Genomic DNA, 56,749 nt, shown 5'->3' on the forward strand with positions numbered 1-56,749 from the left:
GAGCCATCACCGCCACCCACAACAGCGTCATCATCGCGGTGCTGAATGGCGACCTGACCGTGAAGCGGCTGCACCAGACCGGGGGCACCCTGCGGCTGATGCCAGAGAACCCGGCCTATCCCCCCATTGAGATTCCCCCAGGCACTGACTTTGAGGTGTGGGGCGTGGTCACTAAGGTGATCCACTTCCTGGCATGAGCCGCTGGATAGCCTTAGTAGACGCCAACAACTTCTATGTGTCCTGCGAGCGGGTGTTTAACCCCCAGCTGCGGGGCAAGCCAGTGGTGGTGCTCTCTAACAATGACGGCAATATTGTGGCCAGGTCGAATGAGGTGAAGGCCTTGGGTATCCCGATGGGTGCCCCAGTTCACCAGGTGCAAGATCTCATCCAGGCCCACCAGATCCAGGTCTACTCCTCCAACTACACTCTCTATGGCGACCTCTCCCAGCGGGTGATGCAAACCCTGGAGCAGTTCAGCCCAGAGTTGGAGGTGTACTCCATTGATGAAGCCTTCCTGGGGCTCTCGGGGGATGGGGAGGCCGTTGCCCAGCAGCTGCGGCAGACAGTGCAGCAATGGACCGGCATCCCCGTCTCAGTAGGGGTAGCCACCACCAAAACCCTGGCCAAGGTGGCTAACCATCTGGCCAAGCAGGGATCTGGCGTCTGTGTGCTCGATGCCCCATCACCAGCGCTGGCCGCTCTACCTGTAGGGGAGATCTGGGGCATTGGTCACCGGCTCAGCGATCGCCTGCAGCAGCAGGGCATAGAAACAGCCCTTCAGCTGCGGGATGTTGAGCTGAGCTGGATACGGCAGCAGATGGGCATCGTGGGCGTGCGCACGGTACAGGAGCTGCGGGGTATCCCTTGCTTACCACTGGAGCTATGCCCGGCCCCGCGTAAGAGCTGCTGTGTGTCGCGCTCCTTTGGTCGTCCAGTGACGGCGATCGGAGATCTGAAAGAGGCGGTGGCCACCTATGGGGCTCGGGCTGCGGCCAAAGTCAGGCGAGATGGGCTGACGGCTGGTGTGGTGACGGTCTTCATCACCACCAATCGGTTTAAGCCGGATGAGCCCCAGTATGCCAACTCGGCGGTGGTGCAGCTGCCCCAACCGGTGAATGACACGTTGACGCTGATCCATGCAGCACTGAGGGCTGTGGAGCGGTTGTATCGACCGGGTTACCAGTACAAGAAAGCTGGGGTGCTGCTGACGGAGTTAAGCCCGGCCTCTGTGGTGCAGGGGGATCTGTTCAGTGCCCCAGCCCAGCAGGAGCGATGGGGGGCGTTAATGCGAACGGTGGATAGCCTAAATCAACAGTTTGGGGCCGGGACGGTGTTTTGTGCCGCTGAGGGAATAGAGAAAGACTGGCAGATGCGGGCAATGCTGCGGTCCCCAGGGTATACGACTCGGTGGGGGGAGTTGCTGGTGGTGAGGTGAGGGGTGATCGCGATCGCCAGTGCTCAGTCTTGTCCAGAGTATGATGGGCTGAAAGCATCTAGTCTGGCCATGGTGGAGACAACCTCAGTGCGTGAAGAGAGGCCGCAGCTATCAACTTTGCAACTAAGGATGGAGGGTTCGCCAAGCACGGAAGGCGACAAACCCGGCAATGATCAATACGGCAATAACCGCGATAAACCAGTGCCCATGCCAGAGGTTGAAGCCAATGAAGGCAAGGATGGTAATACCGATGATCCAGCGGATGAAATGCTGTCTACGGCTGGTTGGCAAAAAGGTGTCAGGAGAGGCAAGCCACTGAGCCACCTGCTTGGCATCTGGCGAGTCAGGATGCAGTTTGTCGAGGGACTCTCGCCAAACGTCAACAGCCTGCTGTCGTTGCCCTTGTTTAGCGTATAGCATCCCCAAGTTGTTGAGGGTTTGGGCTTCGCCGTGGCGGTCCCCAAGCTCTCGCTTCACCGCCAGGCTTTGCTCATAGAGCTCGATGGCCTCCGCCCAACGCCCCTGATCGCTGTAAACATTGCCCAAGTTGCCCAGGGTTTGGGCTTCGCCGTGGCGGTCCCCAAGCTCTCGCTTCACCGCCAGGCTTTGCTCATAGAGCTCGATGGCCTCCGCCCAACGCCCCTGATCGCTGTAAACCAGGCCCAAGTTGTTGAGGGTTTGGGCTTCGCCCTGCTGATCGCCAGCTTGACGGGCTGCCTCCAGTGCCCACTGATGGGTCTTTACCCAATCGTTCCAGTAGCTACGTGCACTAAAGAAAGGAACCAGGTTTACCACGAAGGAAATCACTTGGCTCCAGGCCTGGGCCTGGTAGGCCCACTCTACCGCACTCAGCACATTAGTTCGCTCTTGCTCAAACCAGGCCAGTCCCTTCAGTAATAATTGTTGTTCCAAGTCCTCGGTTGCCCAAGCCTCGTCTTGTTCCTTCAGCGACTGTGCTAACTTTCGTCGCCGCGAAGAATTGAGCGTGTTCTCCCAGAAATTGGCCTGCTCCCAATACCACTGCATCACCCGTAGCTTGGCTTCCTGTTGTTCTGCAGGGGTGCTAACGTCATCCAGATTCTCCTGGGCAAACAGACGCACCAAGTCATGGAGCTGATAGCGTCCCTCATGTAGCGCTTCCACTAATTGCGCATCCACTAGCATTTCCAGTCCGGTGGTAGTAGCCTCAGATTCTAGCTCAGCCAGGGCTACGGCTACCTCTGGGTCAAAGTCGCGCGGTAACAATCCTAGTAGGCAAAACAAGTTCGTTTCAGGGTCCGCTAATTCTCCATAGCTGAGGGCAAAGCTGGCACGAACGTCTAAATTGCTGAGTTTAAGCTGAGCCAGGCGCTGCTGTTCGTTCGCGAGTTTCTCTGCATAGCTGGCCAACGACCAGTGAGGCTTGGTCTTCAAGGTTCCTCCTGCAATCCGCACAGTGAGGGGCAATCGTCCACATTGGTTCACAATCCGCTGGGCAGCATCATGGTCGCTCTGTATACGGTCATCGCCAATGAGGGCTTGCAGCAATGCCAGTGCTTCTGGTTCTGACAGCACCATCAAATCAATCACATCTGCTCCGGCTAGAGCTCCCAGCCGCCGCCGACTGGTCACTAAGACGCTACAGGTTCCACTCCCCGGCAACAGCGGGGTAACTTGAGCCTCGTCTTGAGCATTGTCTAGCAACACCAGCGCTTGCCGGTTTGTCATTGCTGAACGGTAGGCATTGACCCGTCCCGGCAAATCCGGTGGCATGGTGGAGTCATCCCGCCCTAAGGCTCGCAGCCACTGCCCTAATACGTCAAAGGGCTCCACTGGATTATTATCGGCTCCCCGCAGATTGGCATAGAGCCGTGCGTCGGGGAATTGTGCTTTCAGCCGATGGGCCGCATGAACTGCCAGCGCCGATTTGCCTACCCCTGCCATTCCGGCCACAGCGGAGATGACCACTGCGTTAGTCGCACTACTGGAGTGGAGCCGAGCTAAGATGCGGTTAACTTCTGCTTCACGCCCGGTAAAGTCCGCAATATCATTTGGCAGCTGATACCGGGAGAGCTGAGGCGGTAAAGGCTGGTGAATTTCATACTTTTCGACATTGGCAATTGCAGTTCCATCAGTTTGTAGACCGATGGCCAGGTTGCGATCGCCGCTAACATCGACTCGATTTCGGTAGGGATCAGGGAGGGGGCTACCAGTCATATTAAGGGGTTGCCTCCATCGGCTGCTCGGATTGTTCGCCACCTTCGATTTCAAGCTCAAGGCCACCTGGTCCTAGCCGCATTGCTAGCGCCCAGGCCACCGCCCCTAGCGCCAAAATCGCAATCACCACCAGCATGATCGTGTTGTGGGAAAAGAAGTTACCACCGCGACGGGTCGCATCATTCCCGGCAATCTGGCTACCTCGGTCTGCCGTGACTTTGCCCCGCGATTCGTCCACAGAACCCCCAATATTGCCATAAACCCGCCCCTGACCTGATACATTGCCCACCGCCAAATTCTGATTACCATTCACTGAAATCTGGCTAGAAATAGGACTGCCCGTTGCCTCTGAACTAGCGCCTTCCTGCCAAATCGACTCCACTTGAGCCGCAATATCAGGGCGCGCCGCCAAAATCCCTTGGAGCTGCAATTGCAGAGTCTGCTGCCAATCCGTTGCAGCAGGATTGGCAGCCAGCTTCTCTACCGCCGTCTGCGCCGCCTCTCGCTGTTGCACCTCTGGCGCTAAAAGTTGCCACATCCGTCGTGCGCGACTGGTTACTTCATCCACCGCAGCCGTAGGCGACAAGGGTTGGTTTAGTATCAGCGGGAGCCGAGGTATGAGAAAACTGACGAGTCTTTCGGTGTCCATGTTGTCTGAGTTCCGATTGTTAACAACGCTACCCAGTTAATCTCTTGTTTTATAGTCCACGCTTTTTCGGGGCACCTGTCTCTATCGTCAATATCCTTAATAGCCTTAAATCGGCCAAGCTGCGTTTCAAGTTTAATGACTGATCGATCATGTCAAGACCCAGGAACCATGTCATCACAGTCTTCATCACCACCAATCGGTTTAAGCCGGATGAGCCCCAGTACGCTAACTCGGCGGTGATGCAGCTGCCCCAACCGGCAAATGACACGTTGACACTGATCCAGGCAGCACTGAGAGCTGTGGAGCGGTTGTATCGACCGGGTTACCAGTACAAGAAAGCTGGGGTGCTGCTGACGGAGTTAAGCCCGGCCTCTGTGGTGCAAACAGACTTGTTCAGTGACCCAGCCCAGCAGGAGCGGTGGGGGGCGTTAATGCGAACAGTGGATCGCCTGAATCAGCGGTTTGGGGCGGGGACGGTGTTCTGTGCGGCAGAGGGAATAGAGAAAGATTGGCAGACGAGGGCAATGCTGCGGTCCCCAGGGTATACGACTCGGTGGGGGGAGTTGCTGGTGGTGGTTGGAGCTGTAGTGTTCTGGGGGGGATTGGGAAGAACTATCCAACTCTTGCCGCTTCCACGGCACGGGTTTCGCGGAACAGGTGGCTCTCCATTTCGACCTTGAGCTCGTGGTATGCCGGGTGCTGATCAATGGTTTCGCGGTTACGGGGACGGGGAAAGGGCACGTCTAAAATCTCGTCAATGCGGGCAGCAGGTCCCCGGGTCATCATCACGATGCGATCGCTCAGCAGCAGTGCTTCTTCAATGCTGTGGGTAATCATAATCACGGTTTTGCGTTGCTGTTCCCAGATACGCTCGACCTCATCTTGCAGAAACCCCCGGGTGAGGGCATCAAGAGCTCCAAAGGGCTCGTCCATCAGCAGGATCTGGGGGTCAATAGCCAGGGCGCGGGCGATACCGACCCGCTGACGCATGCCGCCAGAGAGCTCATGGGGGTGCTTGCCCTCAGCCCCAGTGAGACCGACCAGCTGAATGTACTCCTTGATGATGCGATCGCGCTTTTTCTTAGAAATCTTGGGGTCTACGGTTTCCACTGCAAACCGAAGATTTTCCTCCACCGTCATCCAGGGCATGAGGGCATAGTTTTGAAACACCATGCCCCGGTCGGGCCCTGGCTTAGTAATGGGGTGGCCATTCAGTAAAATTTCACCACTGCTGATGGGACTCAGTCCTGCAATCATATTCAGCAGAGTGGACTTGCCGCAGCCCGAGGGGCCAATAATCGACACAAAGGTATTCGGCTCAATTTCCAGGTTAATGTCCTGAATAGCGACAAAGTCAGGACTGGTTTTACCCCTCAACTTTTGGACCATCCCTTTCTTACCAGGAAACACCTTGCTTACCTGGCGAATAGACAGCTGGGCAGTGGGAGAGGGAACATCTGCAGACAGATAGGGACTCACAGGAGCAGTTCTCATGAATTTCGACCAAATGCGACAAACTTCTCGAGGGCGGCAAACAGGTTATCCAGCACCAGCCCCACCAGGCCAATAATGAAAATGGCCACCAGAATATTGGGAATCGACAGGTTGTTCCACTCGTTCCAGATAAAGTAGCCCAGCCCCGTCCCCAGCAGCATTTCTGCGGCCACAATCACCAGCCAGGCAATACCCATGCTGATGCGCAACCCCGAGATAATGTTGGGCAGCGCCGCCGGAATAATCACCTTAAAGATGGTGCGCAGACGGGAGGCACCCAGAGTATCGGCCACATCCAGGTAGTCTTGGTTCACGTTGGCCACCCCAAAGGAAGTGTTGATCAACGTGGGCCAAATGCTGGAAATAAAGATGATGAAAATGCCGGTATTTTCGGAATCGCGCAGCAGATAAAGGCCCAGGGGCAACCAGGCCAGGGGCGACACGGGCTTAAGCAGCTGAATGTATGGGTTAAAGGCCTTGAACGCCACTGGCGAAATACCAATCAAAATGCCCAGGGGCACGGCCACCAGCGATGCTGCAACATAGCCGATGACTACCCGGCGCAGGCTGATTAGCAGATTCCAGCCGATGCCCAGGTCGTTGGGGCCGTTTCTAAAAAACGGGTTCGACAGCCACCACCAGAGCTCACCGAGGGTTTCGGTGGCGGTGGGCACCCCCCGTACAAACCATCCCGACCGCGCCCCTACTTCCCACACCAGCAGGAAGAGGCCCAGTGACAGCAGAAACAAGCCAACAGATTTGGCATTCTCAGATTGCCACCAGGTTTGCTGAGAGAGAGGGAAAACGCCCCTTTTAAACTTGATGTTGTTCACCGTCATCACAAAATAATTCCCTTCAGGCTTGAACAAGGTTTAGCCAGCGTAATTCTGCATAGCTGCTGCCCCAGGCCCCATACTCAGAGCAGCAGCCACAGAAATTTGATAGACTCATGCGCTAGATGTTCGAGCCAGCCGACAAAGCCGGTTCTGGCAAAGCACACAGCACTTTTTTCAGGTGCTTGAGGGCTGGCGTGACAATGGCCACAAAATAGGCTTCCCGGAGCTTACGCTCGGGCGCACTGCCATGGACATAGGCACGGGCACCGGCATGAAGCATGGCGGATTGGGCAGCCCGTAGGGATAGCTCGGAACCAACAATGCGGACTTGAATGACGTCACGGTTCAAGGCCACATCCTCTACGCCGCTACCCTGGCAATCATCCAGACGGTCTGCTAGGGCATAGGTGCGATCTCTAGCCATCTGTAAATCCATGGCCAGATCTTCAGCCTGGTCATCTAAAAATTGGTTGACATGGCCAAGGCGCTGGTTCGAACGCCGTATCAACTCAATGCAACTATCCACTAGCCCTAAGCCCATACCGACTTGGGTCAAAATAAATCCGGGGCGAATGCATTGCACATAGGTTTCACAGGGTGCTGCTAGTACTCTGAAATGGGGTACGAATACCTTACGGAACATACAGCTATAGGTTCCTGTACCTTCTAAAGCAATAAAGTGAGCATTGCAACGCAGGGTCATGCCCTCTAATTCGTCAGAAACAACCGCCATCATATATTCATCACTATCAGCGATTTTTGCAGCCACGCCAAACTCATGACCAGGCCCCAAATTCGACACCCAGGGCAACATACCGCTGACCTCAAAGCCACCCTCCACCGGCACAGCCATCAGGGCAATTTTTTCAATATCAGCAAAGTGCTTCATCGGATTAGACAGCCCAGTACCGGCCAGCTTGCGCCCCCAGGCGATATCTGGAAGCATTGATGCAGCCAGGGTTGTATTGTCCGTATTTTGCAGATACCAGGTGCAGGCTACCTGACACCAATTCATAAACCCCGTTGAAACACAAACCTTAGAAACCTCTTCAATGGCCTGGATAGCCGCCCGTAGCCCTAACCCGGTACCTCCCAATTCAGGCGATACAGCATGGGCATAGGCCCCTGCCTTTCCCAGTTGAGCCAGAATATTGGTCGGATATTCCCCTTTAAGATCAATATCTTGCACCTTTGGCACAAGCGCATCTTGCACAACCGCTCGAACAGCTTCAAGTGCTGTTTCGTGGGTCAACGATATTTTTTTTAGCGGTGCAGATTGAAGTGTTTGCATTATCAAAACAAGGTCGATTTCTTCAGAAATATCAGTTCGCAGCTCAACTAATGGCTGACGACTCAAAATCGTTCAAAAAAGTGAGCCAAAAAGCCACCATTACTCAAACAACCCTAGAAAATACGATCCCAATCGCTGCATTATTATAGGGATAACGCATTTTATCAGGCCTTTCAAGGATATTAAACTAGATCCAAGTCCAGGCCTGGAGTTCTGCCTGTGGGAAAACTCCAGATCCCGAGCTGGACTTGGTATAAAGCCAAGACATCAGTGTCACCTTAGCCAGGAGTAAAGGCGTAAAAAGCTAAACTAATTAATCAAAAAAATTCAGTTGTCTAGCCTACAAAATCATGAATTAATAACCTTTTTCAACCTCATGGGCACAGCAAGAAATGCAGTGGGATATCTAAACCAGATCCAAGTCCAGACCTGGAGTTCTGCCTGTGGGAAAACTCCAGATCCCGAGCTGGACTTGGTATATATAAGGAGGATGAGATGGCCCACTCATTGGAGCCACCTCTAATCTCCTGATTTTCCCCAGTCAAGTTATCTGGGGATGACATAACAACGGGCTTATGATGTGAAAGAACGATGCTGGTCAGGCAATCCATCGTTCTTTCCGAGTATCTCTAGAGGTTGATCCTTAGATCATCTCCACAGAAACGGGCATGGGATTACGCAGGGTCGCCGACACTGGCGACCATTCATTTGCATGGGCGACCATCTCTGCTAACTCCTCCTTAGAGGCGTTACCATCAATGTCTACTTTAACTCTGACATCGGTAAACCCAATCTGGGGCTTAGCCAACTCCCCGGTGCCCCAGGTGCTGGTGATATTAATATCTCCCTCCAGGGTAATTTCAAGCTTTGTAAGACTAATGCCACGGGCCGCAGCATTCGCCTGTAACCCAACGGCTAAACAGGAACCAAAAGCCCCCAGGACAATTTCCGATGGGTTCGGAGCAGTATTATCTCCCAGCAGGCCTGGCGGTTCATCAATCACAAAGGGAGAGAGGTCGCGAGCAAAATTTAAGCTCCGAAATTTGCCTTCGCAGACCGTCTTGACCGTCAAGGTCTTATCGGCAGGGTTATCCCGATTCTTTTCTCCCAGCTCTTTCAATCCATCAACTGGAATGGGTGTCAAGGAAGTCACAATATCTGACATGCTCTTACCAAATAGAAAGCTCTATCCAAATAAAGCGTAAGCAACCAGGTCCTGACAAGCTGTATTAAGAGATACAGAATCAATCAAGTGGGGCTCGGCTTTATGGATATTATGTTGAGCTCCGCATAGCATCCAGGGCGGTGACCCTAGTCAGACATCTCTAGTGACACTGCTCTAATGACACTGCGTTTCGTTGAATAACGCAGTTTGTCCAATAAACTCTCCAGAAATTCGAGCCATTCTTAATGTGACCTGCTATGATGGCTGAGTTAGGTTGACAGGGGCAAATACTTTCCATTTGCCATTTGGGCTTATCCTGCAACCGTCGAACACTGGTCATAGGCAAAGACTGGTCACGCACAAAGCTTTTCTGATGTGTTAGCAATAGGTCGCTTCGGTCCGAGGTAGGCGCCCATCATAGTGCTGCTGGGACCAACGCTGCGAGTTCTGTTCCAAGGTCACTGGCTTTAGGGAGCAAGGACGTTGGGGTTTGTCGTTGAGCGGCGTAGTTCTGTTCAACCAGTCTTTCTTGATTCGAGTTTTGCGCTGTTCTGTATTTGTTCACTCTTAAAATTGAGCTATGGATTATTCCAAAAATGTTCGAGCAGCAGCGGTACAAATCAGCCCGGTGCTGTTTAGTCGAGACGGCACTACTGAAAAAGTGCTCAATGCCATTGCCGCTGCAGCCAAGGAGGGGGTGCAACTGCTGGTTTTTCCAGAGACCTTTATTCCCTATTACCCCTATTTCTCATTTATTGAACCACCCGTGAAGATGGGGAAGGCCCATCTCAAGCTGTATGAAGAAGCTGTAACCGTGCCCGGTCCCGTCGTCGATGCAGTCAGTCGGGCAGCGCGTTCTTACAACATGGTGGTGGTCCTGGGAGTGAACGAGCGAGATGGCGGCTCGATTTACAATACCCAACTGATCTTTGATGCCGATGGCACCCTGTTGCACAAACGGCGAAAAATTTCGCCCACTTACCATGAACGCATGGTTTGGGGCCAGGGGGACGGGGCTGGTCTACAGGCCCTGGATACGGCGGTTGGTCGCCTTGGTAGCCTGGCCTGCTGGGAACATTACAACCCTCTGGCCCGGTATTGTCTGATGGCCCAGCATGAGCAAATTCACTGCAGCCAGTTTCCAGGTTCAATGGTGGGCCAAATTTTTGCTGATCAGATGGAGGTGACCATTCGCCATCATGCGCTGGAATCAGGCTGCTTTGTAGTCAACTCTACGGGCTGGTTGACACCAGAGCAAAAGGCGCAGATCACTACCGATGAGGCGTCCCATAAATTTCTTAGCGGTGGCTGCTTTACCGCCATCATTAATCCGAGGGGGGAGATTTTAGGGACTCCGATTACTGAAGGCGAAGGAATGGCAATTGCCGATCTCGATTTTTCTCTAATTTTTAACCGCAAGCGGATGATGGACTCTGTGGGTCATTATGCCCGTCCTGACCTGTTGCAGCTTCAGGTTAACCAGCAGGCCTGGTCTGTGATGGAGCCCATGACTCAGCCACAACCTTCTCCGGAGGTGACGACGCTAGTGAGCCCTGCGCCAGATAGCTCTTTGCCTGAACCGATATCCTCCGAGCCTTAATCTGAAACGGGTCAGCCTTCTGGTGTTGGTTCGAAGTAAACCTGAGCACAAACAACAGGCGTGACCATCCTCTTCATCAATCCAATTCTGATACTGAGTTCATTGTGTAAGCTAGACAACCCATTGCCATCATGGAACACCAACGTTTGATTACAGAATTGCAAACCCATGGCCTCAAATTGCATGCTGCCTCTCCAGGTGTTGCCGGGCGCAAGGGCGGTGCCGGTCCTTCGGACCACAAAGCCATTACCATCGATGGCACTACGGTAATGGTGCCGATTTACACGGGTACTGCCAGTCAGTCGCCCTATGCGCTAGCATCTCACGCTGCAGATGAGAATAATCTCACCTATCACCAGCAGCCCATCCAATCGATTGAGTTTCCAAAACAGCCCCGGTTTTATCGCCTCTCTACCAGTGATGGCACTCCCTACTGGAAAATTGCTCTACTCCATAGCCATGATGTACTGGCTACCACTGTCCAGCAAACTTGTATGCGATACCGGGACGAAGCTACGGCCTGCCAGTTTTGTGCCATTGAAAAGTCCCTGACTAGCGATCGCACAATTGCCAGAAAAACCCCTGAGCAACTTGCAGAGGTTGCTGAAGCAGCAGTGCGGCTGGATGGGGTCAAGCACATGATCATGACGACAGGGACTCCTAATACGAAGGATCGGGGAGCCGCCTATTTGAGTGACTGTGCCCGGGCCATTAAAGCTCGAGTGCCCATACCGATTCAGGCGCAGTGTGAGCCGCCGGATGACTTTGCCTGGTTCAGTCACATGAAAGCTGCTGGCATCGATAGTCTTGGAATGCATTTAGAAGCCGTGGATGAAGCGGTACGGTCTCGGATTATGCCAGGTAAAGCTGAGATCCCCGTATCCTATTACTTTGAAGCCTTTCAAGCTGCCGTTCAGGTATTTGGCTGGGGCCAGGTCAGTACTTATTTGCTCGCCGGTCTCGGGGATAGCCTTGAGACCCTGGTCACCACTAGTGAACACCTGATTCGTTTGGGCGTTTACCCCTTCGTGGTGCCCTTCGTGCCCATCTCGGAAACCTCCTTGGCCCACCATCCTGCCCCCAGTGCTGATTTTATGTTTGCACTCTATCAACAAGTAGGGAGCCTGCTAAAAGCTGCCGGGATGACCTCAGACCAGATCAACGCAGGATGTGCGAAATGTGGGGCTTGTTCAGCCCTCTCGACCTTCGAGCGTTAATTTCAGGAAAGATAGCCTCTAGTGGGAGCTATCTTTCCTGAGGACAGTTCAGCCGTGAATTTGGGAAAATAAGAACTGTATTATCCCAAGGGTTGGGATATTTTTTGATCACAGCCGTCATTTATCATAGTCATTTATCATAACCGACATTATATTCGAGTTAACCATGGTAAACCTCAAACGTACCCGGGAAGATATCCTGGAATCGGTGATTGATACCGTTCACCGTCATGGATTAACGGCTACTGGGCTCAGCAAGTTATTTCATCTCAGTGGTGCTTCCTCTGGTAGCTTCTATAATTATTTTTCATCCAAACAGGACCTGGGCCATGCGCTCATTGATTTTGAATGGGAAAAGTTGAAAGCGAATGTTCTCGATCCGGCGACAGAACGCTACGAATCGCCGATTGATCAACTGTTCTGGATTCTGGATAGGCTGGAGCAAAAACAGCACAAAGACCCCTTCTGTGGGGGATGTCTCCTAGGCAATTTAATTGTTGATCTCGTAGAACAGGATGCAAGTTTTCGAGATCATTTAGCCCAGGTTTTTAACCAATGGGAAGCTGCGATCGCAGAACGATTCGTCCAAGCCCAGGAACAGCTCATCCCCAATATTGACTCAATGCTGCTGGCGAGACAGATTATGACTGTACTGGAAGGAGCCATGCTGATGGGTAAGTTGCACCAGGACACCAATCGTCTTCGTGAAGGGTTTGATGTTGCCCGTCAATTAATCCGGCAGGCCATGAAAGAACCTGCATCGCTGGCTGAGAGTGCAGCAGCAGACCCCGAGAGCAAACGCTGATAAGCCAGGACATGCTGTTGGGCTGAGGCCTGCCAGGTATAGTGGGGTAAAATCGCACGGCTATGATAAATCAGGTCCTGGGCCTGATTTGGGTTCGCTGCCATCACCATAGCCCTGGTCAGATCAGGGATAGAAGTAGGTGTCACGAAAAGCGCCTGGTGGGGGGCTAAAAATTCTGTAAACGGTGGTTCGTTAGCGGTAATCACCGGCAATCCTACCGCGATTGCCTCCATGACAACCAAGCCCCATCCCTCCTTGACGGAGGGAAAACAAAACACATCTGCACTACGGTATAACCCGGGTAAAACGGCATCGGGGACAACCCCAGGCAAAATTAAATCGGTGCCCACCGTCAGCCCAAGGGTGGTTACTCGCTGGAAAAACTGATCCCGATAAGCCTGGTAATCAAACAAAGTTGCCCCTCCGGCAATAACCAACTGGGCCTGGGGGTGGTGGTGCTGGACCTGGGAAAATGCTTCTAGCAATCGCAGGGAATTTTTGCGGGGCTCAATGCCCCCCACGGTTAGATAAATAGGAGAGCCCGTTAAGCCATAGGTGACTTTGATGTCGGCATCTATGCTCTGGGGCTGGTCGGTAAATCGCCGCTGGTCAACCCCATTGACCACTCGTACTGCAGAGAGATGATAATCATTAGCTAAGGCCTGCTGCCAGCGATCACTAACACACAGGCATAAATCTGCCTGATAGATCGAGGTATCCTGGCATTGCTGCAAATAGGCACTGGCATAGTCTTCTACATGGTGAACCGTGCGCACCACATGGGGAACCAGCCCTCGCTGCCGCAGCTGTACTAGGGCGTTTGCCCCAATGCAATCCTGGGCATGGTAGATGTCGTAGGTATCGTCTGCACTAGCCAACCCCGTCACGAATTCTTGAATTCTCTGGGCAATCAGGCCGTCTATATCGGCAGGAGCTGGACTTGCCGGAATCTGGTACAGGGGGCAGGGTAAGAAGCGCTCTATGTCCTGACCATCTTTATCGAGGGCGTAGATAGCCACCTGATGGCCGAGATGATGCAGCGCCGTTGCCAATTCCCAGGTATGAACGACACTCCCTCGGGGTTTGGTGGAATAGGTCAGTAAGGCAATTTTCATCACAACAATTGCATGTGTATTAAAAGTGTCATGGGAACCAATACATGACTTCCACCATCGGCAATGATTGGTTCAGGCCATCTGGAGCGGAGACACCGCTAAGGGAGGACGCTCCTCATTGCCAGGAGGATAAAAGTCCAGGTCGGCTTCCATCAAATGATGGGGATGATCGCGCACTACAATTTCATTTAGAGTTTCCCAATGCAGCCGCCGAAAGAAACGCACGTTTTGGAGTTGTACCGTAGCGAGAAAGCGATCGCAGCCCCAGCCGTTAGCCGTTGTCACCGCCTTCTGGATCAATCCTTTACCAATGCGCCCCACCCGACGATAGTTGGGGTGAACACCCAGGCGTCCGCCATACCATAGGCGGGGTTGAGCTTCATAGATACGCACCACTCCTACCACCGACTGGCTAGCCGGGGCATCATGGTCAACCGCAATAATGGGGTAAGCAAGCCGGTCAATATCATCTTCGTCATCGACAACAAATAAACCTTGCTCCTCACAAAAAATTTCTCGCCTCAGTTGATAGTAGGCCTCAACCTGCTTAGGTGAACGGGCCAACTCAAAACTATAGCGATCAATAGCCATCAGCAATACCTCCAACACGCAAAAAATCTGAGGTCTAACTCAACTAGGCCTTAATAGTCCTCTCTTAGCCTCACCTTTGCCACCAGGGTAATTGTCGATGCGCTAAGACCAGACGATACGCCTTACCTAACAATCGGGGAAGAGATAAACAGTTCCCCATGACGTTCTATAGGGCATTATCAATGTTTAAATCCCAAACTTCTCTTTTTGTGCTTTAAGATAAGTCTCAGGTTGAGTAGGATCAAACTCCCCATGCTTGAGACTTTCTACTCGCTTTAGCTCCTGAGGAGCATCAATACCCAACTCTTCTGAAAGCTCTCTTGCTAAGTCAGTAAGAAAAACTTCCTGACTAATTTCATCATAATTAGCTTTCTCCGTGGGCATATATCCCCACCGTACTAATTGGGTAGAAATCCAACTGGAAAAGCTTTTCCAAGGATAAGGATCAAAATAAATGCGATCGGGTTCATTGAAAACGTTCCCCTGTCCATCCTCAAAATCACCAGTCATCACAGCTTCTAACACTTCGACTGGCTGATTTAAATACTCTCTGGGTGCAATTGCTGCTGCAATCTCACGACGATTCGCCGGGTTATTCGCATAGGCAGCCCCATCAATAATGGCCTTATTAACCGCCCTGAATGTGTTGGGATGCTGATCAATCCAGTCTTGACCTGCAACAAAAGCACAGCAGGGATGTCCTGGCCATAAATCCTTAGTCAAAATATGGATAAACCCAATGTCTTCAAATACAACCCGTTGGGTAAAGTTATCAGGCAGAATAAATGCATCAATTTGACCTGTAGACATTTGGGCAATGGCATCTGGGGGTGGTAACACCAGTAAACGGACGTCTTGATCAGGATCTAATCCACCGGATGCCAGATAGTAACGCAACAGCAAATTATGGTTGGAATAGTCGAAAGGAATACCAATGGTCATACCAGCAAAGTCGGCGGGACCATTCACCTTTCCTAAATGCTTTTTAGCAACAGCAATACCTTGGCCATTGTTATTTTCGATACTAGCTAATCTCATCGGAAAAGCAGTTGATCCTAAACCCAGAGAGATCGAAATGGGCATAGGAGCTAACATATGAAATGCATCTAGCTCACCAGCAATTGCCGCATCCCGAACAACCGACCAACTCGCATACTTCATTAAATTGACATCGAGCCCATGACGTTCATAAAAGCCTAGCGGCTCTGACATAATGATGGGCGTAGCACAGGTGATGGGTAAAAAAGCAATTTTCAGATCATTTTTTTCCAGATCGCCGGTAGTACCAGAGGTAGCTTCAGCATCAGGCACATTCGCTTCTGGTTGCTGTGCACAATTAGCCAGGCTTACCAAAGCTGCACCTACAGCGATATTTTGCAGGAACTTACGACGAGTAAACTGGCTTTTAATTTGGGCATCAGCAAAAAACTGTCCAGCCTTAGGTCCAAATGCTGCCGAAAAGGCTTCATCCAAGCCGCCTGCCAGTTTAATCAAGTCGAGGACAAGCTGCTCTCGTTTTGGTTTGCCCTGACCAGCCATTTTTATAAATAGGGCGGTACGTAAATCTGCCTCGGTAATGGTATTAGCTACAGCCAAAGCCTCTGGACGATAAAGTCGCATCTTGACTAAATCATCCACCAGCTCTACTGGTTCTTGTGGCATACCTGCCAGTAGTGACTGATGAGTTTGGGCAGGATGAAAGCCGCCGCAAATAGAGCAACCTGACATCAAAGCATGATCAAGGTCTAAAGAGTAAGACCGTTTACCTGTGTCTTGCCTGGGAGAAGAAAGTTTTGTTGACATTATAAGCTACTCCTAATTGCTAGGATATTGGATCACAAATTGATTTTTGCTCATACAGACAAAAGCATTTAACAATCCAGCAAAAAATCAAGCGGATTGCAAATGTTGAAGACCCTGGCTTTCATGTAAGCTTTTGTCTTCATCAAACGTTGATTGACCAACTTCTTACCTACGACCTTGCATAACAACTCTACTGCTACAGATCTTGGGAATGTATTGACACATCCAGAATCAGATTTGCATCCAACAAGCTAGACTCTCCCTAGGAAGGAGTTAAACTTTGTCGCCCATAGCAATTCTGAAGTCAGCATTTTTTGAACGATAAAAAATCCCTATCGGACTATCTCAGAGTCAATAGGATAGACCAAACCTAGCCAAGGAAGGGATCAGCCTTTCATTCAGGCAAAATCAACTAAGAGACATCTAATGACACCTGTTTGTGGTCAGTTAATTGCATTAATTACCAAAGTCTCCATCAACTTGACTCCTATTAGAATGGTTATTCCAAATCATTTTTGTAATCGTCGTTACCTTTAGTTGATTTCTGGGACAGATTTTCTGTTATCGCCTGATTACTCAGGCTAAAGACATGCTGTAGAGACGCAGAATCGGTCTATCGCCTTAACGGAACTAGCAGCATCCAGGGCAGTTGGGCCACCCGCAGGGTGTTCTGATACTCCGAGAGGCCAATGGTCATCCCCTGGTTGCCTTTGACCGAGCGGGCTCGATAGGTACCGAATAAGTAGTCCCACCAGGGCAGGTTAAACCCGTAGTTGCTGTTGGTTTCTTGAGGAATGACCGAGTGGTGGACCCGATGCATGTCGGGGGTGACGACAACCCAGCGCAATAGGCGATCCAGGGGATGGGATAAGCTGACGTTGCCATGGTTGAACATGGCGGTGGCATTCAGCAGCACCTCAAAGATGAGCACCGCCATTGGGGGCGCACCTAACAGGGCGATCGCCGCAACTTTTATCCCCATGGACAGAAAAATCTCGATGGGATGAAATCGCAATCCAGTAGTGACATCAAAGTCGCGATCGGCATAGTGAACCTTGTGCAGCCGCCAGAGGGTGGGCAAGGCATGGAACATCACATGCTGCCAGTAAATCATCAGGTCCAGCGCCAGCACCGAGAGCAGGACCACCAGCCACCCCGGTAAATCCAGCAGGTTGAATAAGCCCCATCCCTGTTCAGCCGCGATCGCCGCAAACCCCACCGCCGCCAGGGGAAAGACCGCCCGCAGCAGCACCGTATTCAGCACCACCAACCCCAGATTACTGCCCCACCGCAACGGCCTGGACACGGACAGGCGACGGCTGGGGGCCAGCCGTTCCCAGAGAGCCATGATTCCTAAGATGCCGAAGAAGAAAACAGCGCGAATCAGCGGTTCTTGAGCCAGTAGGGTGTCTTCAAGCATGGTAGGTCTTTCCTCGATTCGGTACAGATGTTTGGATAGGAAATTGGTTTTGCTGCCAGTCGGTCATGCCGCCTTTGACCCCCCTCACCTGGGTAAAGCCGACACGCATCAACTATTTGGCCGCCTGACTGGAGCGGCGATCAGTACGACTTCTCAGGCCTTTAGACATGGACGGGTAAACCCTCGGCTTTCCATTCGGGGTAGCCTTCCTGTAAGCGCAAGGCGGTAAATCCCTGCTGCTGTAGCAACGCCGCCGCGTCATGGGACAGGGCGCAGTAGGGACCACGACAGTAGGCCACCACCTCATAATCGGCGGGTAATTCCTGCAATCGCTGGGTCAGTTCCGCCAGGGGAATGTTGATCGCCCCCGGCAGGTGACCAGCGGCGTACTCCTCCGCAGGCCGCACATCCAGCAGGGTGACGCCGCCTGTCTGGAGGCGGTCTACCAAATCAGGAATGGTGATTGCCTCTAAACCATTGCCGCCCTGAAAGTACTGCGTCATCAGCTGCTGCACCTCGGCCAGATTCCGCTCAGCTAACCGCCGCAGCGAGCGGGTCAATTGAACCACCTCGTCATCGGCCAGGTGGTAATACACATGGCGCCCCTCTTTGCGGGCCGTGACTAAGCCACTGCGGCGCAGGTGCTGCAGGTGTTGAGACACTGTGGCGATGGGCAAGTCTATCAATTGGGTCAGGCTCTCGACGCTGCGATCGCCCTGGGCAATTAACTCCAACAGTTCCAGGCGGTACTCATGCCCCAGGGCTTTGGCCAGAGTTGCTAGCTGCTCCAGCAATTGCCGTTTGCGGTTTATTTTTGTCATTAGCGGGAAGATCTGCTTTTATTCAATAAATATACAGAATAACAGAATATTTAAATAGAACGGCTACAGTAAAGAGGCGTGGTCAGTGCGGATTCCCTGACTCTTTGAGTCACTGTCCTATGAGGGTTTGGAGAAGACGCAATGTGCTCCACGCCATGACCATCAACCTCAGCAGCCAGCGATACGGCGAGGGCCTGGGCATGGCGTCGGGTCTCAATGATGGACTGCTCTGTCTGGTCGCTGACCACCAACGTCCTGAAGGCTGAGATCGTTACGTTGGCTATGGCATCCGTGTCGGCATCCGTCTCGTTTCTGATCACGATCTGTGGGTTCATGGTCGCTCGTTCATCCTGCCTACTGGCCAACTACTATTTCTACTTACCAAGCTTTTGCGCCTTTGCCTAATATGTCAGGCCATTATCCGGTGGTGGGGGCTTGGATGATTGGCGATGAAGCGGCAGGGCTCAGCATCCGTGAAGATCACCAGCTGATTACCCGCAACAGCAGTCAGTTTGTGCCCCACCGAATTGATTAAGGGTGACCTGAGCAGGCGACCCATGCCACTGCCACAAGAGCATGGTTCGGGGGGAGATGAATCTTGCTCAGACCTAAGTGGCTCTAAATCATGCCCTCGGGCTAGAGTAGGTGCAGTGTGCCCAGTCTGGTCTAACCTGGTGGGCTGAGGGCATCCAACTGGCGATGGTAACCCAACCATGACCAAAGACTTCTTCATCAGCTACAACAGTGCCGATGCCACCTGGGCCGAATGGATGGCCTGGGTGCTGGAGGAGCACGGCTATACGGTCACCATCCAGGCATGGGACTTTCGCCCTGGGGGCAACTTTATTTTGGACATGCAGCGGGCAGCGGCAGAGAGCCAGCGCACCATTGCCGTTCTATCCGACGACTACCTCACCGCCATCTACACCCAGTCCGAATGGGCCGCTGCCTTTAAGCAAGACCCTACCTCCCGCGATCGCAAGCTGTTGCCCATCCGGGTCGCCCCCTGCCAACCGACGGGGATGTTAGCCCCCCTGGTGTATGTGGATCTGGTGGGCCAGTCTGAAGCCGAAGCCGAAACCCTGCTGATAGAAGCCCTCAAGGACCGGGTAAAACCCGAAACTCGCCCCAGCTTTCCCCAGGCTGTACCCCAGTCAGAGCGAGTTACAGTAGCTACCGTCACCTTTCCAGGCACCCCCCAAACCCTTCCACTCAATAACCTTCAAGATCGCGGCATTGACCCCCAGCGATTTGTCGGACGCCAGGCCGACCTCAACCACCTGCACGCCTGTCTCGACAACCACCGTAAAGTAGTTATTGTTGGCATGTTTGGCCTGGGCAAAACCGAACTGGCGATTCAATATGCCAGAACCTACACCGCCGACTACCCTGGTGGGGTTGCCTGGTTCGCAGCAGACCACTTTGCCACCGACCTCAGCCATTGGATTCAGGTTGAACTATTTCCAGATCGTGATTTGCGCCATCTAGATCTGGCTCAACAGGTCACAGTCGCCTGGGAAGAATGGCACAACTTCTGTGCCCAGCGACCGGCCCTGGTGATCGTGGACGATGTTACTGACTATGGCCAGCAGGTAGCCCCTTATCTTCCCCCGAACGAAGATACTGCGGCCCCCTTTCGGTTTGTGTTCACCAGCCGCAGTCACATTTCAACCATTCAGACCTTCGACTTACCCCAGCTATCCCTCCCTGATGCACTACACCTGCTAGAACGCTTGGCTGGAACAGCTCGAATTCAGGCGGATGCCGCCACAGCTGAGGCGGTCTGCAAGCAGCTGGGGGCCTTGCCCCTGGCGCTAACCCTGATGGGCAGTTGGCTGAATATCGATCCAGATCGCACCGTAGCCGATTTGAGCCGTGCCCTCGATCAGCAAGGGCTAGATGCCCCAGCCCTCGACTGCGATCCCGATACCGTCCTGACGGCCAAACGGGGGGTAAAAGCAGCCTTTGCCGTCAGTTGGGCGCAACTGAACCAGCGCAGTGCCGATGCGGCCCAGTTGGCACGGGTGTTGACTCTATTTGCCCCGGTAGATTTACCCTGGACCTTAATTGAGACCGTCATTGAAACCTATACCCAGGAATATGGCCTGTCTGCCCCGTCAACCCCGTCGGTGCAACCTGAACCCAGCCGCTGGAAAAAACTGTGGCAGACCCTGTGGCGTTGGCTACGGCAGCTATGGGGAAAGCGTACCCCGCCCGCCCGTTCGGCACCACCGCCAGTCTACCCAGTTAATGCACCCCTGGAAGCCAGGGGTCATTTACTGCGGTTAAACCTGCTGGAGTGCGTCCGCCAGGAGAGCGCTGAACCAGAACCACCGCAGACCGCTACAGATGGGATTCTCCCGGCTGTCGCTAGCCCCGTGAACAGCCAGGGCTGGGGGGTGTCGGCGGGGTATCGGCTGCACCCCCTGTTGCGGGACCTGTTTGCCGAACAATGGCCTGGATTTGATCGTGACCATTGGGCTCTGGCCTTTGCCCTGGGCATTGCCGCTGAGGCAGAGCAAGTCCCCAAGCAGGTGGAGGCGGAAACGGCGAGCCAATTTGCCCCCCTCAAAGCCCACTTTGCTCGGGCTGAGTCGATTCTGAAAAGACAGCAACAGGCCACTGCCGTAACCATGCCCTCGGTTGCAGAGCGCTACAAAGTCGCCAACAACAAGATCAGTGCAGCCGATTTTCGGTTATCCCATCGGGTGATGTTTGCCCTGCGCTTTGAGCAGGCCCAAAAGATTTACGACGAAGCTAAAGCTGCTGCTGCCGCTGGCCAGCAGAGCTTGGCCTCACACAAGTTTGCGGAGGCTATTGAGTATTACCAAAAGGTAGTGGACGATGCCCGTCTAGCCTTGCCGCCCCACAGCGTGCCCCTGGCTGGCTACCTCAACCGGCTCGCTCGAATATTTCGAGACTTGGGTCAATACAGCCGGGGTATTTCCCTGGCGGAAGAAGCCGTGGACATTGCCGAAATCCGGCAAATTCGACCCGCCAAACTGGCCAGTTATCTAATTGATTTGGCGGAGCTCTACTACAAACAAGGCCACTACACCGACGCCGAACCCCTCTTACAACAAGCCCTGGCGATGAGACAACGGCTCTTGGGCGACGAGCATCCCGATGTCGCCACTAGCCTCAATAATCTGGCTGGGCTCTACGACAAGCAAGGCCGCTACACCGACGCCGAACCCCTCTTCCAAGACGCCCTGGCGATGTATAAACGGCTCTTGGGCGACGAGCATCCCGATGTCGCCACTAGCCTCAATAATCTGGCTGGGCTCTACGACAAGCAAGGCCGCTACACCGACGCCGAACCCCTCTTCCAAGACGCCCTGGCGATGAGACAACGGCTCTTGGGCGACGAGCATCCCGATGTCGCCACTAGCCTCAATAATCTGGCCAGTCTCTACGACAAGCAAGGGCGCCATGGCGAGGCCAAATCCCTCTTCCAGCAAGCCCTGGCCATCCTTGAAGCCAAACTGGGGGCCGACCATCCCTGGACGGTGGGCTGTCGCGAAAATTTGGCCAAAGTAGAGAATGGTGAGTAGGGGGGTGATGGAGTGATGGGGTGGTGGGGTGGTGGGGTGGTGGGGTGGTGGGGTAATGGGGTGGTGAGTCGTTTTAATTAGCGAGAGAGGTAAACGCCAATGAAAGCCTATGAATTTGCGGGGGAAGTGATGGCCGATGGGCAGCTCAAATTGCCAGAGTCGGCCCTGGTGCAGTTGGCAGGGCATCACGCCGTCAGAGTCATTGTGTTAGTGCAAGACACACCCGAAGGAGAGGAAGAAGCCGCGTGGCGTGCAATGGCGGCTGAGCAGTTCTTGGCGGGCTATAGCGAAGCCGATGTCATCTACGACACGCTGTAGCTATGACCACCTATGAGCCAGGTGATGTGGTTTTGCTGGCGTTTCCCTTCACCGACGGCGTTCGTCAAAAGCAGCGCCCAGCCCTGGTTTTGCTAGATACAGGCGACCCAGATATTGTAGTGGCTAGGATTACCAGTCAACCTTATACAACGGCTTTTGATGTTGCCCTTTCCGACCAGGCTGAAGCGGGCTTGCTGCTGCCTTCGGTGGTGCGGCTGCATAAGCTTGCAACCCTGGAGAAAAGTACGGTTAGTCGATGCTTGGGGCATCTTTCGGCTCCAGACTGGGCCAGGGTCAAAAGCATTCTCAACATGCTATGGAGTCTAAGCCCATAGCCATAAGCGCCAAGGTTTTAGGAGACGCAGAAGTACCCAGTTTCTGGAGATAGCCATGGGCTATCCTTAAAGCATAATCTCCTCACGTGCTTGTTCTATGACGGTCAAAGTCACGCTCCAGCTATCAGAAGGCCTGGTCGAAGAAGCCCAACGCCTGGGCATTGCGACCAGCAAAGACGCAACCACCGTGCTGACCGAAGCCCTCGAACAACTCTGGCCCGCCCTAGAAAACTTCTCTGAAGAGGCCTTTTTCCCTGAAATCTCTCAGCTTGAGGACAGTGAGGTTTTACAACTTGCCACTGGCAAACTGCAAGCCACTCAGAATGCCCGTCTGGGTGAGCTACAGGCGACGGGTAAAGCCACTGGTCTAACCGAGTCTGAACGATATGAGCTTTTGGCCCTGTTGCAGATTTACCAGCTGGGTCAATTGCGAAAGTCGGAGGCTTTGGCCGAGGCTGTAGAGCGCGGCTTGCTTGAACCGCTGGCTGGATGAGCACCATTCCTGAAGCAGTTCGAGACCAAGTTCGGCAGAGAGCAGTCAATCGCTGCGAATATTGCCTGAGCCCTCAAGCCCTGATAATGGGGAGGTTACAGGTTGACCATGTGTTGGAGCGAGAATGGCGTTGAGGTGTTGGGTAAAAGCGATTGTGGGCGGGCTACGATTGTCGCCCTGCGGCTCAATAACCCACTGGCAAAAGCCGTTCGTCACGCCATGGACTTGAAAAAGACGGCTGGATTATTACCCACGATCCCTTAACCATCCGGGCAGAGTTTGGGCAAATGTACATTGATTTAGGTGCAGAAAAAATTCTCGCTGCAGAGCGGGGCAGCCAGAAAATTGCGGTCGAAATTAAGAGCTTTATTCAAAACTCGCCAATCTCAGAATTTCATACGGCGCTAGGTCAGTTCATCAACTATCGCACGATCCTGGCCGAGCAAGACCCAGATCGTGTTCTCTATCTAGCCGTTCCCCGTGACACTTATAGCTCCTTCTTTTCTCTCAAACTGATTCAAAGTATCGTTGTAGAAAACCGCCTTAAATTGATTGTCTACCGACCTGAACATGAGGTGATTTCACAATGGATAAGTTAGAACACTATCGGGAAATCTTGCACAAACTTTTGGAAGACTTCGCTAAACTTGGCGACATTGACGACACCGTAGAAACCCAAATTATTGCGGATACCGTCAGAGATCATTATCAACTCGTGCAAGTTGGCTGGCAAAACGACTGGCGTATCTATGGTTGCATTCTACATCTAGATATCAAAGACGGTAAAATCTGGCTTCAGCACAACGGCACAGAAGATGACATTCCGGCCCAATTAGTCAAGATGGGCGTACCTAAAGCGGATATCGTAGTGGGATTTCACTCCCCCTTCAAACGCCAGTTTACCGAATACGCTGTGAGTTAACCTCCTGTGCTACCCACAAGCCCTCGCCATCCTCGAACCCAAGCTGGGGGCCGAGCATCCCTGGACAGTGCGCTGTCGAGAGAACTTAGCTAGGCTAGATTAACCCCTTGATCCGTTCTGTTGAAGCTTTAGGGCCGGTTGCACCAGTAGTCAATAAACAGCCTATGAAACCACTTGACGGCCATATCGCCCTGGTTACGGGGGCAACTAGAGGCTTAGGCAAAGGCATCGCTATCGGCCTGGGCGAAGCGGGAGCCACGGTCTACATCACCGGGCGGACCCTATCGGCCTCACCAAAGGCCACCGGCTCCCTGGAGGAAACGGCGGCGGCTGTGGCAAAGGTGGGCGGAGTAGCGATCCCAGTCCAGGTAGACCATAGCGACGATAATCAGGTGAAGGCGCTGTTCGAACGCATCCAGGCTGAGCAGGATGGCCGCCTCGACCTGTTGGTGAATAACGCCTATGCCGGGGTGGCCGCGCTTCGAGCCGCCTACGGCAAACCCTTCTGGGAGTCAGAGCCTGGGTTCTGGGATGCTTGTAATGATGTGGGTTTGCGGAGTCACTATGTGGCTAGCGTCTATGCCGCTCGGCTGATGGTGCCCCGCCAGCGCGGACTCATCTGTACCCTATCGTCCTGGGGTGGGTTGTCCTACATTTTTGGCGTACCCTACGGGGTTGGGAAGGCCGCTAGTGACCGCCTAGCCGCAGACATGGCCGTCGAACTCAAACCCCACCAGGTCACCTCTCTCTCCATCTGGCCCGGTATCGTTGGCACGGAACTGATGACCCAGTTTGCCGCTGAGATGGGTTTGGGGGGGACGGGAAACGGTGAGGGCCAATATAACTGGGAAACCCCATTACTGACCGGACGGGCGATCGCGGCCCTAGCTGCCGATTCAAAGGTGTTACGGCGCACTGGCCAGGTCCAGATTGTGGCAGAACTCGCCAGGGAGTATGGCTTGGTCGATGCCGATGGCCAGCGGCCAGCTTCCTTGAGATCGCTCCGGTTTGTACTGCCTTACACGGTGCCAGGGCTACGCCCCTATGCAGACTGGGTACCCGATGTAGACATGCCTTGGCCGTTTTTGCTCTTGGGGCCACTGGGTTCCCCCAAGGCTTAGGAAAGTTATGATGGGCTAGAAGCGTCACCCTCTGGCCATGGTGGAGATAACGAGGAACTGCAGATGTTGAATGGACTAAGACAAACGGCAGTGGTGAAACCCGGTGGTGTGATTGAGGTGCAGTCGACAGATTTACCCGTGGGTAGCACCGTTGATGTGATTGTGTTGGTCCGTAGTGATGCCACTTCAAGCCAGATCATTCATCCTCTGAGTGGCCTCAGCAGAGAAGAGCGTATTGCCAAAATTCGAGCAGCTGTCGGTGGCTGGAGAGATGATTCCGAGATTGCTGACATTTTTACTGTGATCGATCAAGAACGCCATACCTACCAGGGCAGAGCGATCTCCACATTTGATCAAGAAGAATAATTACTATGTATCTTCTAGATACCAACATCTGCATTGCTCTCAATCAAGAGCATCCTGCCGTGTTGGCTCAGTTTGAACACCAGGGCGCTGAATGCTATATCCCAACCCTGGTACTGGCAGAGCTATACAAGGGAGTTTACTGCTCCAAGCGAATAGCCCAAAATCTAGCTAAGCTGGAGGCTTTGTTGAGTGTGCTAGCAGTTGTGCCCTTCGACAACGCAGCAGCTGAAGATTTTGGCAAAATTCAGGGAGAGTTGAGGCGCATGGGCAAACCTACTGGCGAAATCGATGCCCTGATTGCAGCTGTAGCCCGCTCTCGTAGGGATGTTGTCGTGACTGACAATACCCGACACTTTGAAAATATTTCCAATCTCCAGTTAGAAAACTGGCTGCTGAGCTAACCGCAAAGCAACAAGAACGTCGTAAAAACATAATGTTTCATTTGCCTCACTTCAATAATCCCCTGCTCTTACAACAAGCCCTTACCCATAGCAGCTACGTCAACGAGCACCCCGACGCAGGCCCCGACAATGAACGCCTGGAATTTTTGGGGGATAGCGTTCTGGAATTTGTGGTGCGCGACTTGCTGTTTACCCGCTTCCCCACCATGGCCGAAGGGGAAATGTCCAAACGGGGCGATCGCCTGGTAGACGAAACCTGCCTGGCGTCCCTGGCGGTGCAGCTCGATCTCCCTCCTAACTTACGGCTGGGCTCGGGGGCGCAGCACGAACGCCATAACCCCAGTGTCCAGGCCGATGCATTAGAAGCCGTGATTGGGGCCTATCGGCTCGATGCCGGGTTTAGCGCCGTCTACGACTATGTGGCCGCCATCTTTGGCCCCCTGGTAGAGCAGGCTATGGATCTACCCGCCATTGACCCCGTCAGTGAGTTCCAGGAATATGTGCAGGCCCACCTGAGTACGACGCCACCCACCTACCACGATCGCGGGGAAACTGGCCCCGACCATGCCAAAGTATTTACCGTAGAGGTATGGGTGGCGGGCACCCCCTACGGTACCGGCAGCGGCCGCAGTAAGAAAGAAGCCCGCAAGCAGGCGGCGATCGATGCCCTCAGGAGGCTGAAGCAATGAAGGCAGCAATTTTAGGATGTGGCTATGTGGGCGCAACGGTGGCGCAACGGTGGCGATCGCAGGGGATGAGCATTACCGCCACCACCACTCGTCCAGAGCGGGTGCCAGAGCTAGAATCGGTGGCGGACCGGGTGATGGTGATGCAGGGCTCTAATGCCACGGCCATGGCGGAGCTGGTACGGGAACAGGACGTGGTACTGATGTGTGTGGGGGCCGGTCGCCAGGCAGACTACCGGGAAACCTACCTGAACACCGCCAAAGCCCTGGTCCAGGGGCTGGAGCAGGCTCCGGAGGTTAAGCAAGTGATCTTCACCAGTACCTATTCGGTCTACGGCGACCATGGCGGGGCCTGGGTGACTGAGGCGGATTCGGTCAAACCTGCCACTGACAGACATCAGATCACGGCGGCCACGGAGGAAACGCTATTGGCGGCCGGAGAACGCGATCGCGCCATTTGCATTTTCCGGCTCGGCGGCATTTACGGCCCTGGTCGAGATCTGGCTAAGATCTATCGCCGCGCCGCTGGCACCACCCGCCCCGGGGATGGGCAGCAGGCCAGCAACTGGATTCACCTCCATGACATTGTGGGGGCGATTGATTTTGCCCGGCAGCGGTCCCTGAGAGGGGTCTACAACCTGGTGCAGGATGAAATTCTGCCGGTGAAAGCGTTGATCGATCGGGTCTGCCAGGCCCATGGGCTGGACCCAGTGCAGTGGGATCCGTCAAAACCCAGTACGCGCCCCTACAATGTGCGCGTGTCCAACCAAAAGCTGAAGGCCGCTGGTTATCAATTTAGCCATCCTCAGTTTGAGATTTAACTTTCACTAAGGGACCGATGCCGTGCCGACGGTAGTGTCGGATCCAGCGATGCGAATCACCACCGTATTAAACAGACTAATGTCGGTGCCATCAGGGACAGCGAGGTCAAAGGCCCCTTGGGTACTGGGCAACTGACCCAGATCAATGTGGCGCTTAGCCATATTGCCGTTGATAGTCAAAAAAGCGTCCAGGGCGTCGACTTCGGCACTGGTGGCAAAACCTTTAAACGACAGGGTAATGGTGCTACCCACGATCGCCGCCCCCACATAACCGCTGGTGCTGTAGCTATCCACTCCCGCCACACTGCCCATAACCCCATCTCCGAGATATCTAAAATCATAAATCTGTCAGGGCAAATCAATAACTCGCCCCTTCCCCATTCACGGATGGGTGCCTAGGGTTTTACAATAGTTCATATTATACTAGGTGTTGTTATAGCGGCCACTGCCAAAACTCCCGATCATGGCCCATGATAGAGTTTCCTGTTGTATTGGCTACAAAACAACCCAGAACCCCGTCTGAGTGACCCATGATGTTGGTCATCAGCGGTTCAGCGCACTGAATCCGGAGAAGCAGTTATGGCTAAAGACATCACCCGTTATCGCAATATTGGTATCTTCGCCCACGTCGATGCGGGCAAGACCACCACCACCGAGCGTATCCTCAACCTGACCGGCAGAATCCACAAAATGGGTGAGGTGCACGATGGTGCGGCTACCACTGACTTCATGGAGCAAGAGCAAGAACGGGGGATTACGATTCAGTCGGCAGCCACCTCCTGCTTCTGGAAAGAGCACCAGCTCAACATTATTGACACCCCTGGACACGTTGATTTCACCATTGAGGTGTATCGCTCCCTGAAAGTGCTGGATGGCGGTGTCGGCGTCTTCTGTGGCTCTGGCGGGGTAGAACCCCAGTCCGAAACCAACTGGCGCTATGCCAACGACTCCAAAGTGGCCCGGATTGTTTACGTCAACAAGCTGGACCGGACCGGGGCTGACTTTTACCGCGTGGTCAAGCAGGTGGAAGATGTGCTGGCGGCCACCCCGCTGGTGATGGTGCTGCCCATCGGCACCGAAAGTGATTTTGTCGGTGTGGTGGATCTGCTCACCCGTAAAGCCTGGGTTTGGGACGATTCCGGCAAGCCCGAAAACTACGAAATCCAGGATGTTCCTGAAGACATGAAGGAACAGGTCGAAGAATACCGGGAAGCTATGGTCGAGTTGGCGGTCGAGCAAGACGAGGCCATCCTGGAAAAGTACCTGGAAGGGGAAGAGGTCACCATTGACGAAATCAAGGGCTGTATCCGGAAGGGTACTCGCGAACTCGCCTTCTTCCCCACCTATTGTGGTTCTTCCTTTAAGAACAAAGGGGTACAGCTAGTACTGGATGCGGTGGTGGACTACCTGCCCAGCCCCACCGAAGTTCCACCGCAGCCAGAAATTGATTTGGAAGGACATCCCACTGGCAAGTTGGCCTATGTGGATCCTGAAAAGCCTCTACGTGCCCTGGCGTTCAAGATTATGGACGATCGCTTTGGGGCCTTAACCTTTACCCGCATCTACTCTGGTGAGGTTAAGAAAGGGGACACTATCCTTGACACCGCCACCGGTAAGACCGAACGGGTTAGCCGGATTGTGGAAATGCACGCCAACGATCGCGAAGAGGTTGATGCGGCCCAGGCAGGGGACATCGTCGCTCTGATTGGCATGAAGAACGTGCAGACTGGCCACACCCTCTGCGATCCCAAGGATCCAGCCACCCTGGAACCGATGGTCTTTCCTGATCCAGTAATTTCCATTGCCGTATCGCCCAAGAAGAAGGGCGACAACGAAAAAATGGGGATGGCGATCAGCAAGATGGTGCAAGAAGATCCTTCCTTCCAGGTGGAAACCGACGAGGAAAGCGGTGAGGTCATCCTCAAGGGCATGGGCGAGTTGCACCTGGACATTAAGGTGGATATTCTGAAGCGCACCCACGGCGTCGAAGTGGAGGTGGGTAAGCCCCAGGTAGCCTACCGCGAGTCTGTCACCCGCCGTCTGGTAGACAGCTACACCCACAAGAAGCAGTCTGGTGGTTCTGGTCAATACGGCAAGATCGACTACGTGATCGAGCCAGCAGAAACCGGCACTGGCTTCCAGTTTGAATCGGCCGTAACCGGTGGTAACGTGCCTCGGGAATTTTGGCCCGCTGTCCAAAAGGGCTTTGAAACCAGCATCGACAAGGGTCCCTTGGCGGGCTATCCAGTGGTAGACCTGAAGGTGACCCTGACCGATGGGGCCTATCACCCGGTGGACTCCTCGGCGATCGCCTTTGAGATTGCCGCCAGGGCCGCCTATCGCCAGTCGCTACCGAAGGCTGGTCCCCAACTGCTAGAGCCGATTATGAAGGTGGACGTTTTCACCCCTGACGACTACATGGGCGATGTGATCGGCGACCTGAACCGCCGCCGGGGCATCATCAAGTCCCAAGAACCCGGTGCCACTGGGGTACGGATCAAGGCTGATGTGCCCCTGAGCGAAATGTTCGGCTACATTGGCGACCTGCGTACTATGACCTCGGGACGGGGCCAGTTTTCCATGGAGTTCTCCCACTACGCCCCTTGCCCCAGCAACGTGGCCGAAGAGGTAATCAAAGAAGCCAAGGAACGCCAAGAGGCGGCGTCTAAGTAGGGTTCATCGCGGCTGGGGGAAACCTCAGCCGTCCTTTTTTCTCCGGATACGTCTGCTCCGACCCCATGGGGTCGGAGTTTTTTGGTGGTTGCGATCGGGCTATACTGATGGGCCAGATAAAAAGCCCCCAGATGGTTAAATCTGGGGGCATACATGAGTTAGCTAAGGTCTAAGGGCAATAGTTGCTACCTATTAAAGCGCCACACCAGGGGGTAAAATCACCTGATCCACCGCATGGATCACGCCATTGCTAGCCTGGATATCAGCTTCAATCACCTGGGCATTGTTAACCATCACCTCACCTGTGGTCTCGTCGACGATCACATTGAGGGGAGTGCCAACGGCTGTCTGCACTTCACCAGTCGCTATCTGATCAGAGGTAACTTCTTCCTGTAGGACGTGGTAGACCAACACTTGCTGCAGCACATCCTGGTTTTCGGGCAGCAGTAGCTCGTCTAGAGTACCTTCAGGTAGAGCTTCGAAGGCGGCATTTGTCGGTGCAAACACAGTCAACGGCCCACTCGCCACCAGGGTTTCGGTTAAGCCAGCGGCTTCGATCGCTTCTACTAGAATGCTAAAGTCTTCTTCGCTGGCGGCAACATCAATCACCGTGTTGCCGTCACCCATACCTGCCATCGGATCTTCAGTGCCGTAGTCTTCTTCCACGGCGACTTGATCTTGGCCAGGTTCAGTTGTCTCGACGGCCGTGTCTGTGGCTGTCCCGCAGGCTGCCAGTAGGGCCGCTGCCCCGGCGCTGGCAAAGCCAACTAGCCACCGCTTTGAAGACATTGTTCGATTGCTTGCCATAGTCAAAGTCCTTGATGTTGCTACGTCGCGCCAAGGCGCTGAGCTCAGGCAATTTGCCTTAAAAAACTCTTAACGCACCTTAACAATCAAGTTCTTGAGCCAACCTCTTCCTGTTGATAGAGATGCAAGTTCCCGAAGCCCTTCTAGACTTCACGGGGCAAACGTTGATCCCGCTTGGCTTGGAGCGCGGCTAAAATCTGTCGGTGGCGATCGCGGCTGATCGGGTACCGATAGGCAAACCCCAATCCCACCACCAGCAACAGGGCGGGAAATGGCCCAATCAACAGGCGAATTGCCCACAGAGCCTGGGTCGGCTGTACCGCTGCACTGGCGTCATAGCCGGTCCAGCCCAGCAACTGCCCCGAAATAAACAGGGCCATGGCCAGGCCCAGCTTTTGTAAAAACACCAGGGCGCTAAAGTACAACCCATCTCGCCGCAGCCCGGTTTGCAACTCATCGAGATCAATCACGTCGGGCAGCATGGCAAAGGGCACCATATATAGAGTAGCAATCCCGACCCCTGCCACTACCCCCAGGGTATACATCCAGGTCAACTGGCCCGGTTGCACTGTCGCCAGTCCCGCTAGGGCCAGCATCGCCAGGGGAGCCCCCAACAAAAACACCATGCGCTTGTCGCTATACTTCGCCACCCGATCCCAGAAAAATAGCATCGCGATCGCGGTTCCCTGTACCGCCAGGGCCATCTGGGCAAAGTGGGTTTCGGGCAGGCCCATCCAGGCACTGATAAAGTAGGGCAGCATCGCCGCTGTCACCTGAATGCCCATCCAGCCGCATAGGTACAGCCCCAGCACCTGGCGAAAGGCGGCGTTTTTGAACACACTGCGAATTTGCCCCAGCAGCGATAGGGCAGTGGTTTGGGGCGATAGCCGGGGATGACGCCGTCGTACCTGCCAGTAGCGACGATAGGTACCCGCCACACACAGAGCAATGATAAACACCACCAGCACCGCCGATAGTGCCCCCATGGTCAGGTACTGCCGCTGGGGATCCTCGACCCGGGCAAACACGATCTGGGCCATCACCAGGGCGGCGATGCTACCGCCAATGCTAAAGGCCGACTTCATGCCAATCAGGTCGGTGCGTTCGTCGTAGTCGTCGGACAGTTCGGCGGCCAGGGCGGTGTAAGGCAACTGCACAGCGGTGAAGGCGGCAAAGGCAAACATCGACAGCACCACGTAATAGGCAAAAATGGCCCATTGGTTGTCTGTCGGCGGCACCGTCCACAGCAGCACCGCACACAGGGCCATGGGCACTGCCCCCCCCAGCATCCAGGGAAAGCGACGGCCCAGGGGCGATACGGTGCGATCGCTGAGCCAGCCCACCAGGGGATCGTTAATCGCATCCCACAGCCGCCCCACCAGTAGCACCGTGGCCGCCAGGGCCGGACTGAGCCCGGCCACGCTGGTGAAAAAGTAGAGGACAAAGAAGGCGGACAGGCTGGCCGGTACCGCCGCTGCCAATTCCCCCACCCCGTAGGCTAGCTTGACGGCAAAGGACAGGGGGGGCAGTTTAGACACAGGTTGTTCACCCATCGTGAGGTCAAGGGGTAGGAGATGTGGATGTTAAAGGCTAGGAATGCGGCATGACACCTGATTACAAGCTAACCACACTTCATCCAGTCTAGGGTCCAGAGCCGATCGCAACTTCAGTGCGGGTTAAGCCTTTCTCCGCCGGGGCTAGCGTGTACACATATCTCGTCTTGAGCCCAATGCCCGCTATGATCCCCCCAAACGCAACCTAAGAGGGTTTGTCAATGGAGCCCCCCTTGAGGAAGGGGGGCAGTTTTCCCAGAATGGGGATCCAGTTATGCGTAGGGTGTGTTCCCGGCCTCTGGTCCACCTGGTGATCGTGCAAAACCTTCTGTCCTGGCCGGAACGCACCGTTTGCGTCAACCGAGAGGCCCGGTATCGTAAGTGGTGCATTGCACAGGAAAAAGTGGTTGGCCTGTTGGGTAGGTACCCCAAACGTCATCTCTTGAGCCCTAAATCTTAGGAAAAGCTTCAAATGCTTGTTGCTGCTAGGTCACCTTGAAGGGCTGGTAATGTTCACCCTACGAAAGCTGCGATCGCTGACTTCAAGTAGGGATCTTCTTGCTTAGAAGTCGCCGAAGGCTAGAACACTAGAGCAGATCCCTGGGTTCTGGCTGGCTGTTGCAACCTTCGGCCTTGATGGGGTCAAGACCCCAGGGATCTTGATGTGAATAAATACTTATTCGCTGGTGCAGGGGAAAGGTTTCTAGCCATACTTGAAAGATAGGGGCAGGGGCCTCTCAGAAGGCTGGTGGGCAATGCCCACCCTACTCGGTCTTACCGTCCCCTCCCACGGAGGGGTGCCCGGAGGGCGGGGTGGGTCTCTTAGGGATTGATTGACCCACCCCTATCCTTTCCCATTCCCAGCGCTTCAGAGGGAGCTTGCCATGAACACCCATCCCAAAGTTGTCGGTATTGTCGGCAGCTATCGCAAACAGGGCACCATCGATCAAATGGTGAGTGCGGTGCTAGAGGCTGCCGCCGCTCGGGGGGCCGACACCGAGAAAATCTATCTGCTCGATCAGCACATTGAGTTTTGCACCAACTGCCGCCATTGCCTGCAGCAGCCCGGTCCTGAGCGGGGTCAGTGTATCTGGCAAGATGACATGGACGCCCTGTTGGATCGCCTGGAGGCCGCCGATGCCCTGGTGCTCGGAGCCCCGGTCAACTGTGGCCAGGTCAATGCCTTGACCCAGCGCTTTATTGAACGGACAGTGGTTTACGGCTACTGGCCCTGGGGCACACCGGCACCCCAGTTCCGTCAAACTCAACTCAGCCGCAAAGCCGTGTTGATTTCCGCCAGTGGAGCCCCTGGCTTGATCGGCCGCTGGGCCTTTAGTTCCCTAAAATCGCTGAAAGCTCTGGCCCGACGCCTGGGGGCGAAGCCGGTGGGCACCCTCTGGGCCGGGCTGGTGAATAGCCAGGATCAGACAATCGGCGATCGCACCCGCCGCCGGGCCCAGCAACTCGCCCAACAGTTGATTTAGACCAGACCCCAGTCCAAACAGCCCGACCATACCGCCCTAAGATATAAAGAGTGTGGGTGACCGGGTGGGGAAACAGGCCATGGCAAAGGGTTGGGCAACAGCGATTGGCGTTGTGTTACTGGTGGGGATCAGCGTAGGCTGCGATCGCCCCGAATCCACCACCGCACCGTTAGACACCAACGCCGCACCACCCGCCCCAGATGTGCCCCCTCCACCGCCAGACGGGGCATTTTTGGGCCAACTCCTCCCTGAGCAAACGGCTCAGCTCCAGAGTTTAGGCGTTGATGTGGTGATTCCTGGGGAAGTGCCTCCCATCTTTTCTGTGGTGGATGTGCGCCTGGATCAGGCCGATGGGGGGTTGGGGTACTTCATTGTGTACCAGAGTCAGGATAACCAGTGCTTTGCCGTGGAGTTTGCCGCCGATGGCATTGGCAGCCCGCCAGCCACCATCAACCGGCGGCCCATTCAACCACCGCTGTTTGCCGATCAAAACTACGGGCTGAACTATGGGGCGTTTGAAGATGGGGAACTGCGATCGCAGTTCCCCGACGACAACCTCTACACCGACTGGTTGCTGGGACCTTCTGGGGCCTACCGATTGGTGGGAGCCAGCTACATTCGTGACTTGTTTCCTGCCCTGCAAGACTGCCAAGACGTTGACCCAGCCGAAGCTGTGAACCTGGTCGAGTCCTTTACAGTGCTGACCACAGACCAAGTGTTGGATGGACCAGATCAGGGGCTGTGAGGGAAGAGAGCTGTCTAAGGTAGGCGCTTGCATCCCACTTATTAAGGGGGCAGGGGGGATCTCCACGATGTACTTCACCCGAGTGAAATCCGCTATAACCCTCAAAACTCAAAACTCAACCCCTATTGAAGGTCAACCATCGCCTTGATCACCAGGGCTGGGTCAATCCAGGCCCCATCGTACTTCAGTCCCCAGTGCAGGTGAGGGCCAGTGGTGGCCCCAGTCATCCCGACCCGACCGATGCGCTGGCCCGACTGCACCGTTTGGCCCTGGCGAATCTCAATCCCTCCAGCCCGGTCCACCAATACCCGGCCCCCTTCCTTTTCCACCACAATGTGCCCTTGCAGGTGGCAGTAGATGTGGGTCCACTTCCCAGACTGCACCATCGCCATGGTGCCACAAGTCGTATGGTCTGAGACATGGGTGACCTTACCTTCCCACCAGTTGCGGATATAGCTGCCCATCGGAGCTGCAAAGTCTAATCCATAGTGGAAGCGATGCCCACCAAACGGGTGCTGCCGATAGCCAAAGGGGGAGGTATAACGGCTAAATTGTTCCACCGGGAAAGACGCCCCCTGCCAGGGGTGGGGCGGTTCAGCTTGTGACTGAGCCGCCTGGTCATCTGCAAACACCTGGGGCGCAGACTTCACTAGCTCTGCCACAACCCCCACTCCTATGCTCAACACGACAATCCAGCCCAGCCCTCGGCCTGCGAATGCTCGATTCACCATTGCTTCAACCCAGAGTTCCCTTAGATATCAATACTAGTACAAGAATAGTACAAGTGAACTATGTTTTGTAGGTCGCAGTCAACTTGGGCGATTGATGTCTGGCGATCGGAGTCTGAGGTGTACGGCTCAAAGCATGGGGTCTAGGGTAAACCTGACACTGCAAGCTGCACAGTGCCCACCGCAATTCCCCTCCTCATGTCGTCCTTGGTTTGGCCGACCACTTGTTTGATCCGCCAAAGCCTCTGTCCAGGTTTTAAGTTTTGATTTTTTACATTTTTTGCGGATCTTCCACAAATCTAGAGGTTTCCTGTAATGTAATCTCCTATACAAAGAGTGGGTTTGAATACTGTACGCTGTATTCCAGGCTTGCTTGGCATAGTTTTTGCTTGTAGTTTTTGCTTGCTGGCTTAAGCAAAGGTCAACGGGAATGTTGTCGGCTTACTTTTGTCGACCGATTAAGGTGTGTTCAAAAAAATGAGCGCATCAACGGTTCAGCACAGTCAATGTCCTAATGCTCTGTGACATAAGTTCTGTGACATAAGTCGGCCAACCATTTCCGATACCTGCCCCCTAGAACCTGACACCCTCAGCAACGGTGGTCATATTGCTGCCAGGCAGTCCTAGCACAGTAAACCTGAGGGGTTTTCGTCAGAGAGCCATGGCCTCAGAGGTTGAGGAGTTTTCGATCTATGCTTCCTGTTTCACGCACCTGGGCGGCGATCGGCCGTCGTCGTTTCATTAAGTTTGCCTCAGGCATTGGGGTGGGCGTTGCCCTGTCTGTCACCACCCTGTCAGCCTGCCAACCGGGTACCGATGTGGCTGACACCCCTGGGGATGTGCCAGCGGAAGACGCGGGGGGTGGCACCGTCCGCATTGGCATGACCGCCTCTGATATTCCCCTCACGGGCGGGGCTCCCAATTCCGGCTTTGAGGGGGTGCGCTTTACCGGTATGACGATCTACGATGCCCTGGTCACCTGGGATTTGTCGGTGGAAGATGAACCGGCACCGTTGGTGCCCCAGCTGGCCACCGATTGGTCTGTGGACGAAGACGACCCTCGCGTGTGGACTTTTAACCTGCGGCAGGGGGTGACCTTCCACGATGGCTCAGACTTTAACGCCGATGCGGTAATCTTCAACTTCGAGAAAATCTTCGACGAAGACGCTCCCCATTACGATGCTCGCCAATCCGCCCAGGTGGTGGCTCGCCTGCCAGCCTATGAAAGCATTCGCAAAGTTGATGACTATACGGTCGAAATCACCACTCAGGAACCGACGTCCCTACTGATTAACCAGTTGCCGTTCATGTTCTTCTCTAGCCCCGCCCATTACGAGGCCCTGGGGGAAGACTGGAGTGCGTTTGAGGAAGATCCTTCCGGCACCGGGCCCTTCATGCTAGACGAGTTGGTTCCCCGGGAGCGGGCCGTGCTGGTGCCCAACCCCAACTATTGGGATGAGAATCGCATGGCCCAGGCCGATCGCATCGAATTGATCCCCATCCCGGAAGGAACCACCCGCTCCAATGCTTTGCTGGCTGGAGAGGTGGACTGGATCGAGGCGCCTCCTGCTGACACCCTGGCTATGCTTGAGGGTCGAGGCTTTACCATCACTAGTAATGGCTATCCCCATCTCTGGCCGTGGCAGTTTAGTTTCCTGGATGATTCCCCCTGGACGGATAAGCGCATCCGCCAGGCGGCTAACCTGGCGGTCAACCGCGACGAAATCGAAGCCCTGCTAGGGGGCAATATGGTGCAGGCAAAGGGGATTTTATTACCGGACGATCCCGCCTTTGGCGACCCCGAGTTTGAGGTCCGCTACGACCCCGATGCAGCCCTGGAGCTGCTTGAAGAAGCTGGCTATGGCCCCGATAACCCCGTCGAAGTGACCATGCTAATTTCCGCATCGGGGTCAGGGCAGATGCAGCCCCTACCGATGAACGAGCTGATTCAGCAGCAGTTGGCCGCTGTAGGCATCGACGTTAACTATGAAGTCTTAGTCTGGGAAACCCTGTTTGACAACTGGCGCCAAGGGGCAGACAGTCCCGACTCTCGCGGTGCCCATGGCACCAATATCACCTTTGCCACCCATGATCCCTTTGCAGCCATGGTGCGCTTCATCTATTCCGAAAGCGCTCCGCCCAATTCTCTCAACTGGGGCTATTACAGCAACCCTGAGGTGGATGCCTTGATCGAAGAGTTGCAGCTGGCCTTTGACCCCGAGGAAAACCTGGCGGTCTATCAACGGCTGCATGAAACCTTGGTGGAAGATGCCCCGTTCTTATTCGTTGCCCATGATGTGGGGCCACGGGCCATGCGTAGCGAGGTTCAGGGCTTCGTCCAAGCCAAGAGCTGGTTCCAGGACATCACGCCGGTTTGGATGAGTAACTAATGGTCTGTCAAGCCGGAAGTGACGGGTCCGCAGGGCCTACGGTTCACGGCCCACGGTGTATGGTCTACGGCTCGGCTTAAACCGCTTACCGTGAACCGTGAACCCTAAGTCACACCTCCCAGCATGACTTCTTTGGCTCAACACCAGTTAGCCTTGCCTGTGATCCGAGCTATCGAACGACCTTCGGCGGAAATACCCCTATGTTTTTGTACATTTGTCGTCGTATTGTCTACACCATTCCCATCGCCCTGGCGGTGGCGGTGGTCTGCTTTTCCCTGGTTCACTTGGCCCCAGGGGATCCTTTATCGGCGGTTATTCCTGCAGATGCCCCAGCGGAGGTGGTGGAGCGCATCATTCAGGCCTACGGTATGGATCGCCCCTTGCCAGTGCAGTTTTTTGCTTGGCTGGGGCGAGCCGTTCAGGGAGACCTGGGCTTTTCTGTGGCTACCGGTCGCCCGGTCACCCAAGAGATTGGCCGGGCCTTGGGCTACACCTTTGTGCTGTCCTTAGCGGCGGCGGCCATTGGCTTTTTGTTTGGCATCCTGTTTGGGACATTGGCGGCCTTTTTCCAGGGCCGTTGGAGTGACAAGCTGGTCACGGGGATTGCCCTGTTTGGTGTTTCGGTGCCCCATTACTGGCTTGGTCTTTTGCTGGTGATTATTTTTTCGGTGCAGTTGGATTGGTTGCCATCCCTGGGGGGTGGGTCCGGCTCATGGATCAACCGGGCTCGCTATTTGGTCCTGCCAGCGATCACCATGAGCTTTATTCCCATGGGGATTGTCACCCGCACCGTGCGATCGACGGTGGCTGACCTGCTGGGGTCAGAATTTGTCACCTCGTTACGGGCTCGGGGGCTCGGCAGCAGCAGAATTGCCAATCATGTGGCTAAGAATGCGGCCCCGACGGTACTGGCGGTGATGGGGTTGCAGTTTGGCTACCTCTTAGGTGGGTCAATTCTAGTGGAAACTGTTTTTTCTTGGCCGGGTACAGGCTATTTACTCAATACCGCCATTTTTCAGCGGGATATTCCCCTATTGCAGGGAATCATTTTGACTTTGTCAATGTTCTTTGTGGCCCTGAATTTGTTGGTCGATTTGTTGCAAACCCTGTTTGACCCGCGCGTTCGTCGCAATTGAGGCTAAGTCAGGGCTTAGTTAGCCTTTGCTAAGCCGTTGTTATCTGCTTTGTTGTCCCGATCGATAGACGTTTCTAAGAGTCCGAGCCTATGCAAACTACGCCTAAGTCAGCGAATGCCCTTAAGGCTGCCGATGGGGGCAAAATTGCCACCAAGTCACGGGGCTACTGGGCGACGGTCTGGCTCAGCCTCAGCCGCGATCCAATTTCGATTGTGTGTGCCAGTATCCTGGTGCTCTTGGTGCTGATTGCGATCTTGGCTCCGGCGATCGCCCCCTATAGCCCGTCCCAGGGGGCCATGGTAGATCGACTGTTGCCCATTGGTAGCCCCGGTCATCCGCTGGGTACTGATGAGCTGGGCCGCGATATGCTGACTCGGTTAATGTATGGCGGCCGCATGAGCCTTTTGATGGGGATTTTGCCGGTGTTTGTGGCGTTTGCGATCGGCACCAGCCTGGGCTTAATGGCTGGGTTCTTTGGGGGCTGGGTCAATACTCTGGTGATGCGGACGACAGATGTGTTTTTTGCCTTTCCAGCCGTGTTGTTGGCGATCGCGATTTCAGGAGCCTTGGGGCCAGGCTTGGGTAACTCGATGTTTGCCCTAACCCTGGTGTTTATCCCCCCCATTGCCCGGGTAGCAGAGAGTGTGACCACCCGGGTACGGTTGCTTGACTTCGTAGATGCGGCCCGGGCGTCGGGGGCTAACTCTTTGACGATTGTGCGGGTGCATGTGTTTAACAACGTCATGGGGGTGGTATTTATTTACGCCACCAGCCTGGTGTCAGTCTGCATGATTTTGGCCGCAGGGCTGAGCTTTTTGGGCCTGGGGGTGAAGCCGCCCACCGCTGAATGGGGGCTGATGCTGAACACCCTGCGCCAATCCATTTATGTGCAGCCCTGGGTGTCGGTTTTGCCCGGCTTCATGATTTTTACCACCTCGCTGTGTTTTAACTTGCTGTCTGATGGGTTGCGCGGGGCGATGGATTTGAAGCGTTAGATAGTTGAGATGGGCGTGATGGTTTAGGCCAACGCTGCCCTGGGCGTCAGGTTTTGATCGATGGTTATGCCGCTAGCGTCTGCTCAAGTTGCTGCTCTATGAGGATTGAAGGTTGTGACCGCTTTTCTCCAGGTTGAAGGCTTACAGAAATACTTCCCTATTGGCAAAAATTTCCTCGGTCGTCCCACCCAGGTGGTGAAGGCGGTTGAAGACGTCTCTTTTGCCACCGAACGAGGTAAAACCTTAGGCATCGTTGGGGAATCTGGCTGTGGTAAGTCCACTACAGCTCGCCTGTTGATGGATTTGAGTCCCCCCGATCAGGGGCGCATCACCATTGACGGGCAAGCCTATGGCAAGGGAGCCGGGCGCAAACCCATTACGGCCCTCCGCAAGCGCATGCAGATGGTGTTTCAAGACTCCTATGCTTCCCTTAATGCCCGTCTTACCATCGAAGAAAGTATTGCCTTTGGGCCAAAGATCAATGGGGCTAGCGATCGCGAAGCCAGCACCAAAGCCCGGGATCTGCTGGATCGGGTGGGGCTAGATCCTGACAACTTCATTCGTCGCTACCCCCATGAGCTGTCGGGGGGGCAGCGGCAGCGGGTCAATATTGCCCGAGCCCTGGCGATTGATCCAGAAATTGTGATCCTCGATGAGGCCGTTTCAGCCCTCGACAAGTCGGTGCAAGCCCAGGTACTGAATCTCTTGGCCGATTTGAAAGCCGAGTTTGATCTGACCTATTTATTTATTTCCCACGACCTGAATGTGGTGCAATACGTCAGCGATGATGTGATTGTGATGTATTTGGGGCAAGTGGTAGAGTCCGGGCCAGCCCAGGCGATGTACTCCACCCCAGCCCATCCCTACACGGCCGCCCTTTTGTCAGCGCTCCCGGCCCTGCACCCTAAGGACCGCAAAACCCGCGCCCCCTTGGAAGGGGACCCCCCCAATCCCATTTCGCCGCCGTCGGGCTGCCGCTTCCACCCCCGTTGCCCGTTTGCCGAACCCATGTGTGCCGAGACGGTGCCCCTCTTAGCTGACATTGGCGGCGGTCGACATGTGGCTTGCCATATGCGGGTACCTGGCTCCGGCTATCCAGATGTGCGTCCCATTGTCACAGTTGCGCCCTCCCCGACTGCTTAGCTGTTTCTTTCCCTGCCGTCATGCCACCCATGAGGTCTTGCCATGGATAACATTGTTGAAGTTCGCGATCTCTGTGTCACGTTCAAAACGTCAGAGGGATCGGTGTACGCCGTCTCGAATGTCAACTTGGATCTGGCTGAGGGCAAAACCTTGGCGCTGCTGGGGGAATCGGGCAGCGGCAAGAGTGTGACCATGAAGTCGCTGATGCGGCTACACCCGCCCCACAAAACCCAGATCACCGGCAGTATTCAAGTGGCTGGCCGAGATGTGCTGGCCCTGGGTAACCGTGAACTGTCAGACATGCGCGGTAAGGATATCGCCATGGTGTTTCAAGAACCGATGCTGGCCTTTGACCCGGTGTTTAAGGTGGGAGACCAAATCGCCGAGGTGGTCATGCGCCATGAGGGATGTAGCTATGAAGCAGGCCGCGATCGCGCCCTAGAAATGATGGAATGCGTTCACATTCCCTCCCCCCGTAAGCGGCTGGATGCCTACCCCCACGAAATGAGCGGCGGCATGCGTCAGCGGGCCATGATTGCCCTGGCCCTGGCCTGTCGACCCACAGTATTGCTCGCCGACGAGCCCACCACAGCGTTGGATGCCACGGTGCAAATCCAGGTGCTGCTGTTGCTGCGAGAGCTCCAGCGGGAATTTGGCATGAGCATGATTTTTGTCACCCATGATGTGGGGGTGGCGATCGAGGTGGCCGACGAAATCGCGGTCATGTATGGGGGGCGGATTGTGGAGCAGGGGCCGGTTGATGAGGTCATGACCGATCCCTGGCATCCTTACACCCAGGGGCTGTTGGGGGCCACTGTCTACCCCAACATGGACCCCGCCACTCGCTTGGTGTCGATTCCAGGGGCGCCGCCGCAGTTGTACCGGCAGATTACTGAATGTGCCTTTGCCCCCCGCTGCCCCCATGCCACTGACGAATGCCATGACCCCCTGCCCCCTCCGACCCAGACGGACCAGCGCATGGCCCGCTGCATTCGCCTCCCGGAAGTGGCTGGTGCCCTGCCCCGTGCCTCCGTCTGAACCCAATGAAGATTCAGGTCATTAACCCCAACATCACCGCCGCCATGACCGCCACGATTGGGGCCGCCGCCCGTCAGGTGGCCGCCCCCGGCACCACCATTGTGGCGACAAATCCTACCATGGGGCCAGTGTCCATCGAAGGACACTACGACGAAGCCCTGAGCGTGATTGGGGTACTGGACGAAATCCGCCAGGGGGAAGCCGTCGGCGTCGATGGCTATGTGATTGCCTGTTTTGGCGATCCGGGGTTACGGGCCGCCCGAGAGTTAGCGCGGGGGCCTGTGGTGGGCATTGCCGAGGCCGCCATGCACGCCGCCAGTCTGATTGCCTCCCGATTTTCAATCGTGACCACCCTGAGCCGGACCAAGGTGATTGCCCAGCACCTGGTCCACAGTTACGGCATGGAGCGGTGCTGCGCCAGCATTCGCGCCACTGACCTGGCCGTGCTGGACCTGGAGGATGCCAGCGGTGCTGCCCGGGCCAGCATTTTGCAGGAATGCCGCCTGGCCTTGAAGCAAGACGAAGCAGAAGCGATTGTGCTGGGCTGTGGCGGCATGGCGGACCTGGCAATCGAGTTGACCCATGACCTGGGGGTGCCAGTGATTGATGGTGTTACCGCTGGGGTTAAGTTTGTTGAGGCCCTGGTGGCGTTAGGGTTAGGCACCAGTAAGGTGCGGGATTTTGCCTACCCAGTTCCCAAACCCTGCGGGGGACTGTTGGCGGAGTTTAGTAGGGGCCTATGATTATTGTTTTGACTCACCCCTAGAACGCCGGTTCAGATCCCAGCGGTTGACTAACGGCGATGCCCTTCGATGGAGCAGGAAGAAACCTTGTAAGGGCGTTTCCTGGGGCTGGTGGGCAAAGCCCACCCTACGATTGGAGCCCTGTTTCCTTAGGAGGGTTCTGTCCCTGGATGCCCCAAAAATCGTGGCCAATCAGCCCAAGAACCCTGGGATCTTGCCATGCTGTACCGATGCTCTAGTACTGCCTGCTAAGCTCGGGCCAAGCCCTTCTGCCTTCATCCTTCTGCCTTCATCCTTTTCTCCAACACCTCTACCGTACCGGCGGCCCCGTCGATGCGCACCCACTGGCCGGTGTGTAATCGCTGGGTGGCGTTGGTCACATCCATCACAGCGGGGATGCCGTACTCGCGGGCCACGATCGCCCCGTGGGATAAGCGGCCGCCGACTTCTGCGACCAGGCCCTTTGCTCGCGCCAGTAGGGGAGCCCAGCCAGCATCGGTATAGGGCACGACCAAAATAAAGGGAGCCTGATCGGCATCGACGGTCTCTAGTTGCGTCATCACTCGTACTGGCCCTTCTACAATCCCAGCGCTGGCGCCAATGCCAAACAATTGCTGTTGTACCGAGGCTGCCGCCACGAGCAACAGTTCGGTACTGGGTGGGGCATTGCCAAACACCAGGTTAGGCACCACCTCCATGGCGTTATCCTGCTTGAACTGCTGGCGGCGCACGGCGATGCTGTGGCTGATATCTTCCCAGGGGAACGGATGATCGGCCAGAATTTGGGTTTTGACCTCGGCCAGGGTGAGGAAAAAGATCTCATCAGGCTGTTGCAAGTAGCCCTGCTGCTGCCACTGATGGGCGATCGCCAGGAAGCTCCAGCGCAATTCGGCCAGCAGCCGGTTATAGAGGGTGTTGACTCGCCCCTTTAAATCGAGCCGATGTTGGGCTAAAGCGGTTTTGAAACTCAATGGGCCGGGTTCGTTAACGGATTTAGGTTGGGGTTGCTGACGCACCAGCTGGGCCAGCAACTCTCTGACAGGGCCAGGGTTTTCGTGCCAAGTGGGCACTGCAATGTCTGTCCCCACCGGGCTGAGGTAGCCATAGTCTTCAATGAAGTGAGCCACCTGGGCCAGAATTGTGCCGCCATCGGTGCTTTCTGCCAGGGCCGTCATCAGGGATGACCCATTGGAAATGCGGGCTAACTCGGCGGCAGAAAAAATCTGGCGGGTCTCCTGGGCAATCACCCGTAGCTCCTCTAGGGCGGCAATTTCCACATTTTCCTTGGGGTCGAGGCTCTCATCAGGTACCTTCAGCAGGGCCTGGCGGAGGGCAAAGCTGAGGGGAGCCATAATGTTGTAGTACGTGACGCGCCGCAAGAGCCCTAGCACATCCTCGATGCGATCGAGCAATTCGTCCATCGACAGGCGATCGCGAGGAATCGCCGCAAAAGTAGCCAGGCCTGCACGGAACAAGGTGGCTTCATCCTGCACAAACTGCTTATCCAGCCATAGCTCTCGGTGCAGTAGGCGCAACAGGCCCGGTACATTCTGCAGGGTGGAAGCCAGGGGGGGACGGCTAAATTTAGCGCCCCGGGTCAAAAATTCCAGGCTCTCAGGGGGTAGGCCCATACACTGGAAAATATCCCCTAGTAGGGTGGCATTGAAATAGGCATAGGAGCGATGCAGGGTGGCCGTTTCTTCAAAGTTGAGTCCCTGGGCGCGATCGCCTAGCACCACGGTAAAAATTTCCCCCCAAACCCCACAGGTCAAAGGCCGATTAATCGACCAGGTGAGGGGGCGAATCGTGCCAGGAATCACCTCGGCGGCAATCTTGCGGGTCCAGATCGGTTGCAGGGTGGTGATGGGGCGGCTTTGCAACAGCCACAGGGTTTCACCGTCGTAGGTCCACTCAATGTCTTGGGGAATGCCGTGGTAGCGGGCCTCTAGGTGCCGGGCCAGGTAGGCCACCTGTTGCAGCAGGCGGCTTGGGGTTTTGCCTTCCCCGTCTACCGTCAGGGTCAGTGCCTCTGGCAACTGCCAGCTAGACTCGGGCTCTACCTCGGTGGCGGTAGGAATATCGTCGGGCTGCACCAGCACCCGGTACTGTTCTGGGGTGACCTGTCCCGAAACCACCCGTTCCGCCCCCCCTGGCAGGGCTTCGATGATCACCGCATCGCCGCAGCGGGCCACCGGATCGCGGCTAAAGGCCACCCCCGAAAATTGCCCGATCACCTGTTGCTGCACAATCACGGCCATGGAGCGTTCTGGCAGGCCATTGTCTTGGCGATAGCGCACTGCCGCCGGATTGTTGTAGGAGGCAAAGCAGCGGACAATCGCCTCGGATAGGGCCTCAGTACTGGTGACGTTGAGAAATGACTGGTACAGACCTGCCGCTGACGCCGTGCTGGTGTCTTCATCGGGGGCCGAGGAGCGCACGGCGACAGGTTGGCTGGGGGAGGGGTCAGCAATACCCAGCAGGGCACTAGGATCATCCCCAGCGGGCAGCACATAACCCCGGGGCACCGGATAGCCCCAGGCGACTAATTGTCCTAAAGTGGCGGCTTTACTGCCGTACTTGGTTTGATCGAGCGGCCGATCAAGGGCCACTAAACCGCGATCGCCCCTAAAAAACCGAAACATTGTGCGTGACTCCAATCGTCCCCCTTGGGTAGGCAGGTCTAAATCATCGGGCAGTTTCTGATAAATCCAGGCGATTAGCCCACTTAGGCAGGTAACCGCCAAAATTCTGGGGCCATCAGCGGTATGGCGCAAGGCCGTCAGCACAGGTAACAACACCAGAACCAAAAGTCGTCCTTGTTGCCGCTCTCGAAAAATCGTAAAGCCTAACCCACTCACCAGCAGCGTCAACACTGCTGTAACCCAGTCGTGCACCACGAAACCCCAGACCACATTGGTGGTGCCAGCCCCCTTGGCAAACCAGTAGCGCCCCATCACTAGGCCGATCAAGGCCACCACTTCCCACACAGGGTCGTAGGGAAAATAGTGACGGGCCAACAGCACCACCGCAATGCCCTTCACGGCTTCCAGTAGCACTGCTAAAATGCCCGCCAGCTTACCCCCATGGTAAAAGGCCGCAGACACCCCGACATTACCCGTGCCAAGCTTGGCCAGGTTCTGCCCGGATACTAACCGCGTGGCCCAACCCGTAAGCGGTAGCCCCCCAATTATCGGAGACAGCACAAAAATTAAAAACGCACCCCAAACCTGGGTGAGAGTCATGGTTATGGCAGCTGAATGACGGCAAGCACCAGACCCAACAGCGCCCCGAACATTAGGCGCTATTCTTCAAAGGGTCTTACACCATATTGAAGCAGCTGTTGCCGACGAGTGGGGGGCGGCAGGGGCGGATTGTCATAGTACAGGTATGGATGGGGCGGCATGCGCACAGGATACATCGGCGGCGGACGATGGGTTTGTCGCTGTAGATGCATCAGCCACAGGGCAATAATGGCGAAAGCAGTACCACCCCCCAGCATCAGCATCATAAACAAGCCCAGAATGCCCCACAAAATCATGGTTTGGGTTTCATTATTGCGCGGAATCGACTCGATCAGGCGCACCTGCTGGGAGGTCATCTCCTCGACCGCCTGTTGATAGGTGTGTAGTTGCTCGACCACCATCTCGGTTTCAGCCCGCTGACGCTCTAGCTGCAGTTTCAAGTCATCCGCCAACTCTTTTTGAGCTTGCAGTTCCTGTTGCAGACTTTCAGTTAAATCTTGCTGTTTAGTCAGATCCCGCTCCAGTCGATCTTGAAACGAGTCAGCCGCCTGGCTGGGAGGGTGGGGCACCGGAATCGTCTGGACATCTAAGCTTTGGGGACTCGGAGGAGCCTGGGGGGAAACGAGCGATCGCGGGCTACCGGCACGACTGAGCAGCAGCGCCAGAGAAAGCGCTCCCATTCCGAACAAACAAGCTACTATAACAGGCCTTGCCTTCATTCAATCCCCAGGGGGGTAGTCTGCATCGATAGTCGCCGTCAGTTCAGGAACCATTGACGATAGTAGCGAAGATTGCATCTGGTGACCCCTGGGTCCCCATATTTTGCGGGAAAACTTTATCGAATCGGCCCCAACCGTAAAGCCCGTATCGATTCCTGGCCGCCAGGGCAGATAACATAGGCCGCACCCAAGTACTTGGGTACGGCCTGCTTGAGTGACGATAATCTTAGTGACGATAATTCAGGCAATGGCATCAGATACTGCTAGAACACTGGTACAGATCCCAGGGGTCTACCTTGGAGTACCCCAAAATTCATGGTGAATGAACCCAAGAACCCTGGGATCTCAGTCAGAGTGCTGACGAACTAATCAAAAGAGCACTGGACGGTAATTTTCAGGTTGCTCTCTGCGGTACCTTTGGTGACATAAGGAACTCCTGCCTCTCCGCCGACCTTAAGGCCGAACTCTAGGGTGACTTTTTCGACATTGGCGGTGGCCATGTCTTTGAAGGCATTCATGGTGTAGTTGGTATAGGTGCGGATAGTCCCCTCAATTGCTTTAAAGCTTTGAGCCGCATGGGCCTGGGCGGTTTGGTTGGTCATCCCCCAGTTGATGCCTTTGGCGGTGCGAGTGGTTTCAGTACCAGGGCTGGGACTGTCAGGATAGCTCGCCGAATCTGGGGCAACCACATCTTCGGTTGCTTCCAGGTAGATCTCGGTGCCATCCTCCAGACGGATGGGAACTAGTTGGGTCATAGTGCACACTCTGATGGTTAAATGCAGGTTGTCGAGAATCTTCAGGCCCACCTAGCATTCCCCAAAAATCCCCCATCCCCCCATCCCCCCATCTGTAACGATAGGTTTTCCCTACCTCCCCCACCCCCCACAACTAGCAAGATTTTGTCTATAAGAAAAAAGGGAGTACTAACAGGGGTAGGCGACCATGGCTGAGCTTATGACGGAACCCGATATCAGCAACAGCGAATTTTTGTATCCGGCGGAAGATGCCCAGCAGATTCTGAGCATTGCGATCGCACGGTATACCGAATCTGGCGAGCTCTCCCGTGCCCAGCTATTAGACATTGCCGCCGAACTGGGGATTGCCCCAGAAACCTTGCTGGCGGCTGAACAAGAATGGGATTTAAAGAAAGACGAAATCGCCGACAAGCGAATTTTTGATCGGCAAAGAAAGTCCCGGTTTCACCATGATCTGGGCAAGTTTTTGATTTTTGGCAGCTTTGCCTTGATCTTTCAATTGGTGACTGGCGGTTGGCTTTGGAATTGGATTTTGTATTTGACCTTTGGCCCCTGGGCCTTAGAACTGATTTGGACTGGTTGGCGCATCTACAGGCCCAATGAGTACAGCTATAACCAGGAATTTCAGCGCTGGCGGCGTAAAAAGCAGCTTAAACAAGCAGTGGGCGGCGCAGCCCGCCGCTTGTGGCGATCGCTAAACTGATTCAAAGGACTATGATGTCGCAAAATGGACCGTGAAATCGACTCCTCTTGATGCTTCAAGGATCGATGATCAATGGGTATATGGAGTTGCCCAAGCTAATGTAAGTACTGTGGCATACGCTGATGGAGCGACGAACTCATTCAAAGTCACGAAGACCTGGCTTTTCCATAGAGAGGACTCAGGAGAATGGCTAATCAAAAGGCAGATGTGGAATCGTATCCAATAACCCTTAAAACAAGGAGCGACTTTCAAGGTACAAAGAAACAAGGTAAAGTGTCGAAATCCTAGCTGCCTGACACAACCCCGAAAAACTTTGGTATATCGTAGGTTGGGTGGCGCGCTAGCAGAACCCAACAAGCCCTAAGTCCTCGGCGAGTGTTGGGTTTTCTCCTCTGGAGACGCTGCGCGAACGCTTCGCTGCACCCAACCTACGGTAAAGATGTGTCAGGCCATCAGGTCGAAATCTCTAGGCGGTGCTTTAGCCAAACTCTTGTTCAATAATCCGCCAACTGGCCGAGGTGACGGCCGGTTCCAGGCTGAGGCGGCTGACGATTTGCTCTAGCATGGCGTCATTGCGGTTCTGGGTCACCATTTCCGCTTCCACCTCAACCATATCTTTAGTGTCCTCCAAATCTTCGCTACGTAGCGATCGCAACCGCATTTGACTGGCACCTAACGATTGCAGCAACAAGGCCCGCACCCGCGCTTCATCCGGACTGTGGCAGGTGAGCGAGCACTGGTAGCACAACTCTAGCTCGGTGCCCTGGAGGGGTTCCTGGTTGATCCGGTGGCTGATGGGCCGCAGCACGGTGTTGGAAATTAACACGGCGATCGCCCCCATCACTGCGGGCATAAAGTAGCCGGCCCCGGCCAAGCTACCAACAGCAGCGGCGCACCAGATGGTGGCAGCGGTATTCAGTCCCCGCACAGTCAGCCCTTCCCGCAAAATCACCCCCCCGGCCAAAAAGCCAATGCCCGAGACCACCTGGGCAGCAATTCGGGTGGGGCTGGCGTCGTCTGGGGTCAGGACTGAAAGCAGCACAAACAGCGCGGCCCCAGTGGCCACCAGGGTATTAGTCCGCAACCCCGCCATTCGCTGTCGCCACTGCCGCTCTAGGCCCAGGGCCGACCCCAGCAAAAAGGCCACCGCCAACCGCACTGCAAATTCTGTCCACGCCATCCAGCACCTCGATTGATCGTCGTTGGGGTAGATTCAGGTCGACCGATCGCTGCGGTCGGAGATAGCCTACCACCGGTTTCTAAAGCACAGGTTAATGCCACCTGATGGGCGTAATCCTACAAAACCCTAAGTTTTTTGAGATTTCCCCCTCGTTACCATGGTCTCTGGGGGATCACTTTCCCCAGACTTCCCCTCACTGTAGGCAGTAGAGCCCCCTATCCCCTATTGCCCCAACCACTTTTCTCTGGTATTCTCCAATCATTGAAGGGGAGTAGCTTCTGATTTTGCTCAGAAGTCTTGGGTCAACATACTGGTGATGAGCCTGGCCCAGACATCGCGATTCTGCCTGTGGGCAGGCTCGCGATCAGCGAGACCTTCACTGAGTTCACGTCTAGCTAGATGTGAGCTTGGTGAGGTTATGGTTGTCTCCCCAAGTTCCTTCCAGCTAGACCATGCGTTGCCTGTGTCTGCTGCAAGGAGCCCAACATGTTTTTTACCGATTTATTCACGGCATTTACCGCTGGCTTGATGCTGGTGGGGTTGGCGGAACTGGGGGATAAAACCTTTTTTATTGCTGCCCTGCTAGCCATGAACTATTCTCGGCGGCTGGTATTTTTAGGAGCGTTTGCGGCCCTGGCCGTCATGACCCTGCTGGCGGTGGGGGCTGGGCAGGTGGTGGCCATTTTGCCCTCCCAGTGGGTACATCTCGCGGAAGTAGTCTTGTTCGCAGGTTTTGGCCTGAAGTTGTTGTACGACGGTTGGCGCATGGATGGCTGCTGTGACGACGATGAAGTCACGGAAGCCAAGACGGCGATCGCAGCGGCAGATGCGGGCCAAATCGACCCTAAAGCCCTGTCAGCCCTGGGCATTACCAGTAGAACCTTTGGTTTGGTGTTTTTAGGGGAATGGGGCGATCGCACCCAAATTACGACCGTCATGTTGGCCGCCACCCATTCCCCCATCGGGGTAGCAATGGGGGCGATGTCCGGCTTTTTCCTTTGTATTGGGCTAGCAGTGGTGGCCGGACGGCTGGTGGCGGGTCGCCTTTCAGAGCGGTTCATTACCCTGTTTGCTGGGACGTTGTTTATCGCCTTTGCGATCGCCGCTGTAATTCGGGGTGTGGGTTAAGGGTTATACCACCCCCACCAGCCAACCCACCAGGGCAAAGTAAATCCACAGGCCCACAAAGTCTTTGATGGTGGTGATAAAGGGGTCAGCCCCTGGCCCATGGTCAAACCCGGCTTTGAGCATAATCATTGGCAATAAAGCCCCCAGCGTTGCCCCCAGGGTCATCACCAGGGCAAGCGCTAAGCCCACCGCCAGACCCAACTGGGGAATCCCATTGGGCGCGCCCTGCCAGAGGTAGGCTACCACCCCGGCAATGACCCCCAAAACGACCCCCATCACCAGGCCAATGCGAATTTCACGCAACAGATAGGCCATGAACTGAGGGGGGCTAATTTGGTTCCAGGCCAGGCCCCGGGCAAAGATGGTGCTGGACTGGGTACCGACATTGCCCCCCATGTCCATCACCAGGGGAATAAACACGGCCGCCGCTACCACGGCTTCCAGGGTTTCTTCAAACCGCTCGATCACGCCCCCTACCAAAAAGCCGCCGATCAGGGTGACAATTAAAAAGATGATCCGCAGGCGAATGGCGTAGAGGGATGGCCCCCGCACCAGCTTTTCACTCCAGCCTTGGTCACGGGTGAGTAACCCCCCGACCCCGGCTTGTTCTAGAATGGTTTCGGTGGCCTCTTCTTCCACCAGGTCAATTACATCGTCAAAGGTGATGTCGCCAATCAGGCGGCCTTCGCTGTCTACCACGGCGATCGCCGGCAGATCATAGGTCTTTAGCAGATGGGCCGCTTTCAGTTCATCATCCACCGCCCGAACGGCGATGGTTTCTCCGTCCAGTACATCGCTGATCAGCTGATTCGGATCGGCTTTGATTAACCATACCGGGCGCACAAACCCTTTGTAATAGCGTTTTTCATCAATCACAAACACCAGGACTAGATCTTCGGCCTCCAGGCTGGATTCGCGAATGGTAGCCAGGGTCGCCCCCACGGTGGCTGTACTGCGCACCGCCAACAACCGCAGGTTCATCAACCGACCAGCACTGCCTTCGGGGTAATTCATCAACACGTTGGCCGCATTGCGGGCCTCGGGGCTGAGATTAGCCATCAATCGCTTGGCCACCTTGGCGGGCAATTCTTCAAACAAGCGTACCCGGTCATCTACATCCAGGCCTTCTAGCAGGCCGGTTACATCAGGACTTTCCATAGAGCTGATCAGCTCTGCTTGGTCGTCTGGGCGCAGGTATTCAAACACCCGCAGGGCCTTATCTTTATCCAATAAGCGAAAGGCAAGCACCCGCTTACTGGGTTCGATATCCATCAGCAGCTGAACTAGCTCTGCCGAGGGAATTCGATTGGCCTCTTCTTTTGCCGCTTCCAGGGCAAAGGGTTGGAGTAGATCGTTCAATACATTTTGGCGCATAGCTATTCTCCCTAGGACATGATCGGTAATTTCGTTATCGTCGTTGTCTTGGTGTGGATACTTGAAGACTACTTTTAGGCCTAGCAGTCTTCAAACTCGCTAAAACATCAAAATTGAATGTCAGTAGCACATTGAGCCAGGAATTTTCAGGTCAAAATTGGCAAGCAGAACTATCTAGAAACACCCCTTTACATGGAGGTGATTTTAGTCGTCTAAAATAGGCTTTTTTGGCCTTGGTGATTACCAAGGTGACGCGATCGCAACTAAACCTAAGGAGATTTCTGAGAAAGATAATCCCGCTTTTTGCCAGCGATCGTGGCTTTCGTAGGGTGGGCATTGCCCACCGCTCAGTAGAAAGTTTCCTAGAAGTCACCTAACCAGTACAGCCCTGGTTCCAGAAGCTGATGTCGTCATCCCCAAAACAAGGATGACCAATCAGCCCAAGACCCTAAGAAGTAAGAAGGCAAAAGGCAGTAGGGCATAGCCCGTGCGCAGTAGGCAGAAAGGGAACCCCCTATGTGCCAGGGGTTTTACCGCCCAGAAATAGCCGTGCCATTTTCGCCGTGGAGCACTAGTACACGAAGGCAGAAATCAACCTACTGTTCAGGACGCTTAAAATCCTTGCACAGCAAGAATTTTTCACCTTGAACTTTGCATTTTGAATTCCGCGTAGCGGTACTAGGATCTTGACATCCTGTTTAGCCAACCAATCCTGATACCTGGCACCTAGAACCTGACACCTGATACCTGACATCTAGCACCTGACACCCTCAACCAAGGTTGCCATAGTTCTGTCAGCCAGAATTAGCAGCCAGAATTAGCCTGATGATCTCAACAGTCCGGAATACGATCGTGTCACCCCTCTTATCACCACCTGCGACCATCAGCAGTATTAGTCTACTGAAGTCAACCAGCAGCGATCGCGAGATGCCATCAGAAGCACTATTTCAGCTTAACGGGCACAATAAATAATGACTTTCCAGGGTTCACCTCCTTTCCCTGCCATCGCTACCTGTTGCAGCGACCAGAGATGAACCCCCAAAAATGTCAGGCTAAAGCCTTAGTGGGAATGCTCACCAAACCAATCGACTGCGAACCTTGGCCACAACTGTGATCAGGGCTTTCGTCTGAAATACTGGATTCTTGAAGAGTAGAACAGTTACTACTACCAGGAATCTCCATAGGTTGATATAGCCTCAGCTAAAAGACAAATCTTGCAAAAATTTAGAATTGCTATTCTGAGTTCGCAAGCCTTGAATAAAGTAGCAACAATACACCCCTAATGTCAATTTTAATCCTTTGTTAATCTAAGCAGCCACGCTGTTTTGAAGGGCATCGGCTTAAACATATGGTCCGGACACTTTGCTGAGCAAGCGTTGAGATCCTTGATTTCTCGTTAGCTGGGTTGCTGGGGAAGAAGTCTGAAACCCGCATTCTACCCACAGCCATCAAAACCTGTCCGGAGTGTTGTTAAAGCGGGACAACTCTCCTGGGCAGCCGTCAGCAGCGAGAATAATACTGGCTTCTGGCTTCTGGCTTCTGGCTTCTGGCTCCTGGCTTCTGGCTTCTGGCTCCTGGCTCCTGGCTTCTGGCTTCTGGCTTCTGGCTTCTGGCTTCTGGCTTCTGGCTCCTGGCTCCTAAATTCCTTATTGTGGAACATTGTTTTTGATGGATTAGTCGCAACTTGCAGTACCATTCCAGACGATCCCCACAGTGGCTATATTTTGGAGGGCAACCCCTTGACGGCATCCTCAACCACTCCCATCGTTCTGGTGATTTTGAATGGTAAAGGGGGCGTTGGTAAAACCACCACCGCCGTTAACCTGGCGGCCATTTTTGCCGAAACCCAGTCAGTGCTGCTGGTCGATGCCGATTCCCAAGGTTCAGCCAGTTGGTGGACGGGCCGTAGCCCAAACGCATTGGGGTTTGATGTGGTACAAGCCGAAAGCCCCGCCCAACTGGGGCAGTTACCCCAGCTGCAGACCCATCGCCTGGTGATTGTCGATACGCCCCCTGCCCTCGGCTCTGAGGCCCTAGCGGCGGTGATTCCAGTGGCTGACTATATTCTACTGCCGACCCCCCCCGCCCCCATGGACTTAGCCGCCTTAATTACTACAGTGAATGAAGCGGTAGCGCCCAGTGGGGTCGCCCATCGAGTATTGTTGACGAAAGTGGATTCCCGCAGCGTGGGGGAAGCCATTGAAGCCCAAAATACCCTGCTTGAGCTCAACATCCCGGCCTGTAACGCCTTTATTCGAGCTTATAAAGCCCATGAGCGAGCGGCCCTAGAGGGAATTCCGGTGCTCAAGTGGAAGGGAAAAAACAGCCAGGAAGCCCGTTCTGACTACTGCCGAGTCGCCGAAGAAATACAGCGAGACTGGAAGCCGCTATGACTAAGAAACGCCTCTCTGATTTGTTAAAAGAAGAAGTTAATAAGGCTGACACCCCAGCGGAATCAGCCCCTGAACCCGAGGCCGATGCTGCCCAGGCTGAACCCGAGGCTAAGCCTGCTGCTAGCAAAACCACCAGTCGCCGGGCGTCGTCTGCAAGTCGGCGCACCAGTAGCAGCCGCCAAACCGGCAAACCGGCCCGGTCTACCCGATCGACCAAGACCACAGGTAAAACCACCAGCCAGAAAAAAAACGACACCACCGCCGCTAAAACCACGACTCCATCGACGCCAAAAGCTAAGGCCGAATCTACAGCGACGACCACTCCGGCGATCGCCTCTGAGGCTGCCGCTACCCCTGATCTGGCGGCAACTGTCAAAACCCTGGAGCAAGACCTAGCCGCTGCCGCCACGGAAAAGACTCGTTTAGAAAAAGTGGTGGAAGGGTTACAAAAGGACTTAGACACTCAACAGGCCAGACTGTTTGAGCTAAAAGACAGCCTTGACCAGGCCGAGGCCACCAGCAAAGCTAAGGCAGATGCACTGACCAAAACCCAGGCTGAACTAGAGGACGCTAAGAAGACAATCCTGCAGCTAACCGAAGCTAATGCCAAGGCCCCTGTGCCGGTGAAGTCAACATCGACTCGGCGGTCGGGTATCGACATTTTGCCCCGACGCCCAGTGGAATCTGCATCCCAGAAACACTATCACCGGGGAGTACCGGAAACATCGGTGGAAAAAAGCCAGCCCAATCCCATGTTGTCAGATGCCGACATTGGCTGGGTGGATTAGTACGGCCTGGCAGAAAGGTGACCACCGTTGCTGAGGGTATCAGGTTCTAGGTGTCAGCTATCAGGACTGGTTGATCGGCTGCTGCTGCAGGCCACTAGGGAACATAATCAAAAAGGGCGTCTAAGTAAATACGGTTGATGTCGCGATCGCCCTTGGCGGCAAGGGTTTGAGGATCCGAGGGGCGATTCTGCATTAAAAATAGCGACAGGGCCGCGCAGAATACCCGGTGCTGACTCCAAGCCGGGTTGCGATCGAGATATTGCTGCAAAGCATCATTTAACTCCTCGGGAATTTCAGCCATGAGACTGACACTGGGGGTGGTGGAGGAAAGGGTCACTGGGGAAAGTCTCCTTACGCAGGCGCGATCATAGATAAGGCATAACTAGACACGGCAAAGCCGCGCCTCACCGACTGTCTACTCCCCCCACCTGCGCACCTTTAAGCACAAGGAGGGAGCCAAATAACATTCACAGCCAGGGCGCTAGATGTCGCTCGTCGCATTATTCTGCCCAACTCCCTCAGGGCTGTCAATCTTGCGCTTCAAGCCATTTTGCCCTAGCGCCCACCAGGGGGCACGGCGGCATTAGGGTTTGAGCGATCGCAGCCCCAGCGGGCCGCCCTGATTCACCAGGATGAGGGCACTGGGGAACTGGAGATTAGGTTTTCCACAGATCACCCCCTGTTGCCTGTCTCGGCCAACTAGCCTGTGGAAAAGTCGCAAAAACCTGGGGAAAACCTGGGGAAAACCTGGGGAAAGCTGGGGGAAAACTCGGGTCAACCCAAAAGTTTTATTACAGTTTGGCGATTAGAGTCTTGACGTGATTCGGAAGAGGCGTTTCAGCAGGTCATGGCGCGGCAGTATACCCCCGAGGGATTATTGAGCAGCTGCCTTCTGCCTTTACTGCTCCCTGTCACCATCAGCTTGGTCAAGGACTATCCCCAGGGGCTCCCCTGGCAAGGGTGGCCACTGAATATCCCATAGGCCCCAGGCGGCGATCGCCAGCAGCAGCCCCACCGCCCCTAGGCGTACCCATAGCCCCAGGGGGCGATCGCCAGACCAGACCAGGCGAGTGCTGCCTTCTCCAGCCATGAAGCGGTGCAGGTCGGCCATTAGGGTGGCTGCCGATAGGGGGCTGCGAATGTTTGGCAGGGTGTATTCACCGCGATCGCCCACCAACGTTAGGCAATGGCAAAATCTCACGCCGCCTCGGGGGATGTTGTCGCACAGCTCTGAGGCTACCCTGATATCCACTAGCTGAAACCGTTGGTGAGACACCCAGCCGCGTCCCCCCAATTGGGCCTGACTCGCCTCACAGACCACCCCCGCAGCGGTGACCTCACAGGCCACGGTGTAAGGGCTAGGAACCAACAGACCGTAGATAGCGAACACCAGTCCACAGATCACAGCTATGACTGGCACGCGCCAGGGTTGCCTCGGGTTTTCCATCTCACCTCGTCCTGTTGTCAACCCTTCACCTGTAAAGGATTAGGGACATATTGTCATCTACTCCATAGCTTAGTCCTTGGGCCATGCCAACCGTCGTGGTGCCTCCGGCCAAAGTCAATCTACGGTAAGG

The 56,749-nt window shown here is 54.8% G+C and carries 55 protein-coding genes and 1 pseudogene; 34 read left to right on the forward strand and 22 right to left on the reverse strand.

Annotation, left to right across the window (positions count from 1 at the left end; genetic code table 11):
- A partial coding sequence (locus E1H13_RS00955; RefSeq protein WP_240966347.1) for a S24 family peptidase occupies window positions 1–197 on the forward strand: 197 nt, incomplete at its 5' end.
- Window positions 194–1,435 (forward strand): Y-family DNA polymerase, encoded by a 1,242-nt coding sequence (locus tag E1H13_RS00960; RefSeq protein WP_169611530.1) that lies wholly within the window; start codon window positions 194–196, stop codon window positions 1,433–1,435. The genes E1H13_RS00955 and E1H13_RS00960, both read left to right, overlap by 4 nt.
- Window positions 1,436–1,558: 123 nt before the next feature.
- Here the strand turns inward: E1H13_RS00960 and E1H13_RS00965 are convergent, their stop codons facing one another.
- Window positions 1,559–3,631 (reverse strand): tetratricopeptide repeat protein, encoded by a 2,073-nt coding sequence (locus E1H13_RS00965; RefSeq protein WP_169611531.1) that lies wholly within the window; start codon window positions 3,629–3,631, stop codon window positions 1,559–1,561.
- A gap of 1 nt (window position 3,632) precedes the next feature.
- Window positions 3,633–4,217: a hypothetical protein gene (locus E1H13_RS00970; RefSeq protein ID WP_169611532.1), complete on the reverse strand. Its 585-nt coding sequence runs from the start codon at window positions 4,215–4,217 to the stop codon at window positions 3,633–3,635.
- A gap of 212 nt (window positions 4,218–4,429) precedes the next feature.
- Between E1H13_RS00970 and E1H13_RS00975 the strand changes: the two genes are divergently transcribed.
- Window positions 4,430–4,960 carry a DUF4113 domain-containing protein gene (locus E1H13_RS00975; protein ID WP_169611533.1) on the forward strand — a complete coding sequence of 177 codons (531 nt, stop codon included), beginning with the start codon at window positions 4,430–4,432 and terminating at the stop codon, window positions 4,958–4,960.
- Here E1H13_RS00975 and E1H13_RS00980 read toward each other — a convergent pair.
- The 3 genes from E1H13_RS00980 to E1H13_RS00990 all read right to left on the reverse strand — a co-directional run bounded on the left by E1H13_RS00980 (window position 4,893) and on the right by E1H13_RS00990 (window position 7,823).
- Window positions 4,893–5,774: an ABC transporter ATP-binding protein gene (locus tag E1H13_RS00980; RefSeq protein ID WP_169611534.1), complete on the reverse strand. Its 882-nt coding sequence runs from the start codon at window positions 5,772–5,774 to the stop codon at window positions 4,893–4,895. The two genes, E1H13_RS00975 and E1H13_RS00980, sit on opposite strands and share 68 nt — an antisense overlap.
- A complete protein-coding gene (gene ntrB / locus E1H13_RS00985) occupies window positions 5,771–6,613 on the reverse strand; it encodes a nitrate ABC transporter permease (protein WP_169611535.1) in 843 nt (280 codons plus the stop codon). Before ntrB ends, E1H13_RS00980 begins: the two co-directional genes overlap by 4 nt.
- A gap of 115 nt (window positions 6,614–6,728) precedes the next feature.
- Window positions 6,729–7,823, reverse strand: a complete 1,095-nt coding sequence (locus tag E1H13_RS00990; protein ID WP_347404099.1) for an acyl-CoA dehydrogenase family protein — start codon at window positions 7,821–7,823, stop codon at window positions 6,729–6,731.
- Here E1H13_RS00990 and E1H13_RS00995 point away from each other — a divergent pair.
- The gene (locus tag E1H13_RS00995; RefSeq protein WP_169611529.1) at window positions 7,802–8,050 is read left to right on the forward strand and encodes a hypothetical protein; all 249 of its coding nucleotides are present in this window, start codon (window positions 7,802–7,804) and stop codon (window positions 8,048–8,050) included. The two genes, E1H13_RS00990 and E1H13_RS00995, sit on opposite strands and share 22 nt — an antisense overlap.
- Window positions 8,051–8,544: 494 nt before the next feature.
- Here E1H13_RS00995 and E1H13_RS01000 read toward each other — a convergent pair whose 3' ends face one another.
- Window positions 8,545–9,066, reverse strand: coding sequence for an OsmC family protein (locus E1H13_RS01000; protein WP_169611537.1), 522 nt, complete (start codon window positions 9,064–9,066; stop codon window positions 8,545–8,547).
- A gap of 580 nt (window positions 9,067–9,646) precedes the next feature.
- Here E1H13_RS01000 and E1H13_RS01005 point away from each other — a divergent pair.
- The 3 genes from E1H13_RS01005 to E1H13_RS01015 all read left to right on the forward strand — a co-directional run bounded on the left by E1H13_RS01005 (window position 9,647) and on the right by E1H13_RS01015 (window position 12,688).
- Entirely contained in the window at window positions 9,647–10,666 is a 1,020-nt protein-coding gene (locus E1H13_RS01005) for a Nit6803 family nitrilase (RefSeq protein WP_169611538.1), read from the forward strand.
- 131 nt (window positions 10,667–10,797) lie between these two features.
- A complete protein-coding gene (locus E1H13_RS01010) occupies window positions 10,798–11,883 on the forward strand; it encodes an MSMEG_0568 family radical SAM protein (protein WP_169611539.1) in 1,086 nt (361 codons plus the stop codon).
- 166 nt (window positions 11,884–12,049) lie between these two features.
- On the forward strand, window positions 12,050–12,688 hold the full coding sequence (locus E1H13_RS01015; protein ID WP_169611540.1) for a TetR/AcrR family transcriptional regulator: 639 nt from the start codon (window positions 12,050–12,052) through the stop codon (window positions 12,686–12,688).
- Here the strand turns inward: E1H13_RS01015 and E1H13_RS01020 are convergent.
- From E1H13_RS01020 to E1H13_RS01040, 5 genes are all read right to left on the reverse strand, one after another.
- Window positions 12,610–13,803: an MSMEG_0565 family glycosyltransferase gene (locus E1H13_RS01020; RefSeq protein WP_169611541.1), complete on the reverse strand. Its 1,194-nt coding sequence runs from the start codon at window positions 13,801–13,803 to the stop codon at window positions 12,610–12,612. The two genes, E1H13_RS01015 and E1H13_RS01020, sit on opposite strands and share 79 nt — an antisense overlap.
- 72 nt (window positions 13,804–13,875) lie before the next feature.
- A complete protein-coding gene (locus tag E1H13_RS01025) occupies window positions 13,876–14,394 on the reverse strand; it encodes an MSMEG_0567/Sll0786 family nitrogen starvation N-acetyltransferase (protein WP_169611542.1) in 519 nt (172 codons plus the stop codon).
- A 186-nt stretch (window positions 14,395–14,580) separates the two neighbouring features.
- On the reverse strand, window positions 14,581–16,122 hold the full coding sequence (locus E1H13_RS01030; RefSeq protein WP_278002490.1) for a CmpA/NrtA family ABC transporter substrate-binding protein: 1,542 nt from the start codon (window positions 16,120–16,122) through the stop codon (window positions 14,581–14,583).
- Between the two features lie 688 nt (window positions 16,123–16,810).
- Window positions 16,811–17,617, reverse strand: coding sequence for a sterol desaturase family protein (locus E1H13_RS01035; protein WP_169611544.1), 807 nt, complete (start codon window positions 17,615–17,617; stop codon window positions 16,811–16,813).
- Window positions 17,618–17,778: 161 nt separating this feature from the next.
- Window positions 17,779–18,438, reverse strand: coding sequence for a metalloregulator ArsR/SmtB family transcription factor (locus tag E1H13_RS01040; RefSeq protein ID WP_169611545.1), 660 nt, complete (start codon window positions 18,436–18,438; stop codon window positions 17,779–17,781).
- Between the two features lie 119 nt (window positions 18,439–18,557).
- Between E1H13_RS01040 and E1H13_RS26750 the strand changes: the two genes are divergently transcribed.
- From E1H13_RS26750 to E1H13_RS01100, 14 genes and pseudogenes are all read left to right on the forward strand, one after another.
- Window positions 18,558–18,704, forward strand: a complete 147-nt coding sequence (locus E1H13_RS26750; RefSeq protein WP_206069847.1) for a hypothetical protein — start codon at window positions 18,558–18,560, stop codon at window positions 18,702–18,704.
- Between the two features lie 113 nt (window positions 18,705–18,817).
- Window positions 18,818–18,973: pseudogene (locus tag E1H13_RS01045) on the forward strand (glutathionylspermidine synthase family protein); the annotation flags it as partial.
- Between the two features lie 178 nt (window positions 18,974–19,151).
- Window positions 19,152–21,992: a tetratricopeptide repeat protein gene (locus tag E1H13_RS01050; protein ID WP_169611546.1), complete on the forward strand. Its 2,841-nt coding sequence runs from the start codon at window positions 19,152–19,154 to the stop codon at window positions 21,990–21,992.
- A 99-nt stretch (window positions 21,993–22,091) separates the two neighbouring features.
- Window positions 22,092–22,310, forward strand: a complete 219-nt coding sequence (locus tag E1H13_RS01055) for a hypothetical protein (RefSeq protein WP_169611547.1) — start codon at window positions 22,092–22,094, stop codon at window positions 22,308–22,310.
- Window positions 22,311–22,312: 2 nt separating this feature from the next.
- Complete coding sequence (locus E1H13_RS01060; protein WP_169611548.1) at window positions 22,313–22,645, forward strand: type II toxin-antitoxin system PemK/MazF family toxin; 333 nt, start codon at window positions 22,313–22,315, stop codon at window positions 22,643–22,645.
- Between the two features lie 97 nt (window positions 22,646–22,742).
- On the forward strand, window positions 22,743–23,138 hold the full coding sequence (locus tag E1H13_RS01065) for a hypothetical protein (RefSeq protein ID WP_169611549.1): 396 nt from the start codon (window positions 22,743–22,745) through the stop codon (window positions 23,136–23,138).
- Window positions 23,139–23,246: 108 nt separating this feature from the next.
- Complete coding sequence (locus tag E1H13_RS26755; RefSeq protein WP_206069851.1) at window positions 23,247–23,402, forward strand: hypothetical protein; 156 nt, start codon at window positions 23,247–23,249, stop codon at window positions 23,400–23,402.
- A gap of 2 nt (window positions 23,403–23,404) precedes the next feature.
- The gene (locus E1H13_RS01070) at window positions 23,405–23,737 is read left to right on the forward strand and encodes an element excision factor XisH family protein (protein WP_347404104.1); all 333 of its coding nucleotides are present in this window, start codon (window positions 23,405–23,407) and stop codon (window positions 23,735–23,737) included.
- Window positions 23,725–24,060 carry a XisI protein gene (locus tag E1H13_RS01075; RefSeq protein WP_169611550.1) on the forward strand — a complete coding sequence of 112 codons (336 nt, stop codon included), beginning with the start codon at window positions 23,725–23,727 and terminating at the stop codon, window positions 24,058–24,060. The genes E1H13_RS01070 and E1H13_RS01075 overlap by 13 nt, the downstream gene beginning before the upstream one ends.
- A gap of 164 nt (window positions 24,061–24,224) precedes the next feature.
- Complete coding sequence (locus tag E1H13_RS01080; RefSeq protein WP_169611551.1) at window positions 24,225–25,181, forward strand: SDR family NAD(P)-dependent oxidoreductase; 957 nt, start codon at window positions 24,225–24,227, stop codon at window positions 25,179–25,181.
- A 63-nt stretch (window positions 25,182–25,244) separates the two neighbouring features.
- Entirely contained in the window at window positions 25,245–25,547 is a 303-nt protein-coding gene (locus tag E1H13_RS01085; protein ID WP_169611552.1) for a hypothetical protein, read from the forward strand.
- A gap of 5 nt (window positions 25,548–25,552) precedes the next feature.
- On the forward strand, window positions 25,553–25,948 hold the full coding sequence (locus E1H13_RS01090) for a type II toxin-antitoxin system VapC family toxin (protein ID WP_169611553.1): 396 nt from the start codon (window positions 25,553–25,555) through the stop codon (window positions 25,946–25,948).
- Between the two features lie 32 nt (window positions 25,949–25,980).
- A complete protein-coding gene (rnc, locus tag E1H13_RS01095; protein WP_169611554.1) occupies window positions 25,981–26,637 on the forward strand; it encodes a ribonuclease III in 657 nt (218 codons plus the stop codon).
- Window positions 26,634–27,455, forward strand: a complete 822-nt coding sequence (locus tag E1H13_RS01100) for an SDR family oxidoreductase (RefSeq protein WP_169611555.1) — start codon at window positions 26,634–26,636, stop codon at window positions 27,453–27,455. Before rnc ends, E1H13_RS01100 begins: the two co-directional genes overlap by 4 nt.
- A gap of 6 nt (window positions 27,456–27,461) precedes the next feature.
- Here the strand turns inward: E1H13_RS01100 and E1H13_RS01105 are convergent, their stop codons facing one another.
- Window positions 27,462–27,767, reverse strand: a complete 306-nt coding sequence (locus E1H13_RS01105; RefSeq protein WP_169611556.1) for a hypothetical protein — start codon at window positions 27,765–27,767, stop codon at window positions 27,462–27,464.
- 267 nt (window positions 27,768–28,034) lie between these two features.
- Between E1H13_RS01105 and fusA the strand changes: the two genes are divergently transcribed.
- Window positions 28,035–30,128, forward strand: a complete 2,094-nt coding sequence (gene fusA / locus E1H13_RS01110) for an elongation factor G (RefSeq protein ID WP_169611557.1) — start codon at window positions 28,035–28,037, stop codon at window positions 30,126–30,128.
- A gap of 192 nt (window positions 30,129–30,320) precedes the next feature.
- Here fusA and E1H13_RS01115 read toward each other — a convergent pair whose 3' ends face one another.
- Window positions 30,321–30,935, reverse strand: a complete 615-nt coding sequence (locus tag E1H13_RS01115; RefSeq protein ID WP_240966348.1) for a fasciclin domain-containing protein — start codon at window positions 30,933–30,935, stop codon at window positions 30,321–30,323.
- 143 nt (window positions 30,936–31,078) lie between these two features.
- Window positions 31,079–32,488, reverse strand: coding sequence for an MFS transporter (locus E1H13_RS01120; protein WP_169611558.1), 1,410 nt, complete (start codon window positions 32,486–32,488; stop codon window positions 31,079–31,081).
- Between the two features lie 884 nt (window positions 32,489–33,372).
- Between E1H13_RS01120 and E1H13_RS01125 the strand changes: the two genes are divergently transcribed.
- Complete coding sequence (locus E1H13_RS01125; RefSeq protein WP_169611559.1) at window positions 33,373–33,972, forward strand: flavodoxin family protein; 600 nt, start codon at window positions 33,373–33,375, stop codon at window positions 33,970–33,972.
- Window positions 33,973–34,051: 79 nt separating this feature from the next.
- Window positions 34,052–34,717 carry a hypothetical protein gene (locus E1H13_RS01130; RefSeq protein ID WP_169611560.1) on the forward strand — a complete coding sequence of 222 codons (666 nt, stop codon included), beginning with the start codon at window positions 34,052–34,054 and terminating at the stop codon, window positions 34,715–34,717.
- Window positions 34,718–34,839: 122 nt separating this feature from the next.
- Here E1H13_RS01130 and E1H13_RS01135 read toward each other — a convergent pair whose 3' ends face one another.
- Complete coding sequence (locus E1H13_RS01135; RefSeq protein ID WP_169611561.1) at window positions 34,840–35,448, reverse strand: M23 family metallopeptidase; 609 nt, start codon at window positions 35,446–35,448, stop codon at window positions 34,840–34,842.
- Between the two features lie 689 nt (window positions 35,449–36,137).
- On the opposite strand from E1H13_RS01135, the gene E1H13_RS01140 reads away from it, so the two are divergent.
- The 6 genes from E1H13_RS01140 to E1H13_RS01165 all read left to right on the forward strand — a co-directional run bounded on the left by E1H13_RS01140 (window position 36,138) and on the right by E1H13_RS01165 (window position 42,890).
- Window positions 36,138–37,835 (forward strand): ABC transporter substrate-binding protein, encoded by a 1,698-nt coding sequence (locus E1H13_RS01140; RefSeq protein WP_206069853.1) that lies wholly within the window; start codon window positions 36,138–36,140, stop codon window positions 37,833–37,835.
- Between the two features lie 200 nt (window positions 37,836–38,035).
- Window positions 38,036–38,971, forward strand: a complete 936-nt coding sequence (locus tag E1H13_RS01145; RefSeq protein ID WP_169611562.1) for an ABC transporter permease — start codon at window positions 38,036–38,038, stop codon at window positions 38,969–38,971.
- A gap of 89 nt (window positions 38,972–39,060) precedes the next feature.
- On the forward strand, window positions 39,061–39,966 hold the full coding sequence (locus E1H13_RS01150; RefSeq protein ID WP_169611563.1) for an ABC transporter permease: 906 nt from the start codon (window positions 39,061–39,063) through the stop codon (window positions 39,964–39,966).
- A gap of 114 nt (window positions 39,967–40,080) precedes the next feature.
- Window positions 40,081–41,109 carry an oligopeptide/dipeptide ABC transporter ATP-binding protein gene (locus E1H13_RS01155; protein WP_347404100.1) on the forward strand — a complete coding sequence of 343 codons (1,029 nt, stop codon included), beginning with the start codon at window positions 40,081–40,083 and terminating at the stop codon, window positions 41,107–41,109.
- 42 nt (window positions 41,110–41,151) lie between these two features.
- Window positions 41,152–42,147, forward strand: coding sequence for an ABC transporter ATP-binding protein (locus tag E1H13_RS01160; protein WP_169611565.1), 996 nt, complete (start codon window positions 41,152–41,154; stop codon window positions 42,145–42,147).
- A 5-nt stretch (window positions 42,148–42,152) separates the two neighbouring features.
- A complete protein-coding gene (locus E1H13_RS01165; protein ID WP_169611566.1) occupies window positions 42,153–42,890 on the forward strand; it encodes an aspartate/glutamate racemase family protein in 738 nt (245 codons plus the stop codon).
- Between the two features lie 275 nt (window positions 42,891–43,165).
- On the opposite strand, the gene E1H13_RS01170 is transcribed toward E1H13_RS01165, so the two are convergent.
- The 3 genes from E1H13_RS01170 to E1H13_RS01180 all read right to left on the reverse strand — a co-directional run bounded on the left by E1H13_RS01170 (window position 43,166) and on the right by E1H13_RS01180 (window position 47,606).
- Window positions 43,166–46,132 carry a glycerol-3-phosphate acyltransferase gene (locus E1H13_RS01170; protein WP_169611567.1) on the reverse strand — a complete coding sequence of 989 codons (2,967 nt, stop codon included), beginning with the start codon at window positions 46,130–46,132 and terminating at the stop codon, window positions 43,166–43,168.
- A gap of 59 nt (window positions 46,133–46,191) precedes the next feature.
- A complete protein-coding gene (locus tag E1H13_RS01175; protein ID WP_169611568.1) occupies window positions 46,192–46,812 on the reverse strand; it encodes a hypothetical protein in 621 nt (206 codons plus the stop codon).
- 404 nt (window positions 46,813–47,216) lie between these two features.
- A complete protein-coding gene (locus E1H13_RS01180) occupies window positions 47,217–47,606 on the reverse strand; it encodes a CU044_2847 family protein (RefSeq protein WP_169611569.1) in 390 nt (129 codons plus the stop codon).
- Between the two features lie 187 nt (window positions 47,607–47,793).
- On the opposite strand from E1H13_RS01180, the gene E1H13_RS01185 reads away from it, so the two are divergent.
- Complete coding sequence (locus E1H13_RS01185; protein WP_169611570.1) at window positions 47,794–48,309, forward strand: 2TM domain-containing protein; 516 nt, start codon at window positions 47,794–47,796, stop codon at window positions 48,307–48,309.
- A gap of 478 nt (window positions 48,310–48,787) precedes the next feature.
- Here the strand turns inward: E1H13_RS01185 and E1H13_RS01190 are convergent, their stop codons facing one another.
- Entirely contained in the window at window positions 48,788–49,489 is a 702-nt protein-coding gene (locus E1H13_RS01190; protein WP_169611571.1) for an MgtC/SapB family protein, read from the reverse strand.
- Between the two features lie 486 nt (window positions 49,490–49,975).
- Here E1H13_RS01190 and E1H13_RS01195 point away from each other — a divergent pair, with 486 nt between their 5' ends.
- Window positions 49,976–50,617, forward strand: a complete 642-nt coding sequence (locus tag E1H13_RS01195) for a TMEM165/GDT1 family protein (protein WP_169611572.1) — start codon at window positions 49,976–49,978, stop codon at window positions 50,615–50,617.
- Between the two features lie 3 nt (window positions 50,618–50,620).
- Here the strand turns inward: E1H13_RS01195 and mgtE are convergent, their stop codons facing one another.
- Complete coding sequence (mgtE, locus tag E1H13_RS01200) at window positions 50,621–51,991, reverse strand: magnesium transporter (RefSeq protein ID WP_169611573.1); 1,371 nt, start codon at window positions 51,989–51,991, stop codon at window positions 50,621–50,623.
- Window positions 51,992–53,730: 1,739 nt separating this feature from the next.
- Between mgtE and E1H13_RS01205 the strand changes: the two genes are divergently transcribed.
- The gene (locus E1H13_RS01205) at window positions 53,731–54,384 is read left to right on the forward strand and encodes a ParA family protein (protein WP_169611574.1); all 654 of its coding nucleotides are present in this window, start codon (window positions 53,731–53,733) and stop codon (window positions 54,382–54,384) included.
- Entirely contained in the window at window positions 54,381–55,172 is a 792-nt protein-coding gene (locus tag E1H13_RS01210; RefSeq protein WP_169611575.1) for a hypothetical protein, read from the forward strand. The genes E1H13_RS01205 and E1H13_RS01210 overlap by 4 nt, the downstream gene beginning before the upstream one ends.
- Before the next feature lie 94 nt (window positions 55,173–55,266).
- Here the strand turns inward: E1H13_RS01210 and E1H13_RS01215 are convergent, their stop codons facing one another.
- Window positions 55,267–55,473 carry a DUF2811 domain-containing protein gene (locus E1H13_RS01215; protein ID WP_169611698.1) on the reverse strand — a complete coding sequence of 69 codons (207 nt, stop codon included), beginning with the start codon at window positions 55,471–55,473 and terminating at the stop codon, window positions 55,267–55,269.
- 597 nt (window positions 55,474–56,070) lie between these two features.
- Entirely contained in the window at window positions 56,071–56,619 is a 549-nt protein-coding gene (locus E1H13_RS01220; protein ID WP_169611576.1) for a hypothetical protein, read from the reverse strand.
- Window positions 56,620–56,749 lie beyond the last annotated feature (130 nt).

The organism is Nodosilinea sp. P-1105 (assembly GCF_012911975.1).
Classification (GTDB): domain Bacteria; phylum Cyanobacteriota; class Cyanobacteriia; order Phormidesmidales; family Phormidesmidaceae; genus Nodosilinea.

Excerpts from the sequence above, each read along its gene's own strand:
- E1H13_RS00960 (WP_169611530.1), top strand. The coding sequence starts at position 194 with ATGAGCCGCTGGATAGCCTTAGTAGACGCCAACAACTTCTATGTGTCC.
- E1H13_RS00965 (WP_169611531.1), bottom strand. The coding sequence starts at position 3,631 with ATGACTGGTAGCCCCCTCCCTGATCCCTACCGAAATCGAGTCGATGTT.
- E1H13_RS00975 (WP_169611533.1), top strand. The coding sequence starts at position 4,430 with ATGTCAAGACCCAGGAACCATGTCATCACAGTCTTCATCACCACCAAT.
- E1H13_RS00980 (WP_169611534.1), bottom strand. The coding sequence starts at position 5,774 with ATGAGAACTGCTCCTGTGAGTCCCTATCTGTCTGCAGATGTTCCCTCT.
- ntrB (WP_169611535.1), bottom strand. The coding sequence starts at position 6,613 with ATGACGGTGAACAACATCAAGTTTAAAAGGGGCGTTTTCCCTCTCTCT.
- E1H13_RS01000 (WP_169611537.1), bottom strand. The coding sequence starts at position 9,066 with ATGTCAGATATTGTGACTTCCTTGACACCCATTCCAGTTGATGGATTG.
- E1H13_RS01005 (WP_169611538.1), top strand. The coding sequence starts at position 9,647 with ATGGATTATTCCAAAAATGTTCGAGCAGCAGCGGTACAAATCAGCCCG.
- E1H13_RS01010 (WP_169611539.1), top strand. The coding sequence starts at position 10,798 with ATGGAACACCAACGTTTGATTACAGAATTGCAAACCCATGGCCTCAAA.
- E1H13_RS01015 (WP_169611540.1), top strand. The coding sequence starts at position 12,050 with ATGGTAAACCTCAAACGTACCCGGGAAGATATCCTGGAATCGGTGATT.
- E1H13_RS01020 (WP_169611541.1), bottom strand. The coding sequence starts at position 13,803 with ATGAAAATTGCCTTACTGACCTATTCCACCAAACCCCGAGGGAGTGTC.
- E1H13_RS01025 (WP_169611542.1), bottom strand. The coding sequence starts at position 14,394 with ATGGCTATTGATCGCTATAGTTTTGAGTTGGCCCGTTCACCTAAGCAG.
- E1H13_RS01030 (WP_278002490.1), bottom strand. The coding sequence starts at position 16,122 with ATGTCAGGTTGCTCTATTTGCGGCGGCTTTCATCCTGCCCAAACTCAT.
- E1H13_RS01035 (WP_169611544.1), bottom strand. The coding sequence starts at position 17,617 with ATGCTTGAAGACACCCTACTGGCTCAAGAACCGCTGATTCGCGCTGTT.
- E1H13_RS01040 (WP_169611545.1), bottom strand. The coding sequence starts at position 18,438 with ATGACAAAAATAAACCGCAAACGGCAATTGCTGGAGCAGCTAGCAACT.
- E1H13_RS26750 (WP_206069847.1), top strand. The coding sequence starts at position 18,558 with ATGAGGGTTTGGAGAAGACGCAATGTGCTCCACGCCATGACCATCAAC.
- E1H13_RS01050 (WP_169611546.1), top strand. The coding sequence starts at position 19,152 with ATGACCAAAGACTTCTTCATCAGCTACAACAGTGCCGATGCCACCTGG.
- E1H13_RS01055 (WP_169611547.1), top strand. The coding sequence starts at position 22,092 with ATGAAAGCCTATGAATTTGCGGGGGAAGTGATGGCCGATGGGCAGCTC.
- E1H13_RS01060 (WP_169611548.1), top strand. The coding sequence starts at position 22,313 with ATGACCACCTATGAGCCAGGTGATGTGGTTTTGCTGGCGTTTCCCTTC.
- E1H13_RS01065 (WP_169611549.1), top strand. The coding sequence starts at position 22,743 with ATGACGGTCAAAGTCACGCTCCAGCTATCAGAAGGCCTGGTCGAAGAA.
- E1H13_RS26755 (WP_206069851.1), top strand. The coding sequence starts at position 23,247 with ATGTGTTGGAGCGAGAATGGCGTTGAGGTGTTGGGTAAAAGCGATTGT.
- E1H13_RS01075 (WP_169611550.1), top strand. The coding sequence starts at position 23,725 with ATGGATAAGTTAGAACACTATCGGGAAATCTTGCACAAACTTTTGGAA.
- E1H13_RS01080 (WP_169611551.1), top strand. The coding sequence starts at position 24,225 with ATGAAACCACTTGACGGCCATATCGCCCTGGTTACGGGGGCAACTAGA.
- E1H13_RS01085 (WP_169611552.1), top strand. The coding sequence starts at position 25,245 with ATGTTGAATGGACTAAGACAAACGGCAGTGGTGAAACCCGGTGGTGTG.
- E1H13_RS01090 (WP_169611553.1), top strand. The coding sequence starts at position 25,553 with ATGTATCTTCTAGATACCAACATCTGCATTGCTCTCAATCAAGAGCAT.
- rnc (WP_169611554.1), top strand. The coding sequence starts at position 25,981 with ATGTTTCATTTGCCTCACTTCAATAATCCCCTGCTCTTACAACAAGCC.
- E1H13_RS01100 (WP_169611555.1), top strand. The coding sequence starts at position 26,634 with ATGAAGGCAGCAATTTTAGGATGTGGCTATGTGGGCGCAACGGTGGCG.
- E1H13_RS01105 (WP_169611556.1), bottom strand. The coding sequence starts at position 27,767 with ATGGGCAGTGTGGCGGGAGTGGATAGCTACAGCACCAGCGGTTATGTG.
- fusA (WP_169611557.1), top strand. The coding sequence starts at position 28,035 with ATGGCTAAAGACATCACCCGTTATCGCAATATTGGTATCTTCGCCCAC.
- E1H13_RS01115 (WP_240966348.1), bottom strand. The coding sequence starts at position 30,935 with ATGGCAAGCAATCGAACAATGTCTTCAAAGCGGTGGCTAGTTGGCTTT.
- E1H13_RS01120 (WP_169611558.1), bottom strand. The coding sequence starts at position 32,488 with ATGGGTGAACAACCTGTGTCTAAACTGCCCCCCCTGTCCTTTGCCGTC.
- E1H13_RS01125 (WP_169611559.1), top strand. The coding sequence starts at position 33,373 with ATGAACACCCATCCCAAAGTTGTCGGTATTGTCGGCAGCTATCGCAAA.
- E1H13_RS01130 (WP_169611560.1), top strand. The coding sequence starts at position 34,052 with ATGGCAAAGGGTTGGGCAACAGCGATTGGCGTTGTGTTACTGGTGGGG.
- E1H13_RS01135 (WP_169611561.1), bottom strand. The coding sequence starts at position 35,448 with ATGGTGAATCGAGCATTCGCAGGCCGAGGGCTGGGCTGGATTGTCGTG.
- E1H13_RS01140 (WP_206069853.1), top strand. The coding sequence starts at position 36,138 with ATGCTTCCTGTTTCACGCACCTGGGCGGCGATCGGCCGTCGTCGTTTC.
- E1H13_RS01145 (WP_169611562.1), top strand. The coding sequence starts at position 38,036 with ATGTTTTTGTACATTTGTCGTCGTATTGTCTACACCATTCCCATCGCC.
- E1H13_RS01150 (WP_169611563.1), top strand. The coding sequence starts at position 39,061 with ATGCAAACTACGCCTAAGTCAGCGAATGCCCTTAAGGCTGCCGATGGG.
- E1H13_RS01160 (WP_169611565.1), top strand. The coding sequence starts at position 41,152 with ATGGATAACATTGTTGAAGTTCGCGATCTCTGTGTCACGTTCAAAACG.
- E1H13_RS01165 (WP_169611566.1), top strand. The coding sequence starts at position 42,153 with ATGAAGATTCAGGTCATTAACCCCAACATCACCGCCGCCATGACCGCC.
- E1H13_RS01170 (WP_169611567.1), bottom strand. The coding sequence starts at position 46,132 with ATGACTCTCACCCAGGTTTGGGGTGCGTTTTTAATTTTTGTGCTGTCT.
- E1H13_RS01175 (WP_169611568.1), bottom strand. The coding sequence starts at position 46,812 with ATGGGAGCGCTTTCTCTGGCGCTGCTGCTCAGTCGTGCCGGTAGCCCG.
- E1H13_RS01180 (WP_169611569.1), bottom strand. The coding sequence starts at position 47,606 with ATGACCCAACTAGTTCCCATCCGTCTGGAGGATGGCACCGAGATCTAC.
- E1H13_RS01185 (WP_169611570.1), top strand. The coding sequence starts at position 47,794 with ATGGCTGAGCTTATGACGGAACCCGATATCAGCAACAGCGAATTTTTG.
- E1H13_RS01190 (WP_169611571.1), bottom strand. The coding sequence starts at position 49,489 with ATGGCGTGGACAGAATTTGCAGTGCGGTTGGCGGTGGCCTTTTTGCTG.
- E1H13_RS01195 (WP_169611572.1), top strand. The coding sequence starts at position 49,976 with ATGTTTTTTACCGATTTATTCACGGCATTTACCGCTGGCTTGATGCTG.
- mgtE (WP_169611573.1), bottom strand. The coding sequence starts at position 51,991 with ATGCGCCAAAATGTATTGAACGATCTACTCCAACCCTTTGCCCTGGAA.
- E1H13_RS01210 (WP_169611575.1), top strand. The coding sequence starts at position 54,381 with ATGACTAAGAAACGCCTCTCTGATTTGTTAAAAGAAGAAGTTAATAAG.
- E1H13_RS01215 (WP_169611698.1), bottom strand. The coding sequence starts at position 55,473 with ATGGCTGAAATTCCCGAGGAGTTAAATGATGCTTTGCAGCAATATCTC.
- E1H13_RS01220 (WP_169611576.1), bottom strand. The coding sequence starts at position 56,619 with ATGGAAAACCCGAGGCAACCCTGGCGCGTGCCAGTCATAGCTGTGATC.